Origin of the sequence: Beutenbergia cavernae DSM 12333 (assembly GCF_000023105.1) — a bacterium.
Taxonomy (GTDB): Bacteria; Actinomycetota; Actinomycetes; order Actinomycetales; family Beutenbergiaceae; genus Beutenbergia; species Beutenbergia cavernae.
In genome coordinates, this window is the sequence record NC_012669.1 from 2,000,502 (window position 1) to 2,058,172 (window position 57,671).

Here is a 57,671-nt window from a genome sequence, read left to right on the forward strand (position 1 = left end):
GCGTCGGGTTACGGTGGGGTCGCGGCGGACGACGCCGTCGCCTACCTCGGAGTTCTCGGTCCGACCCGGATGGACTACCCCACGACCATGGCGTCGGTGCGTGCCGTCGCCCGCTATCTCTCCAGGGCCCTCGGCGGCTGATCTTCGAGCAGGAAGCCACACGTGACGGATTACTACGAGGTCCTGGGCGTCAGCCGTGACGCGACGACCGAGGAGATCAAGAGGGCGTACCGCAAGCTCGCGCGGACGCACCACCCGGACGTCGCCGGGCCGGTCGAGGCCGAGCGGTTCAAGGACATCACGGCCGCGCACGAGGTCCTGTCCAACCCGGAGAAGCGTCGAGCCTACGACATGGGCGGGATGCCCGGGATGAACGGGATGGGCGGCGACGCCGGTGCCGGGTTCGCGTTCTCGGACATCTTCGAGACGTTCTTCAGCGCGGCGTCCGGCGGTCCGGCCGCCCGCGGGCCGGTGCCGCGGGCACGCCGTGGCCAGGACGCGCTCGTGCGGATCGACGTCGACCTCGCCGACGCCACGTTCGGCACGCACCGTGACCTCCAGGTCGAGACGGCCGTCATGTGCGGCACGTGCCACGGCACGTGCTCCCGCCCGGGCACCGGCCCGCGCACGTGCGACGTGTGCGGCGGGCGCGGCTCCGTGCAGCGGGTCGCGCGCTCGTTCCTCGGCCAGGTCATGACGACGCAGCGGTGCGACGCGTGCGGCGGCTTCGGCTCGACGATCCCGGACCCGTGCCCCGAGTGCGCCGGGGAGGGCCGGGTGCGGACCCGGCGCACCATCGGCCTCGACGTGCCCGCGGGCGTCGAGTCCGGGACCCGGATCAAGCTCACCGGCCAGGGCGAGGTCGGCCCCGGCGGAGGGCCCGCGGGCGACCTGTACGTCGAGATCCGGGAGCGGGCGCACCCGGTGTTCACCCGGCGCGGCGACGACCTGCACTGCACCATGGCGCTGCCGGTCACGGCGGCGGCGCTCGGCACGGTGCTCGAGCTCGAGACGCTCGACGGCGCCCAGCAGGTCGACATCCGCCCGGGGACGCAGCCCGAGCAGGTCGTGACGCTGCGCGGTCTCGGCGTCGGGCGGCTGCACGGCGGCGGGCGCGGCGACCTCCACGTGCACGTCGACGTCGAGGTGCCGACCCAGCTCGACGAGCGCCAGGAGCAGCTCCTGCGCGAGCTCGCCGCACTCCGCGGGGAGGAGCGCCCGGAGGCGCGCCTGGCGCCCGCCGGACCTGGGATGTTCGCCCGGCTGCGGGACAAGCTGGCGGGCCGCTGACGCGGCGGCCCTCGCCGTCGTCCACGCCCGCCACGGTGCGCAAACACCGTGCCGCCACGCGAGCGTCTCGATAGACTCGCAGCCCACCCCGACCGAGGAGATCCAGGGCCACCGGCCCCCACCATGAGACGCATCGTGCCCACCGACGCCACGGCCGACCGACCCGACGCGGCGGGCACGGCAGGGGCGTCGAACCCCCCGACCTCGCCGTCGGCGGAGGTCCGCCATCAGATCACCGTTCCCGACGACGTCTCGATGGTCGCGCTGCTCGGCCGCCGCGACGAGGTGCTGCGCGCGATCGAGCGCGGTTTCCCCGCCGTCGACGTCCACGTGCGCGGCAACGTGGTGACGCTGATCGGCCGTCCGGGCGACGTCGCGCTCGCGGAGCGCCTGCTCGACGAGCTCACCGAGATCGCGGCGACCGCGCAGCCCCTCACGGCCGACGCCGTCGAGCGTGCCATCTCGATGCTCACGTCGCCGACGGCCGAGAGCCCCGCACGCGTGCTGACGATGAACATCCTGTCCAGCCGGGGTCGCACGATCCGCCCGAAGACCGTCGGTCAGAAGGAGTACGTCGAGGCGATCGACCGCAACACCGTGGTGTTCGGGATCGGCCCTGCCGGCACGGGCAAGACGTACCTCGCCATGGCAAAGGCCGTCCAGGCGCTGCAGTCGAAGCAGGTCAACCGCATCCTGCTCACGCGGCCGGCCGTGGAGGCGGGCGAACGCCTCGGCTTCCTGCCCGGCACGCTCAACGACAAGATCGACCCGTACCTGCGTCCGCTGTACGACGCGCTGCACGACATGATCGACCCGGACACGATCCCTCGTCTGATGGCGGCCGGCACGATCGAGGTGGCGCCTCTCGCCTACATGCGTGGTAGAACGCTCAACGATGCTTTTATCATTCTTGACGAAGCGCAGAACACCTCGGCCGAGCAGATGAAGATGTTCCTCACGCGGCTCGGGTTCGGCTCGAAGATGGTCGTCACGGGCGACGTCACCCAGGTCGACCTGCCCGCCGGGACGCACTCCGGCCTCCGCGTCGTCCAGGACATCCTCGACCAGATCGACGACGTCGCGTTCTGCCGCCTGACGTCGGCCGACGTCGTCCGCCACCGTCTCGTGGGCGACATCATCGACGCGTACGCCCGCTGGGACGAGAGCGAGGGCCACCACCTGCCGCCCCAGCCGCGCGGCCGCAGCGCCGCGCCACGCCGGGCGCCACGCAGCTCCGGGGAGGCTCCGGCGTGAGCACCGAGGTCAGCAACGAGTCGCCGGTCACCGTCGACGAGGCCGAGTTCGCGGCGCTGGCGCGCTACGTGCTCGACCAGCTGCACGTGCACCCCCAGGCCGAGCTGTCGATCCTCTTCGTGGACATCCCGGCGATGTCCGACCTCCACGAGCGCTGGATGGACGAGCCGGGGCCGACGGACGTGCTGTCGTTCCCGATGGACGAGCTGCGGCCGGGGCGCGACGACGCGCCGTCCGGCCCGGGAGTCCTCGGCGACGTCGTCCTGTGCCCTGAGGTCGCCGCCGAGCAGGCGCGGACCGCCGGGCACAGCACCGAGGAGGAGCTCCTGCTCCTCACGACGCACGGGATCCTCCACCTCCTCGGCTTCGACCACGCCGAGCCGGACGAGGAACGTGAGATGTTCGACCTCCAGCGCAAGCTGCTGCTGACCTTCCTCGCCGGGCGGTGAGCGGCATGCCAGCGGGGTCGCTCGTCAGCCCCGACGTCCCCGAAGGCTTCCGGGCCGGCTTCGCGAGCGTCGTCGGCCGCCCGAACGCCGGGAAATCCACGCTCGTCAACGCCCTGGTCGGGACGAAGGTGGCGATCACGTCCGGCCGGCCGCAGACCACGCGCCACACGGTGCGCGGCATCGTGCACCTCCCCGACGGGCAGCTCGTGCTGGTGGACACGCCGGGGCTGCACCGGCCGCGCACGCTGCTCGGACGCCGTCTCAACGACCTCGTGCTCGCGACCCTCGCCGAGGTGGACGTCATCGCGTTCTGCCTGCCGGCCGACCAGAAGGTCGGCCCCGGCGACGCGTACATCGCGCGTCAGCTCGAGGACGTGCGGACCCCCGTCGTCGCGCTCGCCACGAAGGCCGCGACGGTGTCGCGCCAGCGGCTCGTCACGCACCTGGCCGAGATCGACCGGCTCGGACGGTGGGCGGACATCGTGCCCGTCTCGGCGACCGAGCAGTACCAGGTCGACGTCGTCACCGACGTCCTGCTCGGCCACCTGCCCGAGAGCCCGCCGCTCTACCCGGACGGCGAGCTGACCGACGAGCCCGAGCACGTCATGGTCGCCGAGCTCGTCCGGGAGGCGGCGCTCGAGGGCGTCCGCGACGAGCTGCCGCACTCGCTCGCCGTCGTCGTCGACGAGATCGTGGAGCGACCGGGCAAGGAGGACGGCGCGGGCTCCGGCCTGCTGGACGTCCGGGTCAACATCTTCGTGGAGCGGGACAGCCAGAAGGCGATCGTCATCGGCGCGAAGGGCTCCCGGTTGCGGGACGTCGGGACGACGGCGCGTCACGGCATCGAGGCGCTGCTCGGTGCCCGGGTGTTCCTGGACCTGCGGGTGAAGGTCGCCAAGGATTGGCAGCGTGACCCGAAACAGCTCGAGCGGCTCGGTTTCTGACCGTCGGGGGCGAGGATGACGGATCAGGGGAGGGTCGTGTGCTGAGACGGACGACCGGGCTGCGGGAGCGGGCGGCGCGCGCGCTCGGACGCGTCCCGGTGAAGGGCGTGGCGATCGTCGCCGTCGTCGTCGTCGCGCTGGGCGCCGCCGGCGCCCTCGCCGGGCCGTCCTGGCGGCCCAAGCCGCTCACCGTGACGGCCGACCCCGAGACCCCGGACCCCGCCGTCGGCGACCCCGTGGCGCCGGCCGTCGTCGGCACGTACCCGACGACGTCGCGGCTCGTCGAGGTGCAGCTCGACGGCGCGCAGGTGGCGGCCGAGATCATGGAGCCGATCGGTGCGGCGGGGCTGCTGCCGGGAGTCGTCTTCCTGCACGGCGCGGGCACCGGGCACCACACGGCGTTCACGGAGCAGGCGAGGGCGCTCGCGAGCGCGGGGATCGTGGCACTGGTCCCGGACAAGCGGCTCGACACGTACACGACCAACGAGCGCGACTACGTGGCGATGGCTCGGGACTACCACGCCTCCGTGGAGGCTGTCCGTGCGCTCCCCGGTGTGGACCCCGACCGGGTCGGGATCTACGGCGAGAGCGAGGGGGCCTGGATCGCGCCCGTGCTCGCCGCCGAGGATCCGGCCATCGACTTCATGGCGCTCATCTCCGCGCCGGTGGTCGCTCCGCGTGTCCAGGCGGCGTTCGCGACCGACTCCTACCTGCGCAACGTCGGTGTGCCGCCGGGGCTCATGCGGGCGATCCCGCGGGCGACGGGCGTCCACGTGCCCGGTGGCGGCTTCGACTACGTGGACTTCGACGCCACGCCCTACATGACCCGCGTCACGCAGCCGGTGTTCATGGCCTACGGGACCGACGACGCCTCGATGCCCATCGTCCAGGGACCCCTGCAGGTCATGGACCAGGTCGCCGGGGGCAGCGACTCCGTGCTCCTGCGCTACTACGCCGGCGCGAACCACGGGATCCGGTACGGCAGCTCGACCGGACCGCTCGTCGAGGAGTTCCTCGAGGGTCTGGCGCGCTGGATGCTCGACCCCGTGGGCACCACGCAGCTGGGCCCGCAGATCGCCGGCGACACGCCCGTCCAGCGCTACGTCGCCGACGTCGTCCCGACCCCCCGCTGGTTCGCCGACGGTCAGATGCTCGTGTGGACGACGCTCGGGGCCGTGCTCGTGCTCGCCCTCGGGCCCATCCTCTGGGGCGCCGCGCGCCTCGTGGCGCGCATCCGGGGCCGCGCCGCGCACACGCTCCCGCCGCCCTTGGCCCGCCGCTCCGGAACGTTCGCGGCGGTGACGCTGGGCACCGTCGTCGTGCTCCTGGGGTACGTCTACCAGATCGCCCAGCTCGCGCTGAACTACCGCCAGAACGACCTGTTCGTGTGGGGCGGCTGGGTGGCGCTGCAGGCTCTCGGCGTCGCCGCAGCGGCTCTCGGCGTCGTCTCCGTCGGGGCGGCTGTCAGGACGCTGCGCACGGGCGGTGTGCGGGCCTTCGGCGTCGTCGGTGGGCTCGGGTGGCTGTGCGTGCACCTGGGCTCCGCCGCCCTGCTGCTCGTCGCCGCCTACTGGGGGGTGTACTCACCGCTCTGGTGAGGGACGATCGTGGGGTGAACCCCCGCGGGGACGTCGAGTTCGACCTCGACCTGGCGGGCGCCGAGGACGCCGGGCGCGCTCGTTCGCGCGCGGGCGGCACCGGCGGGGGTGGTCCGGAACCGTCGCGGCTCGCCCCGGTCCTCGGCTGGGGCACGGTAGCCGTGGTCCTTGCCGTCGTGGGCGTCGCGTTCCTGCCGACGCCCCCCGACAGCGTCGACCATCTCGTGGCGGACCTCTCACGCCGTCCGGACCTGGTGTGGGAGAGCGTGGCGCGTGACGCCACGAGCGCTGACGCGTTCCTGGCCCCCGACGCCGTGGTGACGTGGGGGCCGGGCGGCGTGGCCGCGTACGAGCTCGACACCGGTGCCGAACGCTGGCGTCTGGAGGAGCACGTCGAGTCGTGCGGCGTCGGGGCGCGCGAGGTCGTCGCGTGCCTCGTGGGGGCGGGTCTCGGGAGCCAGGACCGCGAGGTCCTCACCGTCGACGTCGCGACGGGCGAGACGCAGCGGCGCGACGGCGAGCACGTCGTCGTCGTGGACACGGTGCCGGGCCGGGTGGTGCGGACCGTGGAACTCCGGATGGACCGGATCGGGTCGGCCACCGTGGAGAGCAGGGGCCTGGTGGGGGAGCCGGAGTGGTCGGTGGTGGTCCCCTCGCCGGGCACCTCCCCGGCGTCGATGTCGACGGCCGGCGGGCTCGTCGTCGTGTCGGGCGAGGCAGCTCTCGCCCTCGACGCCGACGACGGCACCTGGCTCGACCCGGCTCACCTGCAGACGGCGAACGGCGGCACGGTGTGGGCGGCGTCCCGGCCGGGCGGGCCGGTCCTCGTGCACGGGATGGACGGTTCCGCCCTGGGTCAGCTGCCGCGCGGTGCGCTGCTGCCCGCGCTCGACGGGGCACCCGGCCGGGCACCGCACTTCCTCATCGACGCCGACGGGACGGTCGTGACCGACGAGTACGGGACAGTGCTCTGGCGCACGGACGAGGCGCTCGAGCAGGTCATCAGCGTGGGCGGTGTCGTCCTGCTCGTCCGACCGGGCGGCGGCGTGGACGCACGCGACGCGCGGGACGGTCGCGAGCTGTGGACCCGCGAGCCGGTCTCGGGCTGGTCGCCGCGGTGGACGGACGGCCGGTTGCTCGGGGCGACGACGCCGAGCCGGCACGGGTCGAGGCTGGTGGTCATCGATCCGCGGTCGGGGGCGGAGAGGTGGTCGCTCGACCTCGACGGCGGATGGGTCGTCGACATCTCACCAGCCGGGTACGTGCTCGTCGAACACGTCGACTCGTTCACCGTGTGGCGACTCCCGTCAGGGTGGTCCGCCTGACCGAACTAGGATTTCGCCCAGGCAACGGCGAGGAGGACCGGCATGGCGACGGCCTGGGGTGCCGCCACCGACACGGGGGGCGTGCGCACCGTCAACGAGGACGCCGTCCTCGCCCTACCCCCGGTGTTCCTGGTCGCGGACGGGATGGGCGGGCACGAGAAGGGTGAGATGGCGTCGGCGGCGGTCGTCGAGGCGTTCACCGACCTCGCGCACGACCTCCTGCGGCGCGGCGCCGCCGAGCCCGCGCGACCCGACGACGTCCGGCGCGCCGTCGAGCACGCGCGCGAGCTCATCCGCGAGAGCGTGGACCGGCTCGACCCCGCCCATGCGCGGAAGGTCGTGGCGGGGACCACCGTGTCCGGGGCGATCCTCACGGAGCAGGCGGGGACGCCGTACTGGCTCGTCTTCAACATCGGCGACTCGCGCGTGTACCGGCTCGCGGGTGACGACTTCGAACAGGTCAGCGTGGACCACTCGGTCGTCCAGGAGCTCGTCGACGCGGGAGCGATCGACCGGTCCGAGGCGGACCACCACCCGCAGCGGAACGTCATCACGCGCGCCATCGGCACCGGCGCGGCGGGGGAGGCGGACTTCTGGATGCTCCCGTGCGGCGAGCACGACCGGCTGATGATGTGCTCCGACGGCCTGACGGGTGAGCTACGCGTCCCGGAGATCGCCGCGGTGCTGCGCGCCGTGCCGCGTCCGGAGCGGGCGGCCGCGGACCTGCTGTCCCGGGCCGTGCGGGGTGGAGCGGGGGACAACGTCACGGTGCTCGTCGTGGACTCCGGCGGCGCGGCGTGGCACGCTGCCACGTCCACCGCCCCGCGGTCCGACGGCGCGGACGAGAACGAGGACACGATCCCCCGGGAGCCCCAGAAAGAGGTGACTGTGTCATGAGGCCACGAACGTACGTGCCCGGCACGTGGACGGCGATGGTGGCACCGCAGGCGGTGGTGGTGCTCGACCCGAGCGTTGCCCCGCTGACGGTGCTGCGCGTCTGGGACGAGGTGGAGGCGGGCTCGGACGTCACGTCGTGGGTCGAGCTGCTCGCCGGAGGTGGGCTCGCCGCCCTGCCCGCGTTCGCGCTCGTCCAGGTCACCCCGGACGGGGTGCGGGCGCTCCTGCGCGGGGACCTCGTGGTGGAGATCGACGGTCACTCGCTGGACGCGCGCGACGTCGCGACGTGGCGGGAGCAGCTGGCGCCGGAGGGCCGGGAGATCGTGGTGCGGACGCCGGAGGCGGCCGACGGCGTGGGTGACCTGCCCCTCGAGGCCGGCGTGGTTCGCGCGGCCCAGGTGCAGTACACGGTCACCGTGCGACCGACGCGCACCGTCGCCGCGCCTCTGCTCGTGCCTGCCGAGCTCGACGCCGACGGCGCAAGCGCAGTGGAGCCGGAGAGCGACGACGCGTCGGTGGACGCGACCGACGGGGCGACGACGGCGCTCGGTGCGGCGGGCGCGGTGACGGAGACGCTTCCCCCGGTCACTGCCGTGCCGTTCCCGGCCGTCCCCGCACCCGAGGAGCCCGTCGCCGGGCCGGAGGCCGAGGCGGAATCCGTCGACGCCGTCGAGGCGGTGGCCGACGGCGAGCCGGAGCCCGAGCGCGACGCGGAGGGCGAGAGCGAGCTCGAGGCCGAGGCGGAGGCAGAGGTCGAGCCGGAACCCGAGCCCGAGGTCGAGCCGGAGCCCGAGGCCGAACCGGAGCCGGAGCCGGAGCCGGAGCCCGAGAACGAACCGGAGCCGGAGTCGGAGCCGGAGCCCGAGAACGAGTCGGAACCCGAGCCCGCGTTCGAGTCGGAACTCGACGTCGAGCTCGACTCGGAGTCCGAGACCGAGCTCGAGGCCGTGCCGGAGCCGGAGCCGGAGCCGGAGCCTGTCGAGCTGGAGCCCGAGACCGAGCCGGAGCCCGCGGACCCGGAGGTCAGCGAGGACACGTTCGCCAGCTACGACCCGGACGACGTCGATGAGGGGGCCGAGTCGACGATCATGGTCGGCTCTCTCCCGAAGGCCGCGGCGCCCGGCGCGATGATCGACTCCGTGCCCGCGGCTCCCGCGCCGGTGCCCGGTGCGCCGCCGCTCCCGACGCCGCCGCCCAAGCCGTCCGACGCGCCCGCCGCGGCCGCCGGCGGCGATCACGACGGCCAGACCCTGCTCGCCGAGGAGCTCCCGGAACGTCAGGGCGGCGGCGTCGGTCCCGCTCCGGAGCCGGAGAGCGCGGCACCGCCGGCATACGTCCTGTCGTTCGCCCACGGCGCGCGGGTCGACCTGGACCGGCCGGTCCTCGTCGGTCGCGCGCCGGAGTCCCCGCGCTTCGACGGACCGACCCCGCCGCGGCTCGTCCCGGTGCCGAGCCCGGAGCAGGACATCTCGCGCACGCACGCCGAGATCCGGGTCGAGGGCGGCTACGTCATCGTCACCGACCTGCGGTCGACGAACGGCACCGTGGTGACGCGTCCGGGTCAGCCCGCCCAGCGACTGCACCCCGGTGAGGGTGTGCCGATCCCGGTGGGCACGGAGGTCGACCTGGGCGACGGCGCGATCATCACCCTCGAGCGGGGTGCCGGCGGTCCGGCCCACGACGGGCGATGAGTCCACGGCGCGCCCCGTCTCCGCCCCCGTCGATCCCGGGGTACCGGTTGGAGAAGCTCCTCGGGTCGGGGGGCTTCTCCGACGTGTTCCTGTACGAGCAGGCGATGCCGCGCCGCCGGGTCGCGGTCAAGGTCCTGCTCGCGCACGCGGACGGCCCGGACGAACGCGCCCAGTTCGCCGCCGAGGCGAACCTCATGGCCCAGCTGTCGACCCACCCTGCGATCGCGACGATCTACCACGCGGACACGGCGGAGGACGGCCGGCCGTACCTCGTCATGGAGTACTGCTCGCGGCCGAACCTGTCGGTGCGCTACCGGCAGGAGCGGATCGGCGTGGCCGAGGCGCTGCGCATCGGCGTCCGCCTGTCGGGTGCGGCCGAGACCGCCCACCGCGCCGGCATCCTCCATCGCGACATCAAGCCGGCGAACGTCCTCACGAACGACTACGGCTGGCCGGCGCTGACCGACTTCGGGATCTCGGTCCTCGCGAGCGGGGCTGACTCCGCGGGGGACGAGGTCGGCATGTCGATCCCGTGGGCCGCCCCCGAGTTCTTCGCCGACGACGCCCCGCGCGGCGTCGCCGCCGACGTCTACGCCCTCGCCGCGACGATCTACACGATCCTCGCGGGCCGGTCGCCGTTCGAACGGGTCGGCGGATCGAACACGGCGCTCGACCTCATCACGCGGATCGAGCGGGAGCCGGTGCCGCCGATCGGCCGCCAGGACGTGCCGGCGAGCCTCGAGCGCGTGCTGGAGCGCGGGCTGGCCAAGCATCCGTCGCAGCGGTACGCCACGGCGCTCGACTTCGCGCGCGCCCTCCAGCAGGTCGAGCAGGAGCTGCGCCTGGCCCCGACGCCGATCGACGTGCCGGACACGTCGTGGATCGCCGACGCCGTCGCCGCGAGCGAGGAGAACGCGACGCGCGTGCGGGCCGTCACCACCGTGGACCCCGTGCCGCGGGTGGACCCGCTGGAGCACACGGTGCTCGGCGGCTCGGTCGCGACCCGCCAGCAGGGGGCGGCGACGCCGGACCCGTTCCTCGCCGGGTACACCGTGCCGCCTCCGACCGAGCCCACCGCACCGCCGGGGCACGACCCGGCGGCTCCCTCCGGCGCCGGCCGGCGCACGCGCTGGTGGGTGTGGGCGACGGCGACGGTCACGGTGCTCGCGGCGCTCGTCGTCGTCGTGCTCGTCAACCGCGGCGCCGAGACTCCCGTCGAGCCGCCGACCTCGACGGCGCCGGACGACCCGACGGCGCCCCCGCCGGTCGTCGCGGTGCCCGAGCCCGAGGACCTGGCCGGCGTGCGCGACGGCGAGGACGTGACGTTCACATGGACGTTGCCCGACGACGTCGACCCCGCCGACTACTCGTTCAGCTGGACCGAGGTGGGCGGCGACGGGCGGGCTCAACCGGTCGACGCCTCCCCGCTGACGCTGACGGACCGGACCGGTACGGTGTGCGTCGAGGTGCGGACGCGGGCGGACGCCGGAGGACGGCTCTCCGGCCCGGTGAGCGCCTGCGTTGGCTGAGGCAGGATCGGGGCGAGTGATGTCGATGCAGCTGGAGTTCTGCGGCGAGTGGTTCACGCTCGACGAGGCGGAGCCGTTCACGATCGGTCGTGAGGGCGACCTCGAGATCGACGACAACCCGTACCTCCACCGCCGGTTCCTGCGCCTCGTGCACCGGGACGGCCTGTGGTGGCTCGAGAACGTGGGCAGCCGGATCTCGGCCACGGTGGCCGACCCCGGCGGCAACGTGCAGGCGTGGGTGGCTCCGGGCGCCCGGCTGCCGCTGGTCTTCGCGCGCACGACCGTCCTGTTCACGGCCGGCCCGACGACGTACGAGCTCACGATCGCCGGCGAGGAGCCGGCCTACGACAGCACGGCGTCCGACGAGATCGAGGTCGGCGAGACCACGATCGGGCCGGTCGCGCTGACGCCGACGCAGCGGGCGCTCGTGGTCTCGCTGGCCGAACCGGTGCTGCGCGGGCGGGGGAGCACGGCATCGATCCCGACGTCGGCGCAGGCCGCCGCGCGGCTCGGCTGGAACCTCACCCGTTTCAACCGCAAGCTCGACAACGTCTGCGAGAAGCTCAGCCGGACCGGCGTCCGCGGCCTGCGCGGAGGTCCCCGCCGACTCGCGGTGAACCGGCGCGCCCGGCTGGTCGAGCACGCCGTCGCCTCACGGCTCGTGACCGCCGACGACCTGCCGATCCTCGACGAGGAGGCCGAGCGCGCCGGCGTGTGAGACCTCCCGCCGACCTTCACCGGAGGTTCACTCCGGGTCCACTCATGGGCTGACCGGCCGGTCCGCCACCAGGTAGCCTGAGTCGGCTGTGCACGGCACTGCGCCATGCGCGCCTGCCCGATGACGACCCGGAGGGGGAACGAGCGAGTGAGGTTGGGCGAACGCCTGCGCCGGCACCGGTCCCGCATCGCGAGCGCGACGGTGATCTCGCTGGCCCTCGGCACCGTCGTCGCGCTCAGCCTCGACTACGACGGCGTCGCCACGGCCGACGTCGACCTCAACGACGGCGGGGTGTGGGTCAACAGTCAGAGCGACACCCGGATCGGCCGGCTGAACCGACCGATCGAGGAGGTCGACGCGCAGCTGGACGCAGCCAGCACGCAGTTCGACCTGCTGCAGCAGGCGTCCAACGTGCTCGTCGTCGACTCCGCCGCTCGCCAGGTGCAGCGCATCGACCCGGCCGCCGTGGCGCTCGCCGGTGGGGCGTCCATCCCGGCCCGCGCGCAGGTCGCGCTCGGGGGCGACGTCGTCGCCGTGCTCGACATCGACACCGGTGACGTGCGCACCGCCGACATCGCGTCCCTCGCGACGCTCGAGGACGAGGAGATCCCGCCGCTCGTCAACCTCGGCGCCGACGGCGTGATCGCCGTCGACGACGCCGGCACCACGTACGCCTTCTCGCCCACGGAACGCACGCTGACCGCCATCAGCCCGGAGGACGCCGCGGCGCTGCAGGCCGCCGGCGGCGCAGAGCCGACGGAGGGCGAGAGCGAGGACGCGAGCGCGGCGCCCGGCGTCGAGCTGCCCACGTGGGACCTGTCGTCGCGGCTCGAGGGCGAGCTCGCGGAGGCCGACCTCCAGCTCACGACCGTCGGCACCGACCCGGTGCTCCTCGTCTCGCGCGAGGAGCGCGTCGAGGACGCCGACAGCGGGGCCGTGTCGACCCGGACCCGGGTCCAGCTCGTGCAGCCCGAGCGCGCGACCGTCGAGCTCACCGACGTGGAGCAGCTCGCCGAGAACGACCTCTCGACGGTGCGGCTCCAGGCGTCCGGGCCGGCCGCCTCGACCGTCTCGTTGTCGACGCCGGACGCCCTGGTGCGCGTCCCGCTCGCCGGCGGCACACCGGTGGTCGCCGAGGTCGGCAGCCCCGGGGCTCCGGCTCAGCCCGTCGTCGTGGCGGGCTGCACCCACGGCGCGTGGTCCGGAGGCGAACCGACCTACCTGCGGCTGTGCCGCGACGAGCCGGTCTCGCTCCCGGTTCCCGAGGTCCCGGCGAACGCCGAGCTGGCGTTCCGCGTCAACCGGGAGGTCGTGGTCCTCAACGACCTCGTCTCCGGCAACATCTGGATGATCCAGGACACGCTCAAGCTCATCGAGGACTGGGCCGACACGACTCCGCCGCCGAACCCGTCCGAGGAGGAGGAGGAGTCCCAGCAGCAGATCCGCGACGAGGTGCCGCTCGACCGCGACGCCGAGAACCGGCCCCCGACGGCCACGGACGACGAGTTCGGCCTGCGGCCCGGGCGGACGACGATCCTGCCGGTGCTGGACAACGACTCCGACCCCGACGGTGACCTCGTCACCGTCACCCAGGTGGACTCGCCGCCGGAGAACGTCGGGACGATCGAGCCGATCCTCGGGAACCGGGCGCTGCAGATCACCGTGCCGCAGGACGCGTCCGGCAGCGCGCACCTCGAGTACACGATCGACGACGGCCGGGGCGAGCAGGACACGGCGACGATCTCGCTCGAGGTCATCGGCGAGGAGTCGAACACTCCGCCGGAGCTGGTCCGCGCCATCACGATGCGGGCCGCACGTGGAGCGACCGTGTCGATGAACGTCTTCACGGACATCCGCGACCCCGACGGCGACGACCTGGTGCTGGTCGGCGCCCGCGTCGACAACGAGCAGGACACCGTGCGGTACACCCCGGACGGGACGGTGACGTTCGAGGACGCGAACCTGTCCGACGGCGAGAAGACGGTCACGCTCTCGGTGTCGGACAACCGCGAGGTCGCGGAGCTCGAGATCACCGTCGAGGTGCTGCCGGAGGGCAACGCGAAGCCGGTCGCCGTGTTCGACTTCGCCACGGCGTACGTCGGTGAGCCGGTCGTGCTCGAGCCGATCGTCAACGACCAGGACCCGAACGGCGACCGCCTGCGCCTGGCCCAGGTGCAGCCCTTCGCCGCCGGCGAGACGAACCCGACGCTCGACTGGGACGGGACGATCGCGTTCACGCCCACCGAGGCGGGGTCGTTCGACACGACGTACCTCGTGGCCGACGACGACGGCGCGACGTCGGAAGGGCTGATCCGCGTCGACGTCGTCGAACCGGTGGACGGTCCCCCCACCGCCGTCCGCGACACCGCTCTGCTGCCGCCGGGCGGCGAGGTGATGCTCGACGTGCTCGTCAACGACACCGACCCGCGCGGCGAGGTGCTCGCCGTCCAGCAGGTCGACGTGCCGGACGGGCTCGGCCTGCACGTGGCCGTCCTCGAGCACCGGCTGCTGCGGATCAGCGCCGACCGCACGCTCACGGGTCCGGTGACGCTCGGCTACTCCGTCTCCAACGGCGTCGCGCAGGCGCAGGGCGAGGTCCAGGTGATGCCGCTCGGCGGGAACGCGCAGCCGCAGCCGCCGGTCGCCGTCGAGGACAGCGCCACCGTGCGCGTCGGCGACTACGTGACGATCCCGGTGCTGGCGAACGACTCCCACCCGAGCGGCGTCGACTTCAGCCTCGACGCCGAGGTCCCCGTGCCGCCGGAGGCGGGGGTCATGTTCGCCACCCAGGACGTGCTGCGCTACCAGGCTCCGAGCTCTCCGGGGCAGCAGGTCGCGACGTACCAGATCACCGACGAGAACGGTCAGTCGGCGTCGGCGAACGTGGTCGTGAACGTGGTGGCCGACGAGGGCAACCAGGCTCCCCAGCCCGAGCCGGTCGAGACGCGGGCGTTCCAGACCGAGCTGGTGCGTATCCCGATCGACCTCGTCGGGATCGACCCGGACGGCGACTCGGTCCAGCTGCTCGGCCTCGACTCCGCGCCCGAGCTCGGCCAGGTCGTCACCATCGGCCCCGACTACCTCGACTACCAGGCGTACAACTCCGTCACGGGCACCGACCGGTTCAGCTACTCCGTGCGGGACCGGCAGGGCCAGGTCGCGACCGGTGAGATCTCGGTCGGCGTCGTCGAGCCGCCGCTGCTCAACCGGAACCCGGTGGCGGTGCGCGACGACGCCTGGTACCGCCCGGGCCGCGACGTCGTCGTCGACGTGCTCGAGAACGACACCGATCCCGACGGCGACCCGCTCTACCTCGACGACCCGGCCGTCGTCGACGCCGCCGGCCTCGAGGTGGCGGCCGAGAACAACCGGCTCGTCCTCACCACGCCCGCCGAGTCCGGCACCTACCCCATCCAGTACGCCATCACCGACCGGCACGGCGGGAGCGCCGTCGGGTCGTTCGTGCTGGAGGTGTCGCCGGACGCGCCGCTGCTGCGCCCCGTGGCGCAGGACGACATCGTCCCGGTCGCCCAGCTGTTCGAGCGCGAGTCGGTCGACGTGCCGGTGCTCGCCAACGACTCGGACCCGGACGGCACCACCGACGACCTGACCGTGACGCTGCCGGACGGCCAGGAGAACGCGGAGGTCGTCGGCCAGGAGGTGCGGGTCACGCTGACGCCGCAGCGCCAGGTCGTGACGTACCAGATCACCGACATCGACGACCAGACCACGTACGCCTTCATCGACGTCCCGGGTGTCGAGGACTCCGGCCCGGCGCTGCGCACCGACGTCGAGCCCGTCGAGGTGCGTTCGGGGGAGCCTGTCGAGATCGCGCTCGAGGACTACGTCATCGCCCTGAGCGGCAACCCGGTCCAGCTCACGGACGCGAGCACGGTGTCAGCCACGAACAGCAACGGCGGACAGCTCGTGGTCGACGCGCGCACGCTGACGTTCACGTCGGCCGAGGACTACTCCGGCCCGGCGACGCTGACGTTCGAGGTCACGGACGCGGCCGACGTCGACGACCCCGAGCGGCTGACGTCGGTGCTCACGCTGCCGATCGAGGTCCTGCCGCTCGAGAACCGGCCGCCCACGCTGCGGGGGACGCAGATCGAGGTCGAGGCGGGCAGCCCCGAGGCCGTCACCGTCGACCTCACGCGGCTCGCCGACGACCCGGACGCCGCCGACCTCGACAACCTCACGTTCGAGCTCGTGTCCCAGCCCGACGGGTTCTCGGCGGAGCTGCGCGGCGGCACCGTGCTGGAGATCGTGGCCGACGTCGACACCCCGAAGGGCACTGTCGCACCGTTCGAGGTCAGCGTCTCCGACGGCGTCAACGAGCCGGTGGTCGGGGCCGTCGAGGCGCTCGCCGTGGCGAGCCGCGAGCCGCTGATCACGGCGGCCGACGACGATCTCGGCGAGGTGGAGCAGGGGGAGAGCGCCTCCGTCGACGTGCTGGCGAACGACTCCAACCCGTTCGGCGACGGCGACCGGACGATCGTCGACGCGCGGATCGAGACCGGCTCCGGCGGCGTCTCCTTCGACGGCTCGAACGTGACGGTGACGCCGGCGGCGGACTTCGTGGGCCGGATGGTCGTGGTCTACGCCGTGCAGGACGCGACGCAGGACCCGGACCGCCGCGTCGAGGCGCGCGTGCGTGCGAACGTCATCGGCGTGCCGGAGGTGCCGGCGCCCCCGCGGGTGGTGAGCGTGGGCGACCGCACGGTCACGCTGACGTGGACGGCGCCGATCGACAACGGTGCGCCGATCACCGGCTACGAGGTGACCGGGAACGGCTTCTCGCAGACGTGCGCCACGACGACCTGCGCGCTCACGGGGCTGACGAACAACGTGGAGTACACGTTCCAGGTCGCCGCCGTGAACAAGGTCGGCACCGGCGAGCCGAGCGCGCCGTCGGGCGTGGCGCGGCCGGACGTCAAGCCGGACACCCCCGCGGCGCCCACGCTGGAGTTCGGCGACGGCCAGCTCACGGTGAGCTGGGCGACGCCCAACTCGAACGGGTCGCCGGTGGACGCGTTCGACCTGCAGATCTCGCCGTCGACGGGGTCCGGGCAGGTGGCGCTCGGCGTCACGAACTCCTACGTGTGGACGGGTCTGCAGAACGGCACGTCGTACCAGGTGCGGGTCCGCGCCCACAACCAGGCGCCGGACCCGAGCGAGTGGAGCGCGTGGTCGGCGCCGGAGATCCCCGCCGGGGTGCCTGACCGCCCGCAGGCGCCGAGCGCGAGCCGCGAGGACACCCCGCTCGGCGGGCGGGTGAGCGCGTCGTGGACCGCCCCGCCCAACAACGGCGACGCGATCCGCGGGTACGTCCTGACGCCGTACCGCAACAACTCGGCGCTCGCCCCGATCACCCTGCCGCCCGGGACGACGTCGCACACGATCAGCGCCGACAACGGCGCCGACTACTCGTTCACCGTCATGGCCCGGAACAAGGCGGGCGACTCGCCGGTGAGCCCGAGGTCGAACGAGGTGCGCTCGTTCGGCAAGCCGGACCGGATCACGTCCGTGTCCGCCGCCCCCACAGGGTCCGACGGCCAGGTGCAGCTGACGTTCAGCGAGCCGTCCAGCAACGGTCAGGCGATCGCGCGCTACGAGTACTCGGCGAACGGCGGCGGCTGGCAGGCGCTCGGGAGCGGACACCGCGCGAACGGCCTGGCCGACGGCACGAGCTACACGTTCCAGGTGCGCGCCTGCAACACGTACTGCGCCGACGACAGCCCGGCCTCCAACGCCGCCACGCCGTACGGCTCGATCGCCGCGCCGAGCGTCAGCGCCGCGCGCTCCGGCGACCAGGCCGTGCGGTTCACCTGGAACCGTCCGGACGCCAACGGACGTCCCGTGGCTGTGTACGACTACCGCACGCGGGTCAACGGCGGGGGCTGGTCCGGCTGGCAGGGCGCCGGTTCGGGTGCGGTGACCGTCGGCAACGGCTACCAGCAGACCTGGGACATCCAGGTGCGCTTCGGCGTGAGCGGTCCGACGCAGACGGAGACGGGCAGCGCGAGCCTGCGGACGAACGACCCGCCGCCGCCCGCCCGCAGCATCAACTCCGTGCACGGCGACCGACGCACCTGCGAGGTCGGTGGCGGGGATTGCTACTACTCGGCGTTCGACTACGTGAACCTGCCCTCCGGCAGCTACAACATCCGCTTCTGGTCCACCGGTTCGATCCCCGGGTGCGGGTCGTACGAGCGCAACTACTCGAACGTCCCGCTGGGCGGAAGCTCGCGCTACCAGGCGACCGGCCACTTCGGCACGACGTGCGGCGGCACCATGCACGTGCGCATCACCGGCCCGGTCACGCTGGAGGACTCGAGTCCATGGTGAGGCGCCGCGTCGGCACCACGAGCAGAAGGAACCCATGACCACGACTGACACCCAGCAGGCGACCATGACGCCCGAGCAGGCGGCCTGGTTCGCCGACACGTTCACGCGTCTCGTCGACAACGTCGGCCTGGCCGTGCTCGGCAAGCCGGACGCCATCCGGCTGGCCTTCACGTGCCTGCTCTCGGGCGGCCACATGCTGCTCGAGGACTTCCCGGGCACGGGCAAGACGTCGCTCGCGCGAGCCCTCGCTGCGACCGTCCAGTCGAGCCACAGCCGGATCCAGTTCACGCCGGACCTGCTGCCGTCGGACGTCACCGGCGTGACGATCTTCGACCAGGAGTCCAAGCGCTTCGAGTTCCACCAGGGCCCGATCTTCGCGTCCATCGTGCTCGCGGACGAGATCAACCGCGCCTCGCCGAAGACGCAGTCCGCGCTCCTGGAGGTCATGGAGGAGGGCCGCGTCACGATCGACGGCACGCCGCACGACGTCGGCCGGCCGTTCCTCGTCATCGCGACCCAGAACCCCATCGAGCAGGCGGGCACGTACCGGCTCCCGGAGGCGCAGCTCGACCGGTTCCTCATGAAGTCGGCGCTCGGCTACCCGGATCACGCCGCGACGCTGCAGATCCTCTCCGGCGCCGCCGTCCGTGACCGCACGGCGACGCTCGCCCCGATGATCACCGCCCAGGCGGTCGTGGACATGGCCGACCTCGCGTCCACCGTGTATGTCGACGCCGCGGTCCTCGAGTACGTCTCCCGGCTGGCGGAGCAGACGCGGAACAGCCCCGAGATCACCCTCGGCGTCAGCGTCCGCGGCGCGCTCGCCCTCGTGCGGTCCGCCAAGACCTGGGCCGCGTCGCAGGGCCGCCACTACGTCGTGCCCGACGACGTCAAGGACCTCGCCCAGCCCGTGCTCGCGCACCGCCTCGTGCTCGACGCCGAGGCGGAGTTCGAGGGCGCGACGGCCACCCTCTCGCTCGCCCGCATCCTCAGTGAGGTCGTCCCGCCGCAGCAGCGGGCCGGCGTCGAGGCCTGAGGCGCACGCAGCCGGAGACGATCGAGCGCATGAGCCAGACCCGGACGAGCCCGCCGGCCGCCTCCCAGGAGGCGGCCGCGCAGCCGCATGCCGGGACGACGACGCGCGCCGCGCTGTTCGCGACGACGGCGGCCACGCTCGTCGCCGGCGTCCGTCGGGTCTCCGGCGCGCTGCACTGGGTGAGCCGCGCCGCGTGGGTGACCCTCGGCGTCGTCGTCGCGGCGGCGATCGCCGGCTCGGTGCTCGGCTGGGTCGAGCTCGTCGCGATCGCCGCGGGACTCGGGGCGGTGCTCGTCGCCGCGATCGCGTTCACGATCGGCCGCCACCCCTACGCCGTCAGCCTGCGTCTGCGGGACCACCGCGTCGTCGTCGGCGAACGTGCCATGGGCGGGATCCACGTGGTCAACGTGGGGGAGCACCGCGTGCTCCCCGCGCGGATCGAGCTGCCCGTCGGGGCCGGACGGGCCGGGTTCGCGCTCCCCGCGCTCCCGGCCGGCGGCGAGCACGAGGAGCTCTTCGCGATCCCGACGCAGCGGCGCAGCGTCATCCAGGTCGGCCCGGTCCGCTCCGTGCGCGGCGACCCGCTGGGGCTGCTGCGCCGCACCGTGACCTGGACCGAGCCGCAGGAGCTGTACGTCCACCCGCGGACCATCCGCCTGTCGAGCTCGTCGGCGGGGTACGTGCACGACCTCGAGGGCCGGGAGTCCCGCGACCTCACGAGCGCCGACCTCAGCTTCCACGCGCTGCGCGAGTACACCCCCGGCGACGACCGGCGCACCGTGCACTGGCGGTCCTCCGCACGCACCGGCACGCTCATGGTCCGCCAGTTCGTCGAGACGCGGCGCTCGCACCTCGTGCTGCTGCTCTCGCGGAACCGGCGGGACTACGCGAGCGACGCCGCCGAGGCCGAGTTCGAGCTCGCCATCAGCTCCGTCGGGTCGTTCGGGCTGCAGGCGGTCCGCGACGAGCGCGACCTCTCTGCGCTCACCACGCACGAGGCGCTGCGCGCCGGAACCGCCGACCAGCTGCTCGACGAGCTCACCCGCCTCGAGCTCGGCTCGGGGACCGCGTCGCTCGTCGACGGCGCGCGTGAGGTCAGCCGGGACTTCCCGCGCGCGTCCATCGTCGTCATGGCGTGCGGGTCGGGCGTGACACCGCACCAGCTCCGTGCCGCGGCGTCCGTGCTGCCGTCCGGCGCCCAGGTGCTCGCGATCCGCGCGCACTCGGGCGGAGAGACGCTCGTCCGGCGGGTCTCCGGGCTCGCTGTGCTCGAGATCGGCTCCCTCACGGAGCTGCCGCGCGCCCACCGCAAGGCCGAGCGATGACGGCCGCCGCCGCTCCGACGACGCGCGCCGCGGGCCGCTCGAGCACCCGCGCCGCGAGCTGGTGGACCGCCGCCCGCGCCGCCGACGTCGCCGTCCCCGTGCTGCTCGTGCTGCTGGCGCTCGTGCCGCTGTGGCCGGTCTACCTCACCGGGAGCGCCCTCGCCGCCGGGATCGGGGGCGTCGCGCTCGGTGCGGGGGTGGCCGTCGCCGGTGCGTGGCGCCGCTGGCCGACGCTCGTGGTCGTCGCCGTCGCGCTCGTCGTCGTCCTCGCCACCTCCGGGCTCGCCGCTCCCGACACGGCGATCGCCGGCATCGTGCCCACGCCGGACACCTGGCAGGCGTTCGGCGTCGGCATCGTCCAGGCGTGGAAGCAGGTCCTCACGCTGCTGCCGCCGCTCGGGGCGTCCGGGTTCACGCTCGTCGTCCCGTACGCGCTCGGCTTCACCGCGGCCCTGGTCGCCGTCACGATCGCGCTGCGCGCCCGCCGCGGAGCCACCTTCGCCGTCGTCCCGCCGGCCGTCGTCGGCCTCATCGCGATCCTGTTCGGCACCACGCAGACCGTGCTCCCGGTCGTCGTCGGCGTCCTGGCCGTCGTGGTCGGGCTCGGCTGGACGACGTGGCGTGCGGGCCGTCTGCAGCCGGGCCGCGCCCCGGCGGTCGCGACGCTCGCCCTCGTGGGTGCGCTCGGCGCCGGCGTCGGCGTCCTCGGCGGACCGGGCGACGCCGACCGATTCGTGCTGCGCGACGTCGTCGTCCCGCCGCCGCTGGAGCACGACTACCCGAGCCCGCTGGCCGGTTTCCGTGCCTACCTCAAGCTGCACGAGGAGGAGACGATGTTCACGTTCGACGGCGTGGAGCCCGGCGCCGTCGTCCGCCTCGCGACGCTCGACTCCTACGACGGCACCGTCTGGGACGTGACCGCCGACGGCGCCCCCGGCGGCGGTGAGTTCCGGCGCGCCACCGACCGGTTCGTCACCGAGCTCGACCCCGACGCGACCGGGATCGGCGTGCGGATCGGCGCGTACGACGGCGTGTGGATCCCGACCATCGGCGACGTCGAGGACCTCGACTTCACCGACGTCGACGCCGCAGCGCTGGCGGACGGCCTCTACGTCAACCGAACCACGGGCACCGTGCTGACCACGGAGGGCCTCGGCGAGGACGACGCGTACCGGCTGACGACGGTGCCGCGTGCCGCGACCACCGCCGAGGAGCTCGACGGGCAGCCGATCGCGGACATCCAGATGCCGACCGCGCAGAACTTCCCCGACCTGATCGGCAGCGTCGCCGGGCGTCTCGTGGAAGGGGCCACGACCGACGTCGACCGCGCCCGCGCGCTCGCCGACGGGCTGGCCCACGAGGGCTACTTCTCTCACGGCCTCGAGGGCGACGCGCCGTCGGAGGCGGGGCACGGGTACGCGCGTCTCGCGACGCTCCTCGGCGAGGAGGAGATGATCGGCGACGAGGAGCAGTACGCCGCCACGATGGCGCTCATGGCCCGCAGCCTCGGATGGCCGTCGCGCGTCGTGCTCGGCTTCGAACGCCCGGAGGGGGAGTCCGGCGAGGAGTGGGCCGTGCAGGGCGGTGACGTCACGGCGTGGGTGGAGATTCCGTTCGAGGGCGTCGGGTGGGTCGCGTTCGACCCCACCCCGGACGAGGACAACGTCCCGCAGAGCGAGGACCCGTCGCCGCAGGACCGGCCGCAGCCCCAGGTGCTGCAGCCGCCGCCGCCGCCCGTGGCCGCGCCCGACGTCCCGACGCAGGACCGCGACGAGGTCGACGTGGAGGACTCCAGCCCCGACCGCGAGAGCGTCCTGTCGAACGTCCTCGGCTACGTGGCAGCGATCGGCATCCCGCTGCTCGTCGTCGTCGCTCCGTTCGTCGTCGTGGCCGTGCTCAAGGCCCGCCGACGGCGCCGCCGCCGCTCGCACGGCGAGGGCACGCAACGGATCGCCGGCGGCTGGTCCGAGCTGATGGACAACGCCACCGACCTCGGCCACCGGTCGAGGTCGGTGATGACGCGTTCCGAGCACGCCCGCGGGCTGTCGACGCGGTTCGGCGAGGCCTCGGGCGGTACCGTGGCACTCGCGCACCGTGCGGACGCGGGGGTCTTCGCACCGACCGAGCCCGACCCGGTGGAGGTCGAGGCCTTCTGGGCCGACGTCGACTCCGCCGTCACGCGACTGCGCACCGGGGTGCCGTGGCACCGCCGGATCCGTTCGCGTGTGTCCGTGCGGTCGTTGCGCCGCTCGGGGAGATAGAGGTCGAGGGATGTCGCTGACCGCCGCCGCGGTGCCCGCACCTGCGCAGCCGTACGTCGGGGAGGCGTTCCGGGGGCCCTGGCCGAATGACGGCGCCCGCCTCACCTACCGCCGGGAGGCGATCGCGGCGCTCGCGCCCGCGTACGCGGCGCCGTCGCGGTTCTGGCTCGCGCTCGCCGCCTGGGTGTGCGGGGCGATCGGTGGCACGCTCCTCGGCACGGGCGTCGGCGCGATGGCGACCGGCACGTTCGGCACGGTCGTCGGCATCGTCATGCTGCTCGTCGGCCTCGCGCTGGGCGTGCTCGGCGCGGTGCTCGGCGTCGGCGTCATCCGTACCGGCACGGTGTTGTCCCGCGCGCTCCAGGGGTGGCTGGCGATCGGGCGGGAGGACCGGTTCCTCGGCCTCGGGCAGCTGCTCGGCGGCACCGGGATCGCGCGCGTCGTGCTCGGCGCGCTCCTGCTCCTCGGCGGGATCGGGTCCGTGCTGCAGGGCGTCAGCGCGCTGGGCGGACCGCAGGGTGTCGGCACGGCGCTCCCGCTCCTCCTCGGCTCCGTGGCGTCCTGGGTCACCGGGGTCACCGTGGCGCTCGGCGTCATCCGGATCCAGCGCGGGTTCTCGGGGACGACGCCTGCCGCCGTGGCCACCGCCGCGGCACCCGGGCCCGGCCCTGACCCCGACCACGGCGCCTGGACGGGTCCCGCCACCTCGCCCTCGGCGGACGACATCGCACGCTGGCCCACCGGGGCGCCCATCGCGAAGGTCGCCGGCGCAGGCGAGGGTGCGACGCCGAGCACGGCGGCCGACGCCGCGGCTCCCGGTGCGCCGCACGGGATCGTCACCGCCGTGCCCGGCTTCGCGCCGCCCGCCGTGCCGGGTGCAGCGCCGGCGCCTGCACCCGCCCCGGTGCCCCCGGCCGAGCCGGCCGTCCCGGTGCCCCCGGCCGAGCCGCCCGCCACACGGCCGGACGAGGTCGAGGACTCGACCCTCCTGCGCCAGGACGTCGAGGCGACCCGGCTGTCGAGTCCTGCCGAACCGCCGCAGGTGCGCGTGAGCCTGAGCGACGGGACCGCGCTCGAGGCCGGCCGGACGCTGGTGGGGCGCTCGCCCGGCGCCCGGGAGGGCGAGGACGTCGACGCGTTCGTCGCGGTGGCCGACCGGTCCGTCTCCAAGACGCACCTGCTCGTGGAGATCGCCGACGGCGTCGTCACCGTCACCGACCGGGCCTCGACGAACGGGACGGTGCTCGAGACCCCCGGCGGTACCCGTCCGTGCGCGCCCTGGATCCCCGAGGTCGTGCCGATCGGGGCGCGGGTGCGGTTCGGGGCCCTCGTGCTCGTCGTCGAGGACGCCGCGCGGCTCGCGAGCCAGTGACGAGCCCGTGACCCACGACGGTCCGCGACCGTGCGGGGCGGCCGGGCGCCGTCGTGCGCTATCGTGCTTGACGTGTGCTCCCGAGAGCAGCTCTCGCAGCTTCTTCCTTGCCGCGACGAGGCCCACTAGGCCGGCCCCTCGTCGCGGCGGTTGTCGTGCCCGGCCGAGAAAGGCCCCCACGAAGGACTGACCCAGAGCGGCGAGGAACCCATGAACACCACAGCACAGACCCGGCCTGACGCGACCCGTCCGGACGGACGCCGGATGCCGATCGGCAAGTACCGGCCCTTCCTCGACGTGAACGGCATCGACCTGCCCGACCGGCAGTGGCCGTCACGTCGCATGACGCACGCCCCCCGGTGGCTCTCGACCGACCTGCGGGACGGCAACCAGGCGCTGATCGAGCCGATGGACCCGGCCCGCAAGCACCAGATGTTCGAGCTGCTCGTCCGGATGGGCTACACCGAGATCGAGATCGGCTTCCCTGCGGCGAGCCAGACGGACTTCGACTTCGTCCGGTCGCTCATCACGTCGGACGCGATCCCCGAGCACGTCACCGTCTCGGTCCTCACGCAGGCGCGCACCGACCTCATCGACCGCACGGTGTCGTCGCTCGTGGGTGCACATCGGGCGACCGTCCACATGTACAACGCCACGGCCCCGGTGTTCCGGGACGTGGTGTTCCGGACGGACAAGAACGGCACGAAGCGGCTCGCCACCGAGGGCACCCGCGACGTCATGGACTACGCCGACAAGTACCTCGACTCCGACGTGATCTTCGGGTACGAGTACTCGCCGGAGATCTTCATCGACACGGAGCTCGACTACGTGCTCGAGGTGTGCGAGGGCGTCATGGACGTCTGGGAGCCGGGGGACGGCCGGGAGATCGTGCTCAACCTGCCGGCGACGGTGGAGCGAGCGACCCCCAACGTCTACGCCGACCAGATCGAGTGGATGAGCCGCCACCTGTCGCGGCGCGAGCACGTCTCGCTGTCGGTCCACCCGCACAACGACCGCGGCACCGCCGTCGCCGCCGCGGAGCTCGCCGTGCTCGCGGGGGCCGACCGCATCGAGGGCTGCCTGTTCGGCCAGGGGGAGCGCACGGGCAACGTCGACCTCGTCACGCTGGGGATGAACCTGTACAGCCAGGGCATCGACCCGGGGATCGACTTCTCCGACATCGACGGCATCCGGCGCACCGTGGAGCACTGCACGCAGATGGACGTGCATCCGCGTCACCCGTACGGCGGGGACCTCGTGTACACGGCGTTCTCGGGATCGCACCAGGACGCGATCAAGAAGGGCTTCGACAAGCGGACCGCCGACGTCGAGGCGGCCGGCGGCGATGAGGAGGCGGTGGCCTGGGCGGTGCCCTACCTGCCCGTCGACCCGCACGACGTCGGCCGCAGCTACGAGGCCGTCATCCGTGTGAACTCCCAGTCCGGCAAGGGCGGCGTCGCGTACCTCATGTCCACCGAGCGGCACCTGGACCTGCCGCGCCGGCTCCAGATCGAGTTCAGCCGCATCGTGCAGCGGTACACGGACGCCGACGGCGGCGAGATCACCGCCGACCGGCTGTGGGAGATCTTCACCGACGAGTACCTGCCGGCGTCGGACGAGTCCGGGCTCGAGCACTGGGGCCGTTTCGAGCTCCGCTCCACGCAGGTGTCCTCGTCCGCGGGCGACGAGCCGGACGCGCTCGTCGTCGCGCTCCTCGACGACGGCACCGAGCACGAGCTGCGCGCGAGCGGGAACGGCCCGGTCGACGCGTTCACGGCGGTACTCGCCCAGCGCGGCGTCGAGGTCGCCGTCATCGACTACACGGAGCACGCCCTCTCGGAAGGTGGGGACGCGATCGCCGCGGCGTACGTCGAGGCGGACGTCGACGGCCAGGTGCTGTGGGGGGTCGGGCTCGACGCCTCGATCACGACGGCGTCCTTCAAGGCCATCGTCTCCGCCGTCAACCGTGCGGTGCGCTGAACGTGTTCACGGGGATCGTCGAGACGATCGGCGTCGTCGTCGACCTGCGGGCCGACGACGACGCCGCCCGGCTCACCGTGCGCGGCCTCGCACCCGAGCGGATCGGTGACTCGCTCGCCGTCGACGGCGTCTGCCTCACCGTCACGCGACGCGACGGCGACGAGGTGGAGCTCGACGTCATGCCGGAGACGCTGCGCCGCAGCACGCTCGGCGCGCTGCGAGCCGGTGACCGCGTCAACCTCGAGCGGGCGGTGCGCGCCGACGGACGGCTCGACGGCCACCTCGTCCAGGGGCACGTGGACGGCGTCGGCAGCCTGGTGCGCCGTGCGCCCGGCGCGCGCTGGGACGACCTCGAGCTCGACGCGCCGGCCCCGCTGCTCCGGTACGTCGCGGAGAAGGGGTCCATCGCCGTCAGCGGCGTCTCGTTGACGGTGACCCACGTCGGCGGCACGACGTTCGGCGTCTCGCTCATCCCGTCGACGCTCGCGGGCACGACGCTCGGCGGCCTTGCTCCCGGGGACCGCGTCAACCTCGAGGTCGACGTCGTCGCGAAGTACGTCGAGCGGCTCCTCGACGCCGGCGTGGGCCCGGCCGCGGCGAGCCGGTCGGCCGGCGACGGCGCGGCGAGCGCCGTCGGCGAGCCGTGAGGCCGGTGTCGGTGCCCCGGGAGAGAATGACTCGGTGAAGCTGTACCGGGACGAGGCAGTCGTCCTGCGCACCCACAAGCTCGGCGAGGCCGATCGCATCCTCACCCTGCTCACCCGGCACCACGGCCAGGTCCGCGCCGTGGCGAAGGGTGTGCGTCGCACGTCGAGCAAGTTCGGCGCGCGGCTGGAGCCGTTCGGCGTCATCGACCTGCAGCTGTACGCCGGGCGCAGCCTCGACGTCGTCACGCAGGTCGACACGCTCGCGCCGCACGGGCGCAGCATCGTCGGGGACTACGCGCTGTACACGACGGCGACGGCGATGGTCGAGACGGCCGAACGTCTGACGGAGATCGAACGGGAGCCGGCCACCCAGCAGTACCTGCTGCTGGTCGGCGCACTGCGCGCGCTCGCCGAGCGGGCGCACGCCCCGACGCTGGTGCTCGACTCCTACCTGCTGCGCTCGCTGGCCGTCGCGGGGTGGGCGCCCACCTTCACCGACTGCGCGCGGTGCAGCCGCGAGGGCCCGCACCGCGCCTTCTCCGCGCCGATGGGCGGGGCGCTGTGCCAGGCGTGCCGCCCGCCGGGCGCGGCGGCTCCGGCGGCCGAGACGTTCCTGCTGCTCGGAGCGCTCCTGGCGGGCGACTGGGCCCTCGCCGACGCGAGCGACGAACGGCATCGCCGCGAGTCGAGCGGGCTGGTCGCCGCGTACCTGCAGTGGCACCTCGAGCGGCAGCTGCGGTCGTTGCGGCACGTGGAGCGCGCGTGAGGCGTGGTGGTCCCGAGGGCTCGGGGCGGCGGCGCTCCGCAGCGTCCACGACGACGGCGCCGGTCGCGCCACCGCCGCATCCGTCCGGGGCGCGACCCCCACGGATCCCGGCCGAGCTGGTACCTCGTCACGTCGCCGTCGTCATGGACGGGAACGGGCGCTGGGCCAACGCCCGTGGGCTGCCCCGCACGGAGGGCCACGCGGCGGGCGAGGCCGTGCTGCTCGACGTCGTGGCGGGCGCGATCGAGCTCGGGATCACCCATGTCAGCGCGTACGCGTTCTCCACGGAGAACTGGAAGCGCTCGCCCGCCGAGGTGCGGTGGCTCATGGGGTTCAACCGGGACGTGCTGCGGCGGCGGCGCGACGAGATGAGCTCCTGGGGCGTCCGGGTGCGCTGGGCGGGGCGCCGGCCGCGGCTGTGGCGCAGCGTCATCGCCGAGCTCGAGGAGGCGGAGCGGGTCACGCGTGACAACGCGCTCTGCACGCTGACGATGTGCGTCAACTACGGCGGCCGCGCGGAGATCGCCGACGCCACGAGGGCGATCGCGCGCGAGGTGGCCGCCGGACGCCTGGACCCCGAGCGGATCACCGAACGCACGCTCGCGCGCCACCTCGACGAACCGGACATGCCGGACGTCGACCTGTTCCTGCGTACCGGGGGAGAGCAGCGCGCCTCGAACTTCCTCATCTGGCAGTCGGCCTACGCGGAGATGGTGTTCCTCGACAAGCCGTGGCCCGACGTCGACCGCCGGGACCTGTGGGCAGCGGCGCTCGAGTACGCGCGCCGGGACCGGCGCTACGGCGGGGCCGTCGACGCGCCGTCCGCCTGACCCCCCGGGAGCTGCGGCCATCTCGGATGAGACGACGCCGGCGTGGCCCGCCGATGTCGGCCTCGCTCCTTAGGGTGGTGGGCATGACGCTGAGCATCGGACAGGTGACCACCGACTCGACCGACCCCGGGCCGCTCGCGCGGTGGTGGGCCGACGTCACCGGGGGACAGGTCGTGGCGGAGCACGACGGGTGGTTCTACATCGTCCAGGGCCCGGGCGGGGCCTTCGCGTTCCAGAAGGTCGACGCTGTGACCCCCGGCAAGAACAAGGTGCACGTCGACTTCGCGACGACCGACGACCTGGACGCCGTGGCCGACGAGCTGGTCGCGGCAGGGGCGAGCCTCGTCGCGAAGCGCGGAGACGATGCGTTCCGCTGGATCACGCTGACCGACCCGCAGGGGAACGAGTTCTGCGTCGCGTCGGAGCACCTCACCGAGGACTGAGCGCGTACTCCAGCTCCACGAGCCCGTCGGGGAACGCACGCGACGCCACGCGCTCCACCGGCCGGCGGCGCAGGTCGGTCGGCACCGGGCGGACGCCGTCGCCGAGGAGGACGGGCAGCACCACGAGGCGGAGATCGTCGACGGCGCCTGCCCGGAACAGCTGGTCGGTCACGTCGAAGCTGCCCCACACGACGACGTCGCCGTGGCGGTCGGCGACCTCTCGCACCAGGGCGGCGGCGTCGCCGGCGATCACCGTGGCCGGGGCGTAGGCACCCCACGGCGCCGCCGGAAGGTTCCGCGACAGCACGTACTTCGGCGCGGCGTTCAGCCGATCCGCGATCGGATCCGCCTCGGAGGCGTCCGTGGGCCAGTACTCGACGAACATCCGGTAGGTGCTGGCGCCGAGCACGATCGCGCCGATCGCCGACGCCCACTCGGCGTTGGCCTCGTCGAACTCGCGACTCGCTCCACCGCCCATGTCGTCGAACAGCGTGAACGCGCCGTTCGAGTCGGCTCCGAAGCCGTCGGCGGAGACGAACTGCTGCACCACGATGCGACCCATGGGGGACGTCCTTCCTCGGCGGTCCCGCGTGTGCACCACGCCGACCGGAGCCCGGCAAGCGCGACTTCACCCCCGCCATGTCAAGGGCTTACGCCTGCGGAGGCGTGCGTGTAACTTACCAACCATCGATCGGCCCAACGAAGGGAAGAGACGGTGGGACAGCTCAACCACACGCACGACGGCGCCCCGCACGGCGTGCAACGCCGCACGTTCCTCACACTCGCCACGGCCGGGGTCGCGGCGAGCACGCTCACCGTCACCGTCGGCTCCATGACGCCGGCGGCGGCCACGCCGTCGGCGGATCCCGCTGCGTTCCTCAAGCGTGAGCTGCGCGCGATGTGGATCTCGTCGGTGGTGAACATCGACTGGCCGTCCGCCACCGGCCTGAGCGCCGAGGCGCAGCAGGCGGAGTACCTGCACTGGCTCGACGTCGCTCAGGACTTCCGCCTCAACGCCGTGTTCGTCCAGGTGCGCCCCACCGCTGACGCGTTCTGGCCGTCGCCGCACGAGCCGTGGTCGCAGTACCTCACGGGCGTGCAGGGCCAGGACCCCGGCTACGACCCGCTCGCGTTCATCGTGGAGGAGACCCACAAGCGCAACCTTGAGCTGCACACCTGGTACAACCCGTACCGCGTGTCGATGCAGGCGGACCCGGCGCAGCTGGTCCCGGAGCACCCGGCGCGCGTGCACCCCGACTGGATCTGGCCGTACGGCGGCAAGCTCTACTTCGACCCGGGGCTCCCCGAGACGCAGGAGCACATCCAGGCGGCGATCCTGCACTCCGTCGAGAACTATGACATCGACGGCGTCCACTTCGACGACTACTTCTACCCGTACCCGGTCGCCGGGCAGACGATCCCGGACGCCGAGACGTACGCGACGTACGGCGCCGGGTTCGACGACGTCGGGGACTGGCGTCGGCACAACGTCGACACGTTCATCTCGTCGATCTCCGCGCGGATCAAGCAGGTCAAGCCCTGGGTGAAGTTCGGCATCAGCCCGTTCGGGATCTGGCGCAACGACACCACCGACCCGCTCGGGTCCGCGACGCGCGGCTCCCAGTCCTACGACCTGCAGTTCGCCGACACCCGGAAGTGGGTGCTGGAGGGCTGGCTGGACTACATCAACCCGCAGGTCTACTGGCAGATCGGCCTCGCCGTCGCCGACTACTCGGTGCTCGTGCCCTGGTGGGCGGACGTGGCCGCGACCAGCGGGACGCACCTGTACATCGGGGAGGCGTTGTACAAGGTGACCTCCGGCGTCTTCACCGACCCGGCCGAGCTGGCGAACCACCTCGCGCTCGACCGCGACGTGACCGAGACCGTCGGGCCCGTGCACGGCAACGTCTACTTCTCGGCGAAGCACGTGCCGGCCGACCCGGCGGGCTCGATGTCCCTGGTGCGCGACGGCTACTACGTGCACCCCGCACTGGTCCCGACGATGCCGCACCTGCCGGGCACGGAGGTGCGGACACCCCTCCTCGCTCTGGCGAACTGGCGCGACGACGGCGTCCGCGTGCACTGGACGGACATCGGCGGCCGTCGGCACCGGGCGACGTCGTTCGCGATCTATCGCGTCGAGGGCCACCACCGCGAGATCGACGTCGAGAACCCCGCGACGCTCATCGCCACGCAGCGCGCCGAGCGGCACCTGGTCCAGGACTACCTGGACGCGAGCGCGGTGCCCGGCACGCCGTACTCCTACGCCGTGACAGCGCTGGACCGGCTGTGGAACGAGTCGGCGCCCTCCCGCGTGCGGTGGGCGATCTAGCTCCGGCGGACAGATCCGACGGACAGGGCCGGGCGGTCCGGAGCCGGGCGAGCTCAGCCGCGCGGGGCGGTCTCGACAGGGACCTCGTCCCGCGCGGCGGCGCGCCGGCGCCGGCGCGTCACGACCACCGCGGCGACGACGGCGGCGAGCAGCACCGCTGACGCGGCGATGCCCCACCCGGAACCGGTCGCCGCGGCCGCGATCGCCAGGAACGCACCGAGGCCGACCGTGGCGTAGATGAACGCCCACGCGATGCAGCCCGGAACCATCGCGATCGTGTACCTCGGCCACGGCATCCGCACGAGGCCGGCGGCGGCGTTCACCATCGTCTGGAACCCGACGGTGAAGAAGCTGAGCGTGACGGCGAGCGGCCCCCACCGGTGCACGAACCCGAGCGCGCGCGTCATCCCCGGCGAGTCGAGGCGGCTGGCGAGGCGCGTGTGCCACACACCCGCGGCGACGGCGCGGCCCAGCCAGTAGGTGGCCTGGGCGCGCAGGAGCACGATGCCGAAGAGGGCGACGACGACCCAGCCGAACGGGAACCCGTCGAGGCCGTAGGCGGCGGCGACGTCGTCCGTCGGTTCGAGGAGCGAGCCGGCGACCGTCACGGCTGCGCCGACACCTTCGCACGGGCGGGCGCGCTCGCGGCGCGGGAGCACTCGGCGCAGGTGCCGACGAGCTCGGCGGTGTGGTCCACCTCGGTGAAGCCGTACTCCTCGCCCATGAGGCGAGCCCACCGCTCGACGGCGGCCGCGTCGATCTCGACGGCGCGGCCGCAGACGCGGCAGACGAGGTGGTGGTGGTGCGTCCGCCGCGCACACCTCCGGTAGATCGACTCGCCGTCGTCGCTCCGCAGGACGTCCACCTCGCCGGCGTCGGCGAGCGCCTGCATGGTGCGGTAGACGGTGGCGAGACCGACGGCGTCGCCGCGTTCGCGGAGCAGCTCGTGCAGCTGCTGCGCGCTCCGGAAGTCCTCGACCTGCTCGAGCAGCTCGGAGACGGCGGCACGCTGTCGCGTCATGCGCTGCATCAGCTGCCCTCCTTGGTGAGCACGACGTCGTCCGGAAGGTCCGGATGAGGGTCCCTGTGGGCCGTTGCCGCCCGCCCGCGCACGCGCGCGACGACGGGTCGCAGGGCGGCAGTCACAGCGTAGAGGGCGATCGCGAGCACCACGATCATCGCGCCGGGCGCGAGCGGGCGGATGTACGTGATGACGAGGCCGGTCACGCAGACGACCACCCCGACGCCCATCGCCACGGCCATCGTGCGGCCGAACGAGCTGGCCACGAGCTGCGCGACGGCGACCGGCACGATCATGACCGCGCTGACGAGCAGCAGGCCGACGACGCGCATCGACACGGTGACGGTGAGCGCTGCCACGACGGCGATGGTGAGGTTGAGGGCGCGGACCGGCAGCCCCGTGGACCGTGCGAAGTCCTCGTCCTGGCAGACGGCGAACAGGGCGGTGCGCAGACCGAGGCCGACGACGAGCACCCCGACGCCCATCCCGACGATGAGCCACAGGTCCGAGACGCTCACCGTGGAGATCGAGCCGAACAGGTACGCCATGAGGTTGGCGTTGGTGCCGCCGGCGATGCCGATGAGCAGCACGCCGCCGGCGATGCCGCCGTAGAACAGCAGGGCGAGGGCGACGTCCCCGCTCGTGCGCCCCCGTGCCCGGACCACCTCGATGAGGATCGCGCCGACGACGGCGGCGACGATCGCGCCGGGGATGGCGAGCACGTCGTGCGGGGTGAGCGCCATGGCGTTGCCGACGAGCCACCCGGCGGCCACGCCCGTGAGCGCGACGTGCCCGACGCCGTCGCCGAGCAGGGCGAGCCGCCGCTGGACGAGGTAGGTGCCGATCACCGGCGCGGCCAGCCCGACGAGCGCCGCGGCGATGAGCGCGCGCTGCATGAGCGGGCTGGTCAGCATCTCGGTGACGGTCTGCCAGTCGGTCACGTCGTGCTCCAGGGTTCGACGTGGAGCGCGCCGGGGACGGCGGCCGCGGCGGCCTCGGTGGCGTGCGCGTGGGTGTGCTCGTGCCCGACGCCGCGGTGGCCGGGAGCCGGGCGAGGCGGGGCGCCGTCGTGCACCACGCGCCCGTGGCGGAGCACGACCGCCCGCGAGATGAACGGGACGAACGCCTCGATCTCGTGGAGCACCACCAGGACTGTCGTCCCCTCGTCGCGCAGCTGCGCCATGGTGGTGGTGAACGCGTCCTGGCTCGGCCGGTCGACGCCGGCGAGAGGCTCGTCGAGCACCAGGAGCTCGGGCCGGCGCGCGAGGGCGCGCGCGATGAGCACGCGCTGCTGCTGCCCGCCGGACATCTCGCCGACGCTGCGGTGCGCACGGTCCGCGAGGCCGACGCGGTCGAGCGCCTCCCGTGCCCGTGCGCGCGCGCCGCGCGGCGGACGGAGGCGCCCGTGCGCCAGCAGGCCCGCGACGACCACCTCGAGCGCCGTCGCCGGAACGCCCGAGGCCGCCGTCGAGCGCTGGGGCACGTACCCGAGGCGGGTCCACGGCACGCGAGAACGCTGCGTGACGTCCACGCCGAACAGCAGGGCGCGCCCGGCGCTGGGCGACTGGATCCCGACGAGCGTGCGCACCAGCGTGGACTTGCCGGAGCCGTTGGCGCCGAGCAGGGCGACGAACTCGCCGGCGTCGACCCGCAGGTCCACGTCGGCAAGGATCCGGGAGCCGCCGATCGCGACGTCGAGCGCGCGCGTCTCCAGGACCGCCGGCGTGAGCTCGTCGTCCGCCGCGCAGCCGACGTCGGCGGGGACGTCAGGCACAGTCGAGCGCCGTCCTCAGCGCGTCGAGATTGGCGCGCATGATCGTCAGGTAGTCGGCGTCCGGGTCCGTGAGCCCCTCGACCGGGTCGAGGAGGGCCGTCGTCACCCCGAGGTCGTCCGCGAGCACCTGCGCGACCTGCGGGTTGACCAGGCTCTCCGTGAAGATCGTGGTCACGCCCTCAGTCTCCACCACGTCGGAGATCTCACGCAGTCGTGCGGGCGAGGGCTCGGCCTCGGGATCGACGCCGGAGATGCCGACCTGGTGCAGGTCGTACCGCTCGGCGAGGTACCCGTACGCCTCGTGCGAGACGACGATGGTCCGGTTCGTGCACGTGGCGAGGCCGTCGGCGAACGAGGTGTCGAGCTCCTCGAGCTCGGCGCGCAGGTCGGCGGCGTTCGCCGCGAACTCGTCGGCCCGGTCCGGCTCGGTCTCGGCGAGGGACGCGGCGACGGCGTCGCCCGCGTCCGCCAACCGCGTCGGGTCCAACCAGAAGTGGGGGTCCGACGCGCCGTCGTGGTCGTGCCCGTCGTCCGTGTGCTCGCCCTCGTGCTCCTCCTCGTGGACCTCGAGACGCGCCGCGTCCGCGACGTCGAGCACGTGCTCGGGCTGGGCCTGCGCGACGGCGTCGTCGACGGCGGGCTGGAAGCCCGAGAGGTAGACGACGAGCCCGGCGTTGCCGAGCGAGGCGACGTCGGCGGGGGAGAGCTCGAGATCGTGCGGCTCGGCACCGGCCGGCGTCAGGCTCGACGTGGTGACGGCGTCGCCCCCCACGCGCTCGGCGACGAACTGCAGGGGGTAGAACGAGGCCATGACGTCGAGCCGGCCGTCGTCGGACGCCGGAGCGGCCTGGCCGCACGCGGTGAGGGCGAGGGCGGCGGCGCCGGTGAGGGCCGCGACGGCAGCACGGGTCGAGGTCGAGCGGAGTGGCATGAGAACGATTCTCTCCTTAGATGAGAACCGATGTCAAAACAGGGTGGGCTCCGTCAGGACCTGCGCGGGGGACACGGTAGGTTGAGCGCTTCGCCGCCCGCACCCGCCAGGTGCGGTACCGAGTAGAGGAGAACTCCATCGTGGCCAGCTCGTCCAGCCGTCTCGACGCCGTCGTCAGCCTCGCCAAGCGCCGAGGATTCGTCTTCCAGGCCGGCGAGATCTACGGGGGTTCCCGCTCCGCGTGGGACTACGGACCGCTCGGCGTCGAGCTCAAGGAGAACATCAAGCGGCAGTGGTGGCGCGCGATGGTCACGAGCCGCGACGACATCGTCGGGCTCGACTCCTCGGTCATCCTCCCGCGCCCCGTCTGGGTGGCGTCCGGGCACGTGGGCGCGTTCTCGGACCCGCTCACCGAGTGCCTCTCCTGCCACAAGCGCTTCCGCGAGGACCACCTCATCGAGGAGTTCGAAGAGCGGAAGGGACGCGCTCCCGAGGGCGGGCTCGCCGAGATCGCGTGCCCGAACTGCGGCACCCGCGGGCAGTGGACCGAGCCCCGTGACTTCAACATGATGCTCAAGACGTACCTCGGCCCGGTCGAGGACGAGTCGGGGCTGCACTACCTGCGGCCGGAGACGGCCCAGGGCATCTTCGTGAACTTCGCGAACGTGATGGGCGCCGCGCGCAAGAAGCCGCCGTTCGGCATCGCGCAGATCGGCAAGTCGTTCCGGAACGAGATCACGCCGGGGAACTTCATCTTCCGCACGCGCGAGTTCGAGCAGATGGAGATGGAGTACTTCGTCGAGCCCGGCAGCGACGAGCAGTGGCACCAGTACTGGATCGACGCGCGCACCGACTGGTACGTCGACCTCGGCATCGACCGGGACAACCTGCGGCTCTACGAGCACCCCGCCGAGAAGCTCTCGCACTACTCCACCCGCACGGTCGACATCGAGTACCGCTTCGGGTTCACCGGCAGCGAGTGGGGCGAGCTCGAGGGGATCGCGAACCGCACCGACTTCGACCTCAAGACCCACTCCGAGCACTCCGGACGTGACCTGTCCTACTTCGACCAGGGCAAGAACGAGCGGTGGGTGCCGTACGTCATCGAGCCGGCGGCCGGCCTGACCCGCTCCCTCATGGCGTTCCTCGTGGAGGCGTACGCCGAGGACGAGGCACCGAACACCAAGGGCGGCGTCGACGTGCGCACCGTCCTGCGCCTCGACCACCGGCTCGCCCCCGTCAAGGTCGCGGTGCTGCCGCTCAGCCGCAGCGGCGACCTGTCGCCGAAGGCCCGCGGGCTCGCGGCCGAGCTGCGTCAGGCGTGGAACGTCGACTTCGACGACGCCGGGGCGATCGGTCGGCGCTACCGGCGGCAGGACGAGATCGGCACGCCGTTCTGCGTGACCGTCGACTTCGACACGCTCACCGACGACGCCGTCACCGTCCGGCACCGTGACTCGATGCAGCAGGAGCGGGTGGCGCTGTCGAAGGTCCGCGGCTACCTCGCGGAGCACCTCGTCGGCGCCTGACACGGATGGCGAAGCACTCGGAGCCGGGCGGGCCCGCGGACGACGCTGACGGCGTCGTCGCGCACGAGCACGGCGCGATCACGCTCCCGGACGCCGAGGCGCGCCGAGCGCGCACCGTGCTGCTCGCGTGCGTGCTCCCCCTGCTGGTCGCGACCGTCGCAGGACTGCTCGCGCTGTGGCCGCGGGGCGACACCCCGATCGGGTCGATCCCGCTCGGCGCGCCGGGGGTGACGTTCGACGAGGCGGTGGTCCTCGAGGGCACCCAGGGCGCGGACACCGAGGTGCTCGTGCGCCTCGAGACCGGGCAGGGCGCCGGGCAGAGCGTGCCGATCCAGGTGCCGCCGGAGGTCGCGCGCGAAGGCGTCGACGCCGGCGCCCGCATCCGGGTCATCTTCGTCCCGGAGGCGCTGGGGACCGGGGTGCCGTACGTGTTCGTGGACTTCGACCGCGACGTCCCGATCGGCATCCTGGTGGGGATCTACGCCGCCGTCGTGCTGCTCGTCGCCCGGTGGCGCGGCCTGGCGGCGATGGCGGGTCTGGGCATGTCGCTCGCCGTGGTCGGCTTCTTCGTGGTGCCCGCGCTCATGCTCGGGACGTCGCCGCTGCTCGTCGCGCTCGTCGGGTCGAGCGCCATGATGTTCGTCTCGCTGTACCTCGCGCACGGGGTCTCGATCCGGACGACGACGGCGCTGCTCGGCACGTTCGGGGGCCTGGCCGTGACGACGGCGCTCGCGGCCTGGTCGACCGGCGCGGCCCGGCTCGTGGGGACCGGTTCGGAGGACCAGGTGATGCTCGCGGGCACGTTCCCCGACCTGTCGCTCAGCGCGCTGCTGGTGTGCGGGATCGTCATCGCCGGGCTCGGCGCGCTCAACGACGTCACGATCACGCAGGCGTCGGCCGTGTGGGAAATCCACGCGGCGGACCCGACGGCGTCGCGTCGGCGCGTGTTCTCGCGGGCCATGCGCATCGGCCGGGACCACATCGCCTCGACCGTGTACACGCTCGCGTTCGCGTACGTCGGGACGGCGCTGCCGCTCATCATGCTCGCCTCGCTGTACGACCGGACGCTGCTCGGGACGCTGACGACGGGGGAGATCGTGGAGGAGGTCGTGCGCACGCTCGTCTCCTCGATCGGGCTGGTGCTGGCCATCCCGGCGACGACGGGCATCGCGGCGCTGCTCGTGCGCTCCTCCCGCGCCCGCGGTGAGCGCGAGTCAGACCCGAGCGCTCGAGTCAGACCCTCCGGAGGGTCTGACTCGAGCGCGGGGGTCTGACTCGCCGACGGGGATCGCTGCGTCAGAGCCGCCGGACGAGGAGGCTCTGCGCGCTCGTGCCCCACGGCCCGCCCGCGTCGTGGAGGACGCTGCTGGTGAGACCGGCGCCCGTGGGCCCGAACGAGACGGCGGTGTCGAAGCCGAGCCAGCCGTCGTCGGGCGCTCGGAACGCGTGCGCGGTCAGGTCGACGTTGGGGAACGCCACCTCGCGCGGGTCCGCGCGCACCGTGAGGCCGTTGGAGCCGTCGATCAGTCCGGCCGCCCGGGCGAGAGGGCTCACCGGCTCCCCGTCCAGGAGCGGCACGTCGGTCCGGACCCAGAACCCCGCCCGGCCCGGGCCGAGCGCGACGCGCCGCACCTCGACCGACCGGATGAACCCGCCGGGCCAGACCGTGGCGGGGTCCCACGGGTCCATGGTGTCGGGGCCGGGGAGTGCCGGCAGGTCCGTCGCGGCGAGCGTGGCGGTGTCGCCCGCCTGCGTGAGCCAGGCGCGGAGCGTGAGGCCGCGCCTCTGGCCGTGCGACAGCTCGGCCTCCACGAGCTCGACGCTGCGGCCCGGCCTGAGCACCCGCACGGCGGTGTGCACGACGTCGAGCGGGATCGTCCCCCAGATGTCGTACGAGAGCCGCGTGACCGCCAGGTCGTGCCGCCCGCGGGCGTCCCGGTCGACCTCGACGAGGTGCGCCAGCAGGCCGAGCGCCGGCGCGATGTGCTGCTCCCGGGTGTTCCAGGCGCCGGACACGTGGTCCGTGGGGCGGAACGACGTCTCGTCGACGCGGTGGAAGTAGGGCACGCTGCGCTCCTGACGCTGGTCCGGCCGGGCTACCGAGCCTGGCACGTCGCGCCGCGTGCCGGGGTCCATCGCACCCCACCGCGGGCGACCTGGGAGAATGGGCGCGTGACCACTCTGCGACTCGGGCCGCTCGCGCTCGGCACGCCCGTCGTGCTCGCCCCCATGGCGGGCGTGACGAACGCGCCGTTCCGCGCGCTCTGCCGTGCCGCGGGCCGGGACGGCCTGGGCGCCGACGCGTCGTCCGACGTGCTGGCCAGCGACGCTCCCGAGGGGCTGTACGTCTCCGAGATGGTGACGTCGCGGGCACTCGTCGAGCGGACGCCGGAGTCCATGCGGATCATCACCGCCGCTCCCGACGAGCGGGTGCGCAGCGTGCAGCTCTACGGCGTCGACCCCGCCACCGTTCGCCTCGCGGCGCGCATGCTCGTCACCGAGGACCGCGCCGACCACATCGACCTCAACTTCGGGTGCCCCGTGCCGAAGGTGACCCGCAAGGGTGGCGGCGCCGTCCTGCCGTGGAAACGCGACCTGTTCGCCGCCATCGTGCGCGCCGCCGTCGACGAGGCGGCGCCGTCGGGCGTGCCCGTGACGGTGAAGATGCGGATGGGCATCGACGACGACCACCTCACCTACCTCGACGCCGGCCTGCTCGCGCAGGAGGCCGGAGCCGCGTGGGTGGCGCTGCACGCCCGGACGGCCGAGCAGTACTACTCCGGCGAGGCGCGGTGGGAGGCGATCGCGCGGCTCAAGGAGACGGTCACCGACGTCCCGGTCCTGGGCAACGGCGACATCTGGTCCGCGGAGGACGCGCTCGCGATGGTGCAGCAGACCGGGTGCGACGGCGTCGTCGTCGGCCGCGGCTGCCAGGGCCGACCGTGGCTGTTCACGGACCTGGTGGCCGGGTTCGCCGGCTCGGCTCGGAGGGTGCGGCCCGGCCTGGCCGACGTCGCGGCGACGTTCCGGCGCCACGCGGAGCTCATGGTCGATCACTTCGGCGAGGAGGAGCGTGCCCTGCGCGAGCTGCGCAAGCACGCGTCCTGGTACCTCAAGGGTTACGTCGTGGGCGGCGAGGCGCGCGCCGCGCTCGGTCTGGTGTCGTCGCTCGCCGAGCTGGACGACAGGCTCGCCGCGCTCGACCTCGACCAGGCGTACCCGGGCGAGGGCGCCGAGGGGCCGCGCGGCCGGGCGGGGTCGCCGAAGGCGCCCAGCGTGCCGGCAGGCTGGCTCGACTCGCGCGACGTCGACGCCGAGCTGCGCGCGATGCTCGCGGAGGCGGAGCTGAGCGTCTCAGGGGGCTGAGTCCCGGCGTCCGCCTACCCGGGGGCGAGCGGAGCTCACGACGGCGGGGCCGCCTTGGGCACCGGGCCGGTGGACCCGCGCACGATGAGCTCCGGGTCGAAGAGCAGCTCGGGCCGGGCGGGGGATCCGGCGATCTCCGCGAGGAGCGTGTTCACAGCGGCCTGGCTCATCGCCTCGACCGGCTGCCGCAGCGTGGTGAGCGGCGGGTCGGTGAACGGCATCAGCGGTGAGTCGTCGTAGCCGATCACCGAGACGTCCTCGGGAACACGCAGCCCGGCAGACCGCACGGCCCGGATCGCGCCGAGCGCCATGAGGTCGGAGCCGCAGACGATGGCCGTGTACCCCTCCCGGACGAGCTCGCGCCCCGCTGCCTGGCCGCCCTCCACGGTGAACAGCGTGGTGCGGACGTGCTCCTCGCCGTCGTCGGTCCCGACGTGATCGGCGAGCGCCTTGATGAACCCGTCCCGCTTGAGGACCGCCGGCAGCAGCCGTGAGGGTCCGATCGCGAGCGCGATCCGGGTGTGCCCGAGCGAGACGAGGTGACGCACCGCCAGGTGCATGCTGAGGCGCTCGTCGGCGGACACGGCCGAGGCGTCGAGCCGCTCGGGCTTCCCGTTGACGAGGACGAACGGCACGCCGCGGGTGTGCAGCCGTTCGTAGCGATCGACCGGGGCCTGGGTGTCGGCGTGCAGCCCGGAGACGAAGACGATGCCGGCGGCGTCCGCGGCGAGCAGCGTCTCGACGTACTCGTCCTCGGTCGCGCCGCTCGAGGTCTGCGTACAGAGCATCGGCGTGTAGCCGTGGTGCGCGAGCACCGTCTCGATCGACTGGGCGAACGCCGGGAACACCGGGTTGGTGAGCTCCGGCAGGACCAGGCCGACGAGCCCGGCGGACGTCGCCTCGGGCAGGCGGGTGCGTTCGTAGCCGAGGAGGTCGAGCGCCTCGTAGACGGCGCGCCGCGTCTCCTCCGCGACGCCCGGTTTGCGGTTGAGGACGCGCGACACGGTGGCCGTGCTGACCCCGGCTTGTTCGGCCAGGTCCTTGAGCCGGGTTCGCGTGGTGGAACCAGCCACGGCACCTCCTCCTCGTCGTCGGCGTCATCGGTGCAGGGCGAGACTACGCCGTGAAAAGCGTTGCTGGAACGTTACCGCAACAACTTGCAAGAACGCCAGACGCGCGGTTACGGTCGCCACCACAGGGTCGGAGCGGACTTCGGCCGGACGTCACACTCGTTGGGAGACACACGATGCGACGGAGCATCCCGTTCGCCGCGCTCGCCGTGAGCGCCGCTCTCGTCCTGACCGCCTGCGGAGGCAGCGCGGGCAGCGGCGAGGAAGAGACACCGGAGGCGACCGAGTCGGCTCCCGCTGCCGACGGCGGCACGATCACCGTCTGGGTCGACGAGACCCGCCAGGCCGCCGTCGAGGAGGCCGCCGCCGTCTTCGAGGAGGAGACCGGCGCCACGGTCGAGCTCGTCCTGAAGAACTTCGAGGACATCCGCACGGACTTCCTCGCCCAGGTGCCCACCGGCGAGGGCCCCGACATCACGGTCGGCGCGCACGACTGGCTCGGCGAGCTCACGGCCAACGGCGTCGTCGCCCCGATCGAGATCGGCGACATGGCGGGCGAGTTCGAGCCCGTCTCGATCGAGGCCTTCACGCAGGACGGCCAGGTGTACGGGCTGCCGTACGCCGTCGAGAACATCGCGCTCATCCGGAACACGGCGCTCGCGCCCGAGGCTCCCGCCAGCTGGGACGACGCCGTCGCCGCCGGCACCGCCGCGGGGACCCAGTTCCCCCTCCTGATCCAGGTCAGCGAGGAGGGCGACCCGTACACGATGTACCCGTTGCAGACCTCGTTCGGGGCGGGCGTGTTCGAGCAGAACGACGACGGCACGTACGCCCCGGAGCTCGCGCTCGGCGGGGAGCCGGGCAACGCGTTCGCCGGGTGGCTCGCGGAGCAGGGTGCGGCCGGCGTGCTCGACACGGCAGTGACGTACGACATCGCGGTCGCCGCGTTCGCGGCGGGCGACTCGCCGTTCATCATCGGCGGCCCCTGGATGATCGAGAGCTTCCCGGGTCTCGACCTCGCGATCGACCCGATCCCGAGCGCCGGCGGCGAACCCGCTCGGCCGTTCGTCGGCGTGGCCGGCTTCTACCTCAGCGCGCAGAGCGAGAACGCGATCCTCGCGAACGACTTCCTCGTCAACTACATGTCGACCGAGGAGGCCCAGCTCGCGCTGTACGAGGCGGGCAACCGGCCGCCGGCCCTGACGGCCGCCGCCGACGTCGCGTCCGAGGACCCCGTCACCGACGGCTTCCGTGCCGTCGGGGCGGACGCCTTCCCGATGCCGTCGATCCCCGAGATGGCCTCCGTGTGGGAGTTCTGGGGCGTGACCGAGGCCGGCATCATCAGCGGCTCCCTCGAGCCCACCGCCGGCTGGGAGAAGATGGTCACCGACATCCAGGGCGCGCTCGACGCCGCCTGACGCCGCGGCGCGGCGCGGGAACTCCCGCGCCGCGCCGTCGCCGCCCGCCGGGCACACGTCCGTGCCCAGCGCCACCGTCCGTCAGCACCCGTCGTCGTCGCCGGAGGTGTCCGTGAGCTCGCAGCTCACCACGCAGCGGGTCGAACCCGAGCCCGCCGAGAGCCCGCGCACCTCGCACGCGCGGACGTGGTCCGCCGGCTTCCTCGCGAAGCTGGCGCTGCTCGCCGTCGTCGACGCCTTCGGCGTCTACGTGGTGCTCGCCGCCTGGAACGAGCGGTCGTTCGGGATCCTGTGGTCCATGGTCGCCCTGCTGGCGGCGGCGAACTACGTGTACTTCTCCAAGCGTGCGCTCGCGCTGAAGTACATCCTCCCGGGACTGGCCTTCCTGCTCGTCTTCCAGATCTACGTCGTCTTCTACACGGGCTACGTCGCGTTCACGAACTACGGGGACGGGCACAACTCGACCAAGGAGCAGGCGGTCGAGGCCTTGCTCGTCCAGAACGAGCGGCGGGTGGAGGGCTCCGAGTCGTTCCCGCTCGTCGTCGTGTCCGACGGCGGCGAGCTCGGTTTCGCGATCGTCGACGCCGACGGCGACGTCGAGGCCGGTACGGCGGACCGGCCGCTCGCCGGCGTCGACGACGCGTCGGTCGACGACGGCGTCATCACCGCCGTCCCCGGCTTCGAGCTGGTGGACCGGCAGGGGGTGCTCGAGCGCCAGGACGAGGTCACGGCGCTGCGCGTCCCGGTCTCCGACGACGCCGAGGACGGGTCGATCCGCACGACCGACGCGCGCACCGGGTACGTCTACGAGTCGGTCCTCGTGTACGACGAGGCCGCCGACACGATGACCGACACCACCACGGGCGTCGTCTACGCACCGAACGACGACGGCCAGTTCGAGGCCGAGGACGGCAGCACGCTCGCCGTCGGGTGGCGGGTCGTCGTCGGCTTCGACAACTTCGTGACGGCGTTCGGAGACGCGCGGTACGCCCAGCCGTTCGTCGCGATCCTGCTGTGGACGTTCGCGTTCGCGATCCTCAGCGTCCTCACCACGTTCCTGCTCGGCCTGTTCCTCGCGATCACGTTCAACGAGGACCGGCTCCGGGGACGCAGGATCTACCGGACGCTGATGATCCTGCCGTACGCGCTCCCGCCGTTCCTCGCCGCCCTCATCTGGTCGGGCCTGCTCAACCGGAGGTTCGGCTTCATCAACGAGGTGCTCCTGGGCGGCGCCGAGATCCCGTGGCTCACCGACCCGACGCTCGCGAAGCTGGCGATCCTCGGCGTCAACCTGTGGCTCGGGTTCCCGTACATGTTCCTCATCTGCACGGGCGCTCTGCAGGCGATCCCCGGCGACGTGCTCGAGGCCGCACAGATCGACGGCGCGGGCCGGGTGCGGACGTGGCGCTCCGTGGTCCTGCCGCTGCTGCTCGTCGCGACGGCGCCGTTGCTGATCTCCTCGTTCGCGTTCAACTTCAACAACTTCACGCTGGTCTACATGCTCACCGGCGGCGGGCCGAGGTTCGCCGACGCGTCGGTGCCGCTCGGGCACACGGACATCCTCATCACGATGGTCTACTCGATCTCCGGGATCGACGGGAACGCGCCACGCAACTACGGACTCGCGAGCGCCCTGTCGATCGTCATCTTCGTCATCGTCGGCACGATCTCCGCGATCGCGTTCCGGCGGACCCGGTCGCTGGAGGACATCAACTGACATGGCCACGCAGACCGCGACCCCGTCCACCCGCCGCGCCGCGCCGGTCCGCCGCGGCTCGTTCGGCCGGTGGGCGGCCGACCTGGGCTGGCGGCACCTCGTCGGCGTGATCTTCGTCGTGTTCGCCGCGTTCCCGCTCGTCTACGTCGTCTCCGCGTCCCTCGCGCCGGGGGGCACGCTCACGGGCTCGAACGCGCTGTTCGCCGCCGTGGACTCGGCCAACTATGCGGACCTCGGAGCCACGGCGTTCTGGACCTGGTTCGGCAACACGATGATGATCGCCGTCGTCACGAGCCTCGGCACGGTCCTCATGGGCGCCGCCGCGGCGTACGCGTTCTCCCGGTTCCGCTTCTCGGGACGACGCGTCGGGCTGACGTCCCTCCTCGTGGTCCAGATGTTCCCGCAGATGCTCGCGTTCGTGGCGATCTTCCTGCTGCTGCTCGGGCTGGGGAACGTCGTGCCGGCGCTCGGCCTCAACAGCAGGGTCGCGCTGATCTGCGTGTACCTCGGCGGAGCGCTCGGAGTGAACACGTTCCTCATGTACGGGTTCTTCAACACGGTGCCCAAGGAGCTGGACGAGGCGGCGAAGATCGACGGTGCCACCCACGCCCAGATCTACTGGACGATCATCCTGCGGCTCGTCGTGCCGATCCTCGCGGTGGTCGGTCTGCTGTCGTTCATCTCGACGTTCAGCGAGTTCATCGTGGCGCGGATCGTGCTGCAGTCGGAGAGCAACTGGACGCTCGCCGTCGGGCTCTACAGCTGGGTGTCGTCGCAGCTCGACGCGAACTGGGGACTCTTCGCGGCGGGCGCGGTGATCTCAGCGATCCCCGTGCTCGTGCTGTTCCTGTTCCTGCAGAAGTACATCGTGGGCGGGCTGACCGCCGGCTCCGTCAAGGGCTGACGCGCCGGCGAGGGGATCCCGACGGCGGTCGCGCCGCTCAGGCGGAGGCCGCCTCCGGGCGCGCGTACCGGTCGCGCGAGCGCGCGATCAGCTTCTCGCGCTCGACGTCGCGATCCTTCGGGGGCGCCGTCGTCACGAGGGCGTCGAGCAGGTGCTGGGTCACGTGGGCGATCTCGACCACGGCGTGGTCGAACGCCTCGGCGTTCGCCTTCGACGGCTTGGTGGTCCCGGCGATCTTGCGCACGAACTGCAGCGCGGCGTCGTGCACCTCGTCGGAGGTGGCGGGCGGGGCGAAGTTGTGGAGGGTCCGGATGTTGCGGCACATGTCCAGCACGATAGGCCTGGCCGGCCCGACTTCGCGAGGGGTCAGTCCGGTCCGATCGGGGATCGTTCGAGGGCGGCCTCGGTCAGCCGCGCCCACACGGTGACGTCCGACGGGAGGTGCCGGACGCCGTCGTCGTCGGTGAGGATCTCGGCGCTGGCGAGGAGGATCTCGATCCCGGCCGGCAGGGGCTGCGGGCGCGGGCCGAGGTTCGTGGCGACGACGACGTCGCGGTTCACGAGGACCACGGCCGTCTCGTGGGCGTCTGCGGGCAGGCCCTCGACCCAGGCGAGCGAGCCGGTTCCGAGGCGGTAGTCGCGCCGCAGACGCAGCGCCTCCCGGTACAGCTCGTACGTCGAGCCCGCCACGCCCTTCTGGGCGTCGAGGGCGTAGGCGGACCACGAGTCCGGCTGCGGCAGCCACGCCGCACCCGTGGGGGAGAAGCCGAGAGCCGGGGCGTCAGCCGCCCACGGCAGCGGGACCCGGCACCCGTCCCGGCCGCGGTCCGCGCCGGCGGAGCGGGAGAACGCCGGGTCCTGGCGGAGGGCGTCGTCGAGCGTCGTGTGCTCCGGCAGCCCCAGCTCCTCGCCCTGGTACAGGTAGGCCGATCCGGGCAGGGCGAGCATCAGCAGAGCTGCCGCCCGGGCGCGGCGCAGGCCGAGGGCCTCGTCCGGCTGCGGGTCGCCGGGGCCGATCGGTGCCGCCTTGCCGCCGGGGTGCGGCAGACCGAGCCGGGACGCGTGCCGGACCACGTCGTGGTTCGACAGGACCCAGGTGGTCGGTGCCCCGACGACGTCGTTGGCGCGCACCGAGTCCTCGACGACCTCGCGCAGCTGCGGCGCGAACCAGTGGGTCGTGAGGAACGCGAAGTTGAACGCCTGGTGCATCTCGCCGTCGCGGACGTACCGCGCCAGCCGGGACAGGGGAGACACCCACGCCTCGGCGACGAGCACGCGGTCGCCGTCGTAGCCCTCGAGCACCTCCCGCCACTCGCGGTAGATCTCGTGGACGCCCTCCTGGTCCCACATCGGCCCCGCGGCGCCGACCTCGGGCTCCGCGTCGGTGTCCGGCTCAGGTGCCTGCTGGTGCTCGTCCTCCGCGATCATCGCCGAGTGCCCGGCCCAGTCCGGCAGGCCGTCCTGCTTGACCATGCCGTGCGCGACGTCGACGCGGAAGCCGTCCACCCCGCGGTCGAGCCAGAACCGCAGGACCGAGACGAACTCGGCACGCACGCCGGGATCGGCCCAGTTGAGGTCGGGCTGCCGCGAGTCGAACAGGTGCAGGTACCACTGCCCGGGCTCGCCGTCCGCACCTCGGCTCCGCGTCCAGGCGGGGCCGCCGAACACGCTCGTCCAGTTGTTCGGCGGTTCGCTTCCGCCGTCGCCGCGTCCGTCAGCGAAGTGGTACCGCGCCCGCTCGGGCGAGCCAGGGGGCGACGCGAGGGCCGCACCGAACCAGGCGTGGTCGTCCGACGTGTGGTTCGGGACCAGGTCGACGATCACGCGCAGCCCGAGCTGGTGGGCGCGGGCGATGAGCTCGTCGACGTGGTCGAGCGTGCCGAAGAGCGGGTCCACGTCCCGGTAGTCGGCGACGTCGTAGCCGGCGTCGGCCTGGGGGCTGCGGTAGAAGGGGGAGAGCCAGACGGCGTCGACGCCGAGCCGCGCGAGGTGCCCGAGCCGCGACGTGATGCCGGGGATGTCGCCGTACCCGTCGCCGTCGGAGTCCGCGAACGAGCGCGGGTACACCTGGTAGATGACGGCGGAGCGCCACCACGCCGTCGGGCCGTCGTGCGCCGACGAGACGAGCGTCGTCGTCGTGGTCGTCAGGTCCGTCGGTGCCGTCATGGGCCCATTGTTCGCCCGGCCCCGCGGCGGACAAAATCGAGCGAGAGGTCGGGGCCGAACGCCGCGAACGCGGGCGGGGCAGCCGCGCCCCGCCGTCGACACCGCCGCACTACGCTCGGTGGTGATGACCTCCTCCGAGCTCGACACGCGCTCCGGCGCCGCGTATGTGCGCGGCGACTGGGAGCGGTGGTTGCCGGAGCCGGCGAAGAGCCCGCGGCGGACGCCGTTCGAGCGGGACCGCGCACGGGTGGTGCACTCGTCGGCGCTGCGGCGGCTGGGCGCGAAGACGCAGGTGCTCGGACCGGGCACCGACGACTTCGTGCGCACGCGGCTGACCCACTCGCTCGAGGTGGCGCAGGTGGGTCGTGAGCTCGGGAAGCTGCTGGGCTGCGACCCGGACGTGGTCGACACGGCGTGCCTCGCGCACGACCTCGGGCACCCGCCGTTCGGCCACAACGGCGAGACGGCGCTCGCCGACGCCGCGGACGGGGCAGGGGGCTTCGAGGGGAACGCGCAGACGTTCCGGATCCTCACCCGCCTCGAGCCCAAGACGTTCACGCCGGACGGGGTCGGCGTCGGGCTCAACCTCACGCGGGCGAGCCTGGACGCCGCCACGAAGTACCCGTGGCGGCGGGGCGACGGCCCGCTGCGGCGCGACGGACGTCCGAACCGCAAGTTCGGGGTCTACGACGACGACCTCGAGCTGTACGCGTGGATGCGGGAGGGAGCGCCGCACGGGGAGCGGTGCCTCGAGGCTCAGGTGATGGATCTTGCCGACGACATCTCCTACTCGGTGCACGACGTCGAGGACGCGATCGTCGGCGGCCGCGTGGACCCCGCGCGGCTCCGGTCGCCCCACGAGCAGGACCGCATCGTGGCGCAGGCCCGCGACTGGTACGACCCGGAGGTCTCCGACGACGAGCTGCACACCGCGTTGACGACGCTGCTCGGTGCGCCGTTCTGGGTGGATGCCTACGACGGGTCCCGCCGCTCGCTGGCCGCCATCAAGGACATGACGAGCCAGCTGATCGGGCGGTTCGCCGGCGCTGCGGTGGACGCGACGCGCGAGGCCTACGGGTGGGGGCGCCTCACGCGTTACTCCGCCTCGCTGCAGGTGCCGGGCGCGACGACGGCGGAGATCGCCGTGCTCAAGGGGGTCGCGGCGCTGTACGTCATGGCGCCGCGCGAGCACGAGCCGCTGTACACGTACCAGCGACGCGTGCTGACCGACCTCGTGGAGGTCCTGCTCGAGCGGGCCGAGCTCGCCCTGGAGGAGCACTTCCTCGTGGACTACCGGCGGGCGGACGACGACGCCGGGCGGCTGCGCGTCGTCGTCGACCAGGTGTCCTCGCTCACCGACGTGTCGGCGATGGCGTGGCACGCCCGGCTGTGCCGGCCTCCCGACTGATCAGCGCTGGGCGTCGCGCCAGGCGATCCACTTCTCGACCAGCGACAGGTCGTAGTCCGGACCGCTCGCCCCGATCGTGAACAGCGTGGCCCCGGCGTCGACGAGCGGCTGCGCGACGGCCTCCGGCGGTGCGCTGACGCCGATGGACCGTTCGACGAGGGTCGCCGTGTCGCGTCCGACGGCGGCCCCGTGCTCGTCGAGGATCGCACTCTTGCGGCGCAGCGTCGTGACGTCGCCGAACGAGTGCCAGGCGTCGGCGTGCTCGGCGACGATCCGCAGCGTCTTCTTCTCGCCGCCACCCCCGATGAGGATCGGGATGTCCCGCGTCGGGGTGGGGTTCGACGCGGCCCATCGCGCCTTGATCCGGGGCATGGCCTCGGCCAGGTCGGCGATGCGGGCACCCGCCGTGCCGAACTCGTAGCCGAAGTCGTCGTAGTCCCGCTCGAACCAGCCGGCACCGATGCCGAGGATGAGCCGGCCGCCGGACATGTGGTCGACGGTGCGGGCCATGTCGGCGAGGAGATCGGGGTTGCGGTACGAGTTGCACGTGACCAGCGCGCCGATCTCGACCCGCTCGGTCTGCTCGGCCCAGGCGCCGAGCATGGTCCAGCACTCGAAGTGCTTGCCGTCTGCGTCCCCGCGGAGCGGGAAGAAGTGGTCCCAGTTGAAGATGATGTCGACGCCGAGGTCCTCGGACCGGCGGACGGCGTCGCGGATGGCCGAGTAGTCGGCGTGCTGGGGCTGGATCTGGACGGCGATGCGCAGGGTCACGCCGCTACGTTAGCGGCGCGGCGCCGTCGTCGTCCTGCGCCCTGGGGACCGAACGGACGAGGAGCCGCCGCGGCGACCTAGACTCGCCTCGTGGCAGGCCGCATCCGACGTGAGGACATCGGGGCGGTGCGCGAGAAGGCCCGCATCGAGGAGATCGTCGGGGACCACGTCTCGCTGCGCAGCGCGGGCGTCGGCTCGATGAAGGGTCTGTGCCCGTTCCACGACGAGCGGACGCCGTCGTTCCACGTCAGGCCGCAGCTGGGGCTCTGGCACTGCTTCGGCTGCGACGAGGGCGGCGACGTCATCTCGTTCGTGCAGAAGATCGACCACCTGACGTTCACGGAGGCGATCGAGCGGCTCGCCGCCCGGACCGGCGTCGTGCTGCGGTACGAGGACGACGGCGGCGGCACGTCGCGCCCGCGGGAGGAGCCGGGGCGGCGCCAGCGGCTCGTCGAGGCGCACCGGATCGCGTCCGAGTACTACGCGGAGCAGCTCGCCGCGCCCGAGGCCGAGCCCGCGCGAACGTTCCTGGCGGAGCGCGGGTTCGACCGTGCCGCCGCGCAGACGTTCGGGGTGGGCTACGCGCCGAAGGGCTGGGACCACCTGCTGCGGCACCTGCGCGGGCGCGGGTTCACGGAGGCCGAGCTGGCGGCGAGCGGGCTCGTGTCCCAGGGGAACCGGGGCCACTACGACCGGTTCCGCGGCCGCCTCATGTGGCCCATCCGGGACATCACCGGCGACGTCATCGGCTTCGGGGCGCGGCACCTGTACGCCGACGACCCCGGTCCGAAGTACCTCAACACGCCCGAGACGCCGATCTACCGCAAGTCCCAGGTGCTCTACGGGATCGACGTGGCGAAACGAGAAATCGCGAAGGAGCGGCAGGTCGTCGTCGTCGAGGGCTACACCGACGTCATGGCGGCGCACCTCGCCGGCATCGGGACGGCGATCGCGACGTGCGGGACGGCGTTCGGCGCGGATCACGTGCGGATCGTGCGGCGGCTGCTCGGTGACGCCGCCGACTCCTCGGCGGGCGTGATGCTCGCGAGCGGTCGCGCCGTCGGCGGCGAGGTGATCTTCACGTTCGACGGCGACGAGGCCGGCCAGAAGGCGGCCCTGCGGGCGTTCGGGGAGGACCAGCAGTTCGCGTCCCAGACGTTCGTGGCCGTCTCGCCCGACGGGCTCGACCCGTGCGACCTTCGCCTGCAGCGCGGTGACGCGGCCGTGCGCGCTCTCGTCTCCGAGCGGGAGCCGCTGTTCGAGTTCGCGATCCGGTCGGTGCTGGCCCGGGTCGACCTGGACACGCCGGAGGGGCGGGTCGCGGGATTGCGGGTCGCCGCGCCCGTCGTGGCGCGGATCCGGGACCACGCCCTGCGCGGGGAGTACGCGCGCGAGCTGGCCGGGTGGCTCGGGATGGACGTCGTGGACGTGCGTCGCGCGGTCGCGTCGGCTCCACGCGGCGACGCCCGCCCGCGGGGCGACGCGCGGTCCGCCGACGGGCGCCCGGACGGTGGCCGAGGCGAGACGCGGGCCGGCGACGACTCCGGGCGGTCCGCGCAGCGACGTCCGGCACAGCCGTACCCGGACGATCCGGTGGCGAAGCTCGAGCGCCAGGTGCTCGAGGTGGCGCTGCAGCTCCCCGCATTCGCGGCGGACGCCGGTTTCGACAGCCTCGACGCCGCGGCGTTCCAGGTGCCCGCCTACCGTGCTGTGCACGATGCCGTGCGGGCCGCCGGGGGAGCGGCGGCGTTCGAGACGTTCCGCGAGCAGCAGCGCGCCGCCGGCGCCGCCGACGTGGACCGGGCAGCGGCGGCCGCCTGGTCCGACGCGGTGCTGGAGGGTGCGGTCGGCCCGCTCGCCTCGCTCGTGACGGAGCTCGCCGTCGCACCTCTGCCCGCCGACCGCGAGGAGGCCCTCGGTGGGTACGCGCGAGGCGTGGTGCGAGCGGTCGTCCGCCTCGGTGTCACGCGCAAGATCGGGGACATCAGGGGGCGGCTGCAGCGGATGGATGCCGCGAGCGAGGAGTACCAGGCGGCGTTCGCGGAGCTGCTCGTGCTCGAGCAGGAGCGACGGGGTCTGACTGACGCGAGCTGAGAGGGACACATGACCGACGTGGATCCGGACGTCGTCACGACGTCGCGCCTCGTGGTGCGCCCGCCCCGCGAGGCCGATCGGGAGCGGTTCGTGGAGTTCTTCGGCGCCGAGGACTTCATGGTGTTCTACCCACGGGTCCTCACCGAGGCCGAGGCCAACGACCGCTTCGACCACATGCTCGACGTCTGCCGGACCATCCCGTTCGGCAAGCAGCCGGTGGTCGAGCGCTCCTCGGGTCGAGTCGTGGGGTACACGGGCGTCGACTACATCGACATCGAGGGCACGACCTGGCTGGAGTGGGGATGGCGGCTCATCCCGGAGTGTCGCGGTCGCGGGTACGCCACGGAGGCCGGCCGGGCGCTGCTCGCGAAGGCCAACCAGGTGCACGACGGTGAGCTGCTGGCCATGATCGACCCGGCGAACCTTCCCTCGCAGAACGTGTGCCGCAAGCTCGGGTTCAGGTTCTGGAAGCAGGCGCCCGTGGACGGCGCGACGCACAACCTGTACACCCTTCGCGTCGGCGGCGCGGCCCCCTCTGGAGGGCCGGCCGACGTGCTGGCGCGTCCTGACGACGAAGGCCCCTGACCGCGCGTCTGCGCTGGTCAGGGGCCTCGTGGGATGGCTCCCGCAGGTGGACTCGAACCACCAACCGTTCGATTAACAGTCGAATGCTCTGCCAATTGAGCTATGCGGGATCGCGGGGAAGACTCTAGCAGGCCGAGGGGTGTGGATCTGCCCGTGCGCCGCGGTCCGACGCGGCCACCGGAGCCCCGGAACGGATGCGTCTGCCGGGAGAGCGCAGCGTCAGGGCTCGAGCCCCGCGGCCGCGCGTGCGTCACGCTCGAGGGCGTCGATCGCGGCCTGCTCGGACGCCGTCCCGCGGAGCCGGCCCACGACCGACACCTGGGAGAGGAGGGAGTCGTCCTCGGCGCGTCGGATCGCGACACGGACCTTGGCCCCGCCCGGAAGGTCGCGCTCCTGCATGAGGACGATCGACGACTCGACGCGCTCCCGGAGCGCCGTCGGGAACGCCCGCTCGTCGGACACGAGGCCGAGCGCGCTCTCGTCCCCCTCGATCCAGCGGACATGGATCGACGGTGGCTCGGGCGCCCAGTCGGCGTGGTCCACCTCGTGCCATCCGCGGCGGTCCCGCACCTGCCATGCGCCGCCGTCCTCGATGACGAGAACGAGGGCGTGCGGCGTGACCACCGCCCAGCCACCGTCGGTCATCTCCGCCGCGGCCAGCGGCCGGTCTCCCGTTCGAAGGATCCGCGCAGCCTCGCGGGGGAGCCGTGGCGCTCGCCGTGGAACCAGTCGTGCCATGCCTCGACCGTAGACCGCCCGTGACTGTGCCCGGACCATAGGATCGTCGCCGCGCCCCGTTAGCTCAGCTGGTCAGAGCAGTGGACTCATAATCCATCGGTCGCGGGTTCAAGTCCCGCACGGGGCACCGCCCTGGCGTAGCGTGTGGCCGTGGCTGGGAGGCAGTCCGATCGACGCGCGCGCGTGCGGGTGCGGAGGCCATGATGAACGTGGTCCTGCCTGTGGTGTTCGCGCTCATGGGTATCTCGATGATCATCTTCCGGGAGCGCTTGGCCGACCTGGCGTGGCGTCGGCGACCATCAGAGGCGTGGCGGCGCTACAACCTGGTGGCGGCCCCGATCGTCGGGGTCCTCATGATCGCGGTGGCAGTCTGGGTCTTCATCGACTGGAGTCGCTGAGCTGAGGCACGCGCTCTCGGGAGAGCACGGGCACCTTCAACCGCCTCGAGCCGGTCTCAGCGCACGGCGGCCGCCGTCCGCGCGAGCTGCTCGGCCAGCGCCGGGTGCGTCTCGTGCGGCTGACGCTGCCCCGCACCGAAGAGACGCTCCCGGAGCGTCTCGCCCGGCGTGTACCGGTCCCGGAGCAGACCACGGTCGCGCAGGACCGGAACCACGAGATCGACGAAGTCCCGCACCGAGTCGAACGAGACGTCCTGCTTGATGTTGAACCCGTCCACACCCGTCTCCGTCGTCCAGCGCTCGAGAGCGTCGGCCACCTGGACCGGGCTCCCGACGACCGTGAACTCGCCGCCGCGGGACCTGCTCTGCAGCGCCAGCACGTCGGCCACCGTCTGGCCCGGCTCGAAGTTCCGGATGAGCATCTCGTACCCGAAGTCCTTGGCGGCGATGATGTCGGCGATCAGGTGCGTCGGGGCGTACCGCGACAGCTCCGGCGTCCGCCGCGGCTGCTCGAGCGCCTCGCGCGGTGTCCGGTAGGAGTCGTACGCGTTCGCCTTGTCCCACGCCTCCTGCTCCGTGCGCCCCACGATCACCTTCGCGATCGCGAGGAACGCGAGGTGCGCCGGGTCCCGTCCTGCCTCGACGGCCCGGGCGCGGATGTCAGCGATGTTGCTGCGCACCTTCTCCTTCGTGCCGCCGCCCACGAAGACCACCTCGGCGTGCCGCGCCGCGAACTCCCGCCCGCGGATCGAGCTCCCCGCCTGGAACAGCACCGGCGTGCGCTGCGGCGACGGCGCGGACAGGTGCGGGCCGGCCACCGAGAAGTGGTCGCCCACGTGGTTGATGTAGTCGACCTTCGCCGGGTCGGTGTAGACCCGAGCGGCGCGGTCGACGACGACGGCGTCGTCGCGCCACGAGTCCTGCCACAGCCGGTACAGCACTGTCAGGTACTCGTCGGCGATCTCGTAGCGCAGGTCGTGCTCGACCTGGTCCGTCAGCCCGAAGTTCCGGGCGGCGTTGGCGAGGTACGACGTCACGATGTTCCACGCCACGCGCCCGTTGGAGAGATGGTCCAGGGTGCTCAGCCGGCGCGCGAACGTGAACGGGGGCTCGTACGTCGTCGAGAACGTCGCCGCGAGCCCGAGGTCCCGGGTGGCCGACGCGAGCGCGCCCAGCACGATGAGGGGATCCTCCGTGGGCACCTGGAACGCCTCCTTCACCGCCGTCGAGAGCCCATCGGTGAACACGTCGTAGGTCCCCAGCACGTCCGCGAGGAAGAGGAGGTCGAACGTGCCCTCCTCGAGGATCTGGCCGAGCTCGGTCCAGAACTCCACGGTGTGGATCCTGTGCCGCTGGTCCCGGGGATGGGTCCACATCCCGTGCGAGAGGTGGACCGGCGCCGCCATCTCGAACAGGCTCAGGCGGATCTGCTCAGGCATCGGCATCCTTCCCGGTCGCTGACCGGTGCTCGGGGGTCGGTCTCGCGGGGAGCGAGCCGTGCAACAGGTAGTGGCCCACGGCCTGGGCCCGGAAGATCGCCGGATTGTGGGACGCGACGGTGCGCGCGTTCCGCCAGTGCCGGTCGAGCCGCAGCTTCTCGCTGGTCGCGGACGCCCCGCCGACCTCGAACAGCGCAGTGGTGGCCTGGAGCGTCAGGTCGATCACCACGCCCTGGGCACGGAACACCGTGACGTTGGCGTCGTCGAACGTCGCGAGGTCCGTGACGCCGTCACGCTGCGCCGCGAACGCGTCCTCGAGCGGGTCCGCCGCCGCGAGCACGGTGGACTCCGTCGCCAGGGCGAGCCCGGAGACGGTCCCGATCACCTGCTGGACGGCGGGACTGTGGCGCGGCTCGACCGGGTTCTCGAGACCGACCCGCCGCGACCTGCCGGACACGAACGCGACGGCGTCGCGAGCCGCGGCACGGGCGATGCCGGCGAGGGTCGCGAGGAGCACGAGCTGGTAGAAGCCGGAGATCGCGGTCGGGCGTGGGGCGTCACGGGAGTACCGCGTGACGTGCTCCTCGTCGACGACGACGTCGCGGAACTCGGTCGTGCCGCTTCCGGTGAGGCGCTGGCCGAAGCCGGTCCAGTCGTCGATCCGCGTGACGCCCGGCGCCGTCGTCGGCACGGCGACCGTCACCCGCTCGTCACCGTGCGCGGCCGTCACGTTGATCCAGTCGGCGAACAGGGTGCCGGTGCTGTAGTACTTCGTGCCGTTGAGCACGAGCCGGGTGGCGCCGTCGACCTCCTGCTCGGTGAGCACGGTGGAGGCCTCCTCGAACGTCGCGTTCCCGAGCTCGCTCTGCGCGTTCCCCACGAGGACGCCGTCGACGGCCGCCCGCGCCCAGTGCTCGCGGTAGGCGGGGTCGGGGTGCGCGAGCCGCACCTCGAGGAACGCGAAGTGGCCGCGCAGGAGCTGCGCGAGATTGGAGTCGGCCTCCGCGAGCTCGATGAGCAGCCGGAAGAACTGGCGGGTGCTCGCCCCCGAGCCGCCCCACTCCGCCGGCACGCGGACGGCGCCGAACCCGGCCGCCCGCAGCCACTCGACCTCCTCGAACGGCAGGCGCCGCGCGTTCTCCCGATCGGCCGCCCCCTCGCGGATCCGGTCGAAGACCGGCCTGAAGCGGGCGAGGAGCTGCTCGTCCGAGACGGCCGTCTCCGGTGCTGGTGCGAACTGCGTCGTCGCTGTCATGGGATCACGTCCTGATCGGTTCGGTGGACAGGGTCGGTGTCGCGACCTCGGGCAGGCGAGGCACGGCCGCGAACAGGGCGCGCGTGTAGGGGTGGGTGGGGCGGTGGAGGACGTCGCCGGCCGGACCGGACTCGACGACCCGGCCGTCCTTGAGCACGAGGACGTCGTGGCTGACCTCGTGGACCACGCCCAGGTCGTGCGAGATGAACAGGTACGCCGTCCCGGTGCGCAGCTGGAGGTCGGCCAGGAGCTCGAGCACCTGCGCCTGCGTGGAGACGTCGAGCGCAGAGACGGGTTCGTCGCACACCACGACCGAGGGCCGGGCCGCCAGTGCGCGAGCGATCGCGACCCGCTGGCGCTGACCTCCGGACAGCACGGCCGGGCGGCGCGGCAGGACGTCCTCGGGGAGTCCGACGAGCTCGAGCAGCTCGACGGCTCGCCGTCGGCGGTCCCCGCGCGCCGTCGCCGCGTCGAGCGCGATCACCTCGCCGAGCACCCGGTCCACGGTGTACCGCGGGTCGAAGCTGCTCGTCGGGTCCTGGTGGATGACGCCGATGCGTCGGCGCAGACGGCGCCGCGCGGGCGCGTCGAGGTCGCGCCACGTCTGCCCGTCGACGGCGACGGCGCCGGTGTCGGGCGCCTCCAGCCCGACGAGGAGCCGTGCCAGCGTGGTCTTGCCCGACCCCGACTCACCGACGAGCCCGAGGGTGCGCCCCCGGTGCAGCTGGAACGAGACGTCGTCGACGGCGCGGAACGTCCGGCGTCCCTCGACGGCGAACGACTTGCTCACCGCCCGCACCTCGGCGACGACGTCGGGCTCCGCCGTCCCGACCGGTGGTGCTGCCGTTCGCGCGTCCAGCGCCAGGCGCGGCACCGCCGAGAGCAGCAGCCGCGTGTAGTCGTGGCCGGGGGAGTGCAGCAGGTCGGCGGTGCTGGCCTCCTCGACGATCCGCCCCTGGCGCATCACCGCGACCCGGTCGGCGATCTGCGAGACCACAGCGAGGTCGTGGCTGATGAACAGCAGCGTGGTCCCGGCGTCCTTGAGGTCCCGCAGGACGTCGAGGATCCGGGCCTGCACGGTGACGTCGAGAGCCGTGGTCGGCTCGTCGAGCACGATGAGCTCCGGCTGGGCGGCGAGCGCCGTGGCGATGAGCGCGCGCTGTCGCAGCCCGCCGGAGAGCTGGTCCGGACGTTGGGCGGCGCGCAGCCCGGGCTCGTCGACGCCCACCCGGGTGAGCAGCTCGATCACGCGCTCGTGTCGTTGCCTCGCAGGAATCGCCGTGTGGAGGCGCAGCACCTCCTCGATCTCCCGGCCGACGGGGCGGAGCGGGTCGAGCGACACGAGCGCGTCCTGCAGCACGAAGCCCACGCGGCTCCCGCGCAGCCGTCGCCAGCCGCGCCGCGGCACCGAGAAGACGTCGACGCCGGCGACCCCGATCCGAGCGGCCCGTACCGTCGACCGATCGCCGGCCAGGCCGATGAGCGCACGCGCGGTGACGCTCTTGCCGGAGCCCGACTCACCGACCAGCGCGAGCGCCTCGCCCCGACGCACGTGCAGGTCGACGTCGGCGACGACCGTGCGCGCGTGGTGACGGCGCCCGAACGAGACGGTGAGCCCGGCGACGTCGAGCACCGGTGCGTCTTCGAGGACGGTCATCGCAGGCGCCCCTCCGCCCGCGCGGACAGGCCACGGCCGATCGTCGTCGTGCACATCACGAGCGCGGTGATGACGAGCCCGGGGATGACGCCGTACCACCAGGCGATCGCGAGGTAGTCACGGGACGTCGCGAGGAGCAGACCCCACTCGGGTGTCGGCGGCGCCGTGCCGAGTCCGAGGAAGCTGAGCGCCGCTCCGGCGACCGACGCCGTCCCGACGCCGATCGTGGCCAGCACGAGCAGCGGCTTCGTCGCGTTCGGCAGGACGTGCCGCCACACGACGGCTGCGGGGCTCAGACCGAGCGCCACGGCCGCCTCGACGTACGACGAGCGCCGCACCGCGAGCGTCTGGGTGCGGATCAGCCGCGCGTAGGTGGGGATGCTCGCCAGCCC

The 57,671-nt window shown here is 73.0% G+C and carries 48 protein-coding genes and 2 tRNA genes (2 of these 50 cut by a window edge); 33 read left to right on the forward strand and 17 right to left on the reverse strand.

Annotated features, from left to right (window positions below):
- The 21 genes from hrcA to BCAV_RS08905 all read left to right on the forward strand — a co-directional run.
- On the forward strand, positions 1-141 hold the end of the coding sequence (gene hrcA / locus BCAV_RS08805) for a heat-inducible transcriptional repressor HrcA (RefSeq protein ID WP_015882244.1). 915 nt of this gene lie to the left of the window's left edge; only the last 141 of its 1,056 coding nucleotides appear in the window; its start codon lies off the left edge, out of view; it ends in the stop codon at positions 139-141.
- Positions 142-162: 21 nt separating this feature from the next.
- Positions 163-1,290 carry a molecular chaperone DnaJ gene (gene dnaJ / locus BCAV_RS08810; protein WP_015882245.1) on the forward strand — a complete coding sequence of 376 codons (1,128 nt, stop codon included), beginning with the start codon at positions 163-165 and terminating at the stop codon, positions 1,288-1,290.
- 123 nt (positions 1,291-1,413) lie between these two features.
- Entirely contained in the window at positions 1,414-2,544 is a 1,131-nt protein-coding gene (locus BCAV_RS08815) for a PhoH family protein (RefSeq protein WP_015882246.1), read from the forward strand.
- Entirely contained in the window at positions 2,541-2,993 is a 453-nt protein-coding gene (ybeY, locus tag BCAV_RS08820; protein ID WP_015882247.1) for an rRNA maturation RNase YbeY, read from the forward strand. Before BCAV_RS08815 ends, ybeY begins: the two co-directional genes overlap by 4 nt.
- 5 nt (positions 2,994-2,998) lie before the next feature.
- Positions 2,999-3,937: a GTPase Era gene (gene era / locus BCAV_RS08825; protein ID WP_015882248.1), complete on the forward strand. Its 939-nt coding sequence runs from the start codon at positions 2,999-3,001 to the stop codon at positions 3,935-3,937.
- Positions 3,938-3,975: 38 nt separating this feature from the next.
- Positions 3,976-5,535, forward strand: a complete 1,560-nt coding sequence (locus BCAV_RS08830; protein ID WP_050761705.1) for an alpha/beta hydrolase family protein — start codon at positions 3,976-3,978, stop codon at positions 5,533-5,535.
- A 14-nt stretch (positions 5,536-5,549) separates the two neighbouring features.
- Positions 5,550-6,860, forward strand: coding sequence for an outer membrane protein assembly factor BamB family protein (locus tag BCAV_RS08835; RefSeq protein ID WP_015882250.1), 1,311 nt, complete (start codon positions 5,550-5,552; stop codon positions 6,858-6,860).
- A gap of 42 nt (positions 6,861-6,902) precedes the next feature.
- Positions 6,903-7,757 (forward strand): PP2C family protein-serine/threonine phosphatase, encoded by an 855-nt coding sequence (locus BCAV_RS08840; RefSeq protein WP_015882251.1) that lies wholly within the window; start codon positions 6,903-6,905, stop codon positions 7,755-7,757.
- Positions 7,754-9,448, forward strand: coding sequence for an FHA domain-containing protein (locus tag BCAV_RS08845; RefSeq protein WP_015882252.1), 1,695 nt, complete (start codon positions 7,754-7,756; stop codon positions 9,446-9,448). The genes BCAV_RS08840 and BCAV_RS08845 overlap by 4 nt, the downstream gene beginning before the upstream one ends.
- Entirely contained in the window at positions 9,445-10,977 is a 1,533-nt protein-coding gene (locus tag BCAV_RS08850) for a serine/threonine-protein kinase (RefSeq protein WP_015882253.1), read from the forward strand. The genes BCAV_RS08845 and BCAV_RS08850 overlap by 4 nt, the downstream gene beginning before the upstream one ends.
- Before the next feature lie 25 nt (positions 10,978-11,002).
- Positions 11,003-11,695 (forward strand): FHA domain-containing protein, encoded by a 693-nt coding sequence (locus BCAV_RS08855; protein ID WP_015882254.1) that lies wholly within the window; start codon positions 11,003-11,005, stop codon positions 11,693-11,695.
- Positions 11,696-11,848: 153 nt separating this feature from the next.
- A complete protein-coding gene (locus BCAV_RS08860; protein WP_050761707.1) occupies positions 11,849-18,046 on the forward strand; it encodes an Ig-like domain-containing protein in 6,198 nt (2,065 codons plus the stop codon).
- A 34-nt stretch (positions 18,047-18,080) separates the two neighbouring features.
- Positions 18,081-19,082 carry an AAA family ATPase gene (locus BCAV_RS08865; RefSeq protein WP_015882256.1) on the forward strand — a complete coding sequence of 334 codons (1,002 nt, stop codon included), beginning with the start codon at positions 18,081-18,083 and terminating at the stop codon, positions 19,080-19,082.
- A 29-nt stretch (positions 19,083-19,111) separates the two neighbouring features.
- Positions 19,112-20,407, forward strand: coding sequence for a DUF58 domain-containing protein (locus BCAV_RS08870; protein WP_015882257.1), 1,296 nt, complete (start codon positions 19,112-19,114; stop codon positions 20,405-20,407).
- Positions 20,404-22,668, forward strand: coding sequence for a transglutaminase-like domain-containing protein (locus BCAV_RS08875; RefSeq protein WP_015882258.1), 2,265 nt, complete (start codon positions 20,404-20,406; stop codon positions 22,666-22,668). The genes BCAV_RS08870 and BCAV_RS08875 overlap by 4 nt, the downstream gene beginning before the upstream one ends.
- A 10-nt stretch (positions 22,669-22,678) precedes the next feature.
- Positions 22,679-24,040, forward strand: coding sequence for an FHA domain-containing protein (locus tag BCAV_RS08880; protein WP_015882259.1), 1,362 nt, complete (start codon positions 22,679-22,681; stop codon positions 24,038-24,040).
- Positions 24,041-24,250: 210 nt separating this feature from the next.
- Complete coding sequence (gene leuA / locus BCAV_RS08885) at positions 24,251-26,020, forward strand: 2-isopropylmalate synthase (RefSeq protein ID WP_222836678.1); 1,770 nt, start codon at positions 24,251-24,253, stop codon at positions 26,018-26,020.
- 2 nt (positions 26,021-26,022) lie between these two features.
- Positions 26,023-26,667, forward strand: coding sequence for a riboflavin synthase (locus BCAV_RS08890; RefSeq protein WP_015882261.1), 645 nt, complete (start codon positions 26,023-26,025; stop codon positions 26,665-26,667).
- 34 nt (positions 26,668-26,701) lie between these two features.
- A complete protein-coding gene (recO, locus tag BCAV_RS08895; protein ID WP_015882262.1) occupies positions 26,702-27,433 on the forward strand; it encodes a DNA repair protein RecO in 732 nt (243 codons plus the stop codon).
- Entirely contained in the window at positions 27,430-28,263 is an 834-nt protein-coding gene (locus tag BCAV_RS08900; RefSeq protein WP_083769997.1) for an isoprenyl transferase, read from the forward strand. The genes recO and BCAV_RS08900 overlap by 4 nt, the downstream gene beginning before the upstream one ends.
- Positions 28,264-28,346: 83 nt before the next feature.
- Positions 28,347-28,706, forward strand: coding sequence for a VOC family protein (locus BCAV_RS08905; RefSeq protein ID WP_043346895.1), 360 nt, complete (start codon positions 28,347-28,349; stop codon positions 28,704-28,706).
- Here BCAV_RS08905 and BCAV_RS08910 read toward each other — a convergent pair.
- Complete coding sequence (locus BCAV_RS08910; protein WP_015882265.1) at positions 28,693-29,268, reverse strand: dihydrofolate reductase family protein; 576 nt, start codon at positions 29,266-29,268, stop codon at positions 28,693-28,695. The two genes, BCAV_RS08905 and BCAV_RS08910, sit on opposite strands and share 14 nt — an antisense overlap.
- Positions 29,269-29,421: 153 nt before the next feature.
- On the opposite strand from BCAV_RS08910, the gene BCAV_RS08915 reads away from it, so the two are divergent.
- Positions 29,422-31,038, forward strand: coding sequence for a glycoside hydrolase family 10-like protein (locus BCAV_RS08915; protein ID WP_015882266.1), 1,617 nt, complete (start codon positions 29,422-29,424; stop codon positions 31,036-31,038).
- Positions 31,039-31,091: 53 nt separating this feature from the next.
- Here the strand turns inward: BCAV_RS08915 and BCAV_RS08920 are convergent, their stop codons facing one another.
- Genes BCAV_RS08920 through BCAV_RS08940 form a run of 5 tightly spaced genes read right to left on the reverse strand, consistent with a single transcriptional unit; the run spans position 31,092 to position 34,764 of the window.
- Positions 31,092-31,646, reverse strand: a complete 555-nt coding sequence (locus tag BCAV_RS08920) for a DedA family protein (RefSeq protein ID WP_015882267.1) — start codon at positions 31,644-31,646, stop codon at positions 31,092-31,094.
- Positions 31,643-32,068: a Fur family transcriptional regulator gene (locus tag BCAV_RS08925; protein WP_015882268.1), complete on the reverse strand. Its 426-nt coding sequence runs from the start codon at positions 32,066-32,068 to the stop codon at positions 31,643-31,645. Before BCAV_RS08925 ends, BCAV_RS08920 begins: the two co-directional genes overlap by 4 nt.
- Complete coding sequence (locus BCAV_RS08930; RefSeq protein WP_015882269.1) at positions 32,068-33,000, reverse strand: metal ABC transporter permease; 933 nt, start codon at positions 32,998-33,000, stop codon at positions 32,068-32,070. Before BCAV_RS08930 ends, BCAV_RS08925 begins: the two co-directional genes overlap by 1 nt.
- Positions 32,997-33,833 (reverse strand): metal ABC transporter ATP-binding protein, encoded by an 837-nt coding sequence (locus tag BCAV_RS08935; protein WP_015882270.1) that lies wholly within the window; start codon positions 33,831-33,833, stop codon positions 32,997-32,999. Before BCAV_RS08935 ends, BCAV_RS08930 begins: the two co-directional genes overlap by 4 nt.
- Complete coding sequence (locus BCAV_RS08940) at positions 33,826-34,764, reverse strand: metal ABC transporter substrate-binding protein (protein WP_015882271.1); 939 nt, start codon at positions 34,762-34,764, stop codon at positions 33,826-33,828. Before BCAV_RS08940 ends, BCAV_RS08935 begins: the two co-directional genes overlap by 8 nt.
- A 140-nt stretch (positions 34,765-34,904) precedes the next feature.
- Here BCAV_RS08940 and BCAV_RS08945 point away from each other — a divergent pair, with 140 nt between their 5' ends.
- The gene (locus BCAV_RS08945) at positions 34,905-36,293 is read left to right on the forward strand and encodes a glycine--tRNA ligase (RefSeq protein WP_015882272.1); all 1,389 of its coding nucleotides are present in this window, start codon (positions 34,905-34,907) and stop codon (positions 36,291-36,293) included.
- A 5-nt stretch (positions 36,294-36,298) separates the two neighbouring features.
- The gene (locus BCAV_RS08950; protein ID WP_015882273.1) at positions 36,299-37,567 is read left to right on the forward strand and encodes a YibE/F family protein; all 1,269 of its coding nucleotides are present in this window, start codon (positions 36,299-36,301) and stop codon (positions 37,565-37,567) included.
- Between the two features lie 22 nt (positions 37,568-37,589).
- Here BCAV_RS08950 and BCAV_RS08955 read toward each other — a convergent pair whose 3' ends face one another.
- Complete coding sequence (locus tag BCAV_RS08955) at positions 37,590-38,360, reverse strand: thioesterase family protein (RefSeq protein ID WP_015882274.1); 771 nt, start codon at positions 38,358-38,360, stop codon at positions 37,590-37,592.
- Positions 38,361-38,465: 105 nt separating this feature from the next.
- Here BCAV_RS08955 and dusB point away from each other — a divergent pair, with 105 nt between their 5' ends.
- Positions 38,466-39,659, forward strand: a complete 1,194-nt coding sequence (gene dusB, locus BCAV_RS08960) for a tRNA dihydrouridine synthase DusB (RefSeq protein WP_015882275.1) — start codon at positions 38,466-38,468, stop codon at positions 39,657-39,659.
- A gap of 35 nt (positions 39,660-39,694) precedes the next feature.
- On the opposite strand, the gene BCAV_RS08965 is transcribed toward dusB, so the two are convergent.
- Positions 39,695-40,732, reverse strand: coding sequence for a LacI family DNA-binding transcriptional regulator (locus tag BCAV_RS08965; protein ID WP_015882276.1), 1,038 nt, complete (start codon positions 40,730-40,732; stop codon positions 39,695-39,697).
- 173 nt (positions 40,733-40,905) lie between these two features.
- On the opposite strand from BCAV_RS08965, the gene BCAV_RS08970 reads away from it, so the two are divergent.
- The 3 genes from BCAV_RS08970 (at position 40,906) to BCAV_RS08980 (ending at position 44,768) form a co-directional block, all read left to right on the forward strand.
- Positions 40,906-42,147 carry a sugar ABC transporter substrate-binding protein gene (locus BCAV_RS08970; RefSeq protein WP_015882277.1) on the forward strand — a complete coding sequence of 414 codons (1,242 nt, stop codon included), beginning with the start codon at positions 40,906-40,908 and terminating at the stop codon, positions 42,145-42,147.
- Between the two features lie 112 nt (positions 42,148-42,259).
- A complete protein-coding gene (locus tag BCAV_RS08975) occupies positions 42,260-43,864 on the forward strand; it encodes an ABC transporter permease subunit (protein ID WP_015882278.1) in 1,605 nt (534 codons plus the stop codon).
- 1 nt (position 43,865) lies between these two features.
- Positions 43,866-44,768: a sugar ABC transporter permease gene (locus BCAV_RS08980; RefSeq protein ID WP_015882279.1), complete on the forward strand. Its 903-nt coding sequence runs from the start codon at positions 43,866-43,868 to the stop codon at positions 44,766-44,768.
- Positions 44,769-44,805: 37 nt separating this feature from the next.
- Here the strand turns inward: BCAV_RS08980 and BCAV_RS08985 are convergent, their stop codons facing one another.
- Both BCAV_RS08985 and BCAV_RS08990 read right to left on the reverse strand, forming a co-directional pair.
- Positions 44,806-45,093 (reverse strand): DUF2277 domain-containing protein, encoded by a 288-nt coding sequence (locus tag BCAV_RS08985; RefSeq protein ID WP_015882280.1) that lies wholly within the window; start codon positions 45,091-45,093, stop codon positions 44,806-44,808.
- Positions 45,094-45,134: 41 nt separating this feature from the next.
- Positions 45,135-46,934: a glycoside hydrolase family 13 protein gene (locus tag BCAV_RS08990; protein WP_015882281.1), complete on the reverse strand. Its 1,800-nt coding sequence runs from the start codon at positions 46,932-46,934 to the stop codon at positions 45,135-45,137.
- Between the two features lie 124 nt (positions 46,935-47,058).
- Between BCAV_RS08990 and BCAV_RS08995 the strand changes: the two genes are divergently transcribed.
- Complete coding sequence (locus BCAV_RS08995; RefSeq protein ID WP_015882282.1) at positions 47,059-48,342, forward strand: deoxyguanosinetriphosphate triphosphohydrolase; 1,284 nt, start codon at positions 47,059-47,061, stop codon at positions 48,340-48,342.
- On the opposite strand, the gene BCAV_RS09000 is transcribed toward BCAV_RS08995, so the two are convergent.
- Positions 48,343-49,113 (reverse strand): LLM class F420-dependent oxidoreductase, encoded by a 771-nt coding sequence (locus tag BCAV_RS09000; protein ID WP_015882283.1) that lies wholly within the window; start codon positions 49,111-49,113, stop codon positions 48,343-48,345. It abuts the gene before it with no gap.
- 90 nt (positions 49,114-49,203) lie between these two features.
- On the opposite strand from BCAV_RS09000, the gene dnaG reads away from it, so the two are divergent.
- Together dnaG and BCAV_RS09010 are read left to right on the forward strand one after the other, a co-directional pair.
- A complete protein-coding gene (gene dnaG, locus BCAV_RS09005; protein WP_015882284.1) occupies positions 49,204-51,207 on the forward strand; it encodes a DNA primase in 2,004 nt (667 codons plus the stop codon).
- Between the two features lie 9 nt (positions 51,208-51,216).
- Positions 51,217-51,792 carry a GNAT family N-acetyltransferase gene (locus BCAV_RS09010; protein WP_015882285.1) on the forward strand — a complete coding sequence of 192 codons (576 nt, stop codon included), beginning with the start codon at positions 51,217-51,219 and terminating at the stop codon, positions 51,790-51,792.
- A 34-nt stretch (positions 51,793-51,826) separates the two neighbouring features.
- On the opposite strand, the gene BCAV_RS09015 is transcribed toward BCAV_RS09010, so the two are convergent.
- Together BCAV_RS09015 and BCAV_RS09020 are read right to left on the reverse strand one after the other, a co-directional pair.
- Positions 51,827-51,902, reverse strand: a tRNA-Asn gene (locus tag BCAV_RS09015).
- A gap of 109 nt (positions 51,903-52,011) precedes the next feature.
- Complete coding sequence (locus BCAV_RS09020) at positions 52,012-52,530, reverse strand: hypothetical protein (RefSeq protein ID WP_144016750.1); 519 nt, start codon at positions 52,528-52,530, stop codon at positions 52,012-52,014.
- 53 nt (positions 52,531-52,583) lie between these two features.
- On the opposite strand from BCAV_RS09020, the gene BCAV_RS09025 reads away from it, so the two are divergent.
- Positions 52,584-52,657 (forward strand) — tRNA-Ile (locus tag BCAV_RS09025).
- 76 nt (positions 52,658-52,733) lie between these two features.
- Positions 52,734-52,928: a hypothetical protein gene (locus tag BCAV_RS09030; RefSeq protein ID WP_015882287.1), complete on the forward strand. Its 195-nt coding sequence runs from the start codon at positions 52,734-52,736 to the stop codon at positions 52,926-52,928.
- 56 nt (positions 52,929-52,984) lie between these two features.
- On the opposite strand, the gene BCAV_RS09035 is transcribed toward BCAV_RS09030, so the two are convergent.
- The 4 genes in view from BCAV_RS09035 to BCAV_RS09050 are tightly spaced (at most 4 nt apart) and all read right to left on the reverse strand, a layout consistent with a single transcriptional unit that may run on beyond the window.
- Positions 52,985-54,367: an NtaA/DmoA family FMN-dependent monooxygenase gene (locus BCAV_RS09035; RefSeq protein ID WP_015882288.1), complete on the reverse strand. Its 1,383-nt coding sequence runs from the start codon at positions 54,365-54,367 to the stop codon at positions 52,985-52,987.
- Positions 54,360-55,622 (reverse strand): acyl-CoA dehydrogenase family protein, encoded by a 1,263-nt coding sequence (locus tag BCAV_RS09040; RefSeq protein WP_015882289.1) that lies wholly within the window; start codon positions 55,620-55,622, stop codon positions 54,360-54,362. Before BCAV_RS09040 ends, BCAV_RS09035 begins: the two co-directional genes overlap by 8 nt.
- 4 nt (positions 55,623-55,626) lie before the next feature.
- Entirely contained in the window at positions 55,627-57,279 is a 1,653-nt protein-coding gene (locus BCAV_RS09045; RefSeq protein WP_015882290.1) for a dipeptide ABC transporter ATP-binding protein, read from the reverse strand.
- Positions 57,276-57,671 carry the 3' end of an ABC transporter permease gene (locus BCAV_RS09050; protein ID WP_015882291.1) on the reverse strand. 519 nt of this gene lie beyond the right edge of the window, so 396 of the gene's 915 nt are visible here — the last part of the coding sequence; its start codon lies off the right edge, out of view — the gene reads right to left on this strand; its stop codon occupies positions 57,276-57,278. Before BCAV_RS09050 ends, BCAV_RS09045 begins: the two co-directional genes overlap by 4 nt.

Coding starts and splice junctions, on each gene's coding strand:
- BCAV_RS08940 (WP_015882271.1), bottom strand. CDS start 34,764: ATGCCACTCCGCTCGACCTCGACCCGTGCTGCCGTCGCGGCCCTCACC.
- BCAV_RS09040 (WP_015882289.1), bottom strand. CDS start 55,622: ATGACAGCGACGACGCAGTTCGCACCAGCACCGGAGACGGCCGTCTCG.
- BCAV_RS09010 (WP_015882285.1), top strand. CDS start 51,217: ATGACCGACGTGGATCCGGACGTCGTCACGACGTCGCGCCTCGTGGTG.
- BCAV_RS08970 (WP_015882277.1), top strand. CDS start 40,906: ATGCGACGGAGCATCCCGTTCGCCGCGCTCGCCGTGAGCGCCGCTCTC.
- BCAV_RS08855 (WP_015882254.1), top strand. CDS start 11,003: ATGCAGCTGGAGTTCTGCGGCGAGTGGTTCACGCTCGACGAGGCGGAG.
- BCAV_RS08910 (WP_015882265.1), bottom strand. CDS start 29,268: ATGGGTCGCATCGTGGTGCAGCAGTTCGTCTCCGCCGACGGCTTCGGA.
- BCAV_RS08850 (WP_015882253.1), top strand. CDS start 9,445: ATGAGTCCACGGCGCGCCCCGTCTCCGCCCCCGTCGATCCCGGGGTAC.
- BCAV_RS08870 (WP_015882257.1), top strand. CDS start 19,112: ATGAGCCAGACCCGGACGAGCCCGCCGGCCGCCTCCCAGGAGGCGGCC.
- BCAV_RS08875 (WP_015882258.1), top strand. CDS start 20,404: ATGACGGCCGCCGCCGCTCCGACGACGCGCGCCGCGGGCCGCTCGAGC.
- BCAV_RS08985 (WP_015882280.1), bottom strand. CDS start 45,093: ATGTGCCGCAACATCCGGACCCTCCACAACTTCGCCCCGCCCGCCACC.
- BCAV_RS08925 (WP_015882268.1), bottom strand. CDS start 32,068: ATGCAGCGCATGACGCGACAGCGTGCCGCCGTCTCCGAGCTGCTCGAG.
- BCAV_RS08815 (WP_015882246.1), top strand. CDS start 1,414: ATGAGACGCATCGTGCCCACCGACGCCACGGCCGACCGACCCGACGCG.
- BCAV_RS08865 (WP_015882256.1), top strand. CDS start 18,081: ATGACCACGACTGACACCCAGCAGGCGACCATGACGCCCGAGCAGGCG.
- BCAV_RS08990 (WP_015882281.1), bottom strand. CDS start 46,934: ATGACGGCACCGACGGACCTGACGACCACGACGACGACGCTCGTCTCG.
- BCAV_RS09045 (WP_015882290.1), bottom strand. CDS start 57,279: ATGACCGTCCTCGAAGACGCACCGGTGCTCGACGTCGCCGGGCTCACC.
- BCAV_RS08980 (WP_015882279.1), top strand. CDS start 43,866: ATGGCCACGCAGACCGCGACCCCGTCCACCCGCCGCGCCGCGCCGGTC.
- BCAV_RS09035 (WP_015882288.1), bottom strand. CDS start 54,367: ATGCCTGAGCAGATCCGCCTGAGCCTGTTCGAGATGGCGGCGCCGGTC.
- BCAV_RS09030 (WP_015882287.1), top strand. CDS start 52,734: ATGAACGTGGTCCTGCCTGTGGTGTTCGCGCTCATGGGTATCTCGATG.
- BCAV_RS09020 (WP_144016750.1), bottom strand. CDS start 52,530: ATGGCACGACTGGTTCCACGGCGAGCGCCACGGCTCCCCCGCGAGGCT.
- leuA (WP_222836678.1), top strand. CDS start 24,251: ATGAACACCACAGCACAGACCCGGCCTGACGCGACCCGTCCGGACGGA.
- BCAV_RS08905 (WP_043346895.1), top strand. CDS start 28,347: ATGACGCTGAGCATCGGACAGGTGACCACCGACTCGACCGACCCCGGG.
- era (WP_015882248.1), top strand. CDS start 2,999: ATGCCAGCGGGGTCGCTCGTCAGCCCCGACGTCCCCGAAGGCTTCCGG.
- BCAV_RS08845 (WP_015882252.1), top strand. CDS start 7,754: ATGAGGCCACGAACGTACGTGCCCGGCACGTGGACGGCGATGGTGGCA.
- BCAV_RS08840 (WP_015882251.1), top strand. CDS start 6,903: ATGGCGACGGCCTGGGGTGCCGCCACCGACACGGGGGGCGTGCGCACC.
- BCAV_RS08995 (WP_015882282.1), top strand. CDS start 47,059: ATGACCTCCTCCGAGCTCGACACGCGCTCCGGCGCCGCGTATGTGCGC.
- BCAV_RS08880 (WP_015882259.1), top strand. CDS start 22,679: ATGTCGCTGACCGCCGCCGCGGTGCCCGCACCTGCGCAGCCGTACGTC.
- BCAV_RS08950 (WP_015882273.1), top strand. CDS start 36,299: ATGGCGAAGCACTCGGAGCCGGGCGGGCCCGCGGACGACGCTGACGGC.